This window comes from Mycobacterium montefiorense, assembly GCF_003112775.1.
Lineage (GTDB): Bacteria > Actinomycetota > Actinomycetes > Mycobacteriales > Mycobacteriaceae > Mycobacterium > Mycobacterium montefiorense.
The window spans coordinates 115,344-173,014 of record NZ_BFCH01000009.1; the positions used below are offsets into that span (position 1 = coordinate 115,344).

Genomic DNA, 57,671 nt, shown 5'->3' on the forward strand with positions numbered 1-57,671 from the left:
CGTCGGGCTGGGCCTGCGACAGGATCTCGGCCTCCACCCGTGCGTTGTAGTTGGCGACCTCACGGTTGACGTCCGCGGCGCTCCACCCGAGCACGGAAGCGACCAGCTCGGCGACCTCGCGGGCACAGTCCACGCCTCGGTGCGGGTATTCGATGGAGATCCGCATCCGGCGGGCCAGGATGTCCTCGAGGTGCAGGGCACCCTCGGCGGTCGCGGCGTAGAGGGCTTCCACCAACAAGTAGCCCGGCGCCTCCTTGATCGGGCTGAGCAGCTCGGGATGATCGGCAGCCAGCGCCAGCACCTCGTCCATCTGCGAGCCATACCGATCCAGCAGGTGACGCACCCGGTACGGATGCAGGCCCACGAGTTCGCCGACATGTTCAATCTGATTGATCAGGGCGAAGTAGCCGTCGGCGCCGAGCAGGCTCACCTTCTCGGTGATCGACGGCGCGACCCGGGCCGGCACGAACTGCACCGCGGTGTCGATCGCGTCGGCGGCCATCACCCGATAGGTGGTGTATTTGCCGCCGGCGATAGCGACCAGGCCGGGTGCGGGCACTGCGACGGCGTGCTCGCGAGAGAGCTTGGAAGTCTCCTCACTCTCCCCGGCCAGCAGCGGACGCAACCCCGCGTACACCCCATCGATGTCGGCATGCGTCAACGGAGTGGCCAGCACGGTGTTGACGGTGGACAGGATGTAGTCGATGTCGGCCTTGGTGGCGGCCGGGTGGGCCAGGTCCAGATTCCAGTCCGTGTCGGTGGTTCCGATGATCCAGTGGCTGCCCCACGGAATGATGAACATCACCGACTGCTCGGTCCGCAGGATGATGGCGGCGTCGCTGACGATCCGGTCGCGCGGCACCACCACGTGTACGCCCTTGGACGCGCGCACCTGAAATCGCCCGCGCTGCTTGGACAGCGCCTGGATCTCGTCGGTCCACACCCCGGTCGCGTTGACCACGACATGACCGCGAACCTCGGTGACCGAGCCGTCCTCGGAGTCACGGACGCGCACCCCGATCACCCGGTCGCCTTCGCGCAGCAGCGCGACCGCCTGGGTGGAGCACCGCACGACCGCGCCGTAGTGCGCGGCGGTGCGCGCGACCGTCATCGTGTGCCTGGCGTCGTCCACGACGGTGTCATAGTAGCGGATCCCACCGATCAGCGAGCTGCGCTTGAGGCCCGGGCTCAGCCGCAGCGCACCGGCGCGAGTCAAATGTTTCTGCGCGGGAACCGATTTCGCGCCGCCAAGGCTGTCGTAGAGGAAGATGCCCGCCGCCATGTAGGGACGCTCCCACCACCGATGCGTCAGCGGGAACAGGAACGGCAGCGGCTTGACCAGATGCGGCGCCAGCGTGGTCAGCGACAGCTCGCGCTCATAGAGCGCTTCACGCACCAAACCGAACTCGAGCTGCTCGAGGTAGCGCAGCCCGCCGTGGAACATCTTCGACGAGCGGCTAGACGTCCCCGAGGCGAAGTCACGCGCCTCGATCAGCGCGACCTTGAGCCCGCGGGTGGCGGCGTCAAGCGCGCACCCGGAGCCCACCACGCCGCCGCCGATGACGACGACGTCGAACTGTTCGGCTCCGAGTTGCTGCCAGGCCGCCGCGCGTTGCTGCGGGCCCAACATGGACAACGGGTCACTCACGGGAACGGACTCCTGTCGGTTACTCGTCAGTAGAGGTGCTTCACCAAGGCTAGTTCGTCGGTCGGTTCCGGGTTGCGGTCAGTCCAGATCGTCGTGTGCCATCAGCCGGCGGGCAGCCTCGGTGATCGAACCCGACAACGACGGGTAGACGGCCAGCGTCTGGGCCAGCTCGTTGACGGTGATGCGGTTTTGCACGGCCACGGCGATCGGCAATATCAGCTCCGACGCGATCGGCGCCACCACCACGCCACCGATGACCACGCCGGTGGATTTGCGGCAGAAGACCTTGACGAAGCCCTGCTGCAGTCCGGACATCTTGGCGCGCGCGTTGGTCCGCAACGGCAACATGATGGTCCGGGCCGGCACCGAGCCGTCGTCGATCATCGTTTGCGGCACGCCGACGGCGGCGATCTCGGGCCGGGTGAACACCGTCGCCGCCACCGTGCGTAGCCGGATCGGGCTGACACCCTCGCCCAGCGCGTGATACATCGCGATCCGGCCTTGCATGGCGGCGACGGACGCCAAAAGCAGCAAGCCGGTGCAGTCGCCGGCGGCGTAGATGCCGGCCACCGATGTCCGCGACACCCGGTCGACGGTCAGGTAGCCGCCGCGCCCCAGCTCGATGCCGACGCGTTCCAGGCCGAGGCCGCCGGTGTTGGGCACCGATCCGATGGTCATCAGCGCGTGGCTGCCCTCGACGGTGCGGCCGTCGGCCAGTGTGACCAGGACACCGTCCTGGGTGCGGGTGACCGATTGCGCGCGGGCGTTCTTGACCAGCTGGACGCCGCGTTCGGCGAAAGCCTCTTCCAGCACCAGCGCCGCGTCGGCGTCCTCGTAGGGCAGCACCCGGTCACGGCTGGCGACCACCGTCACCGGCACACCGAGCTCGGTGTAGGCGTGGACGAATTCGGCGCCGGTGACGCCGGAACCCACCACGATCAGGTGCTCGGGCAGGGCCTGCAGGTCGTAGAGCTGCCGCCAGGTCAGGATCCGCTCGCCGTCGGGCTGGGCCGACGGCAGCACCCGCGGGCTCGCGCCGGTGGCGACCAGCACCACGTCGGCGTCGTGCTCGGTGACCGTCCCGTCCGCGGCGGTCGCCCTGATGCGGTGCCGGGCCAGGCCGGGTGTGGAGTCGACCAACTCGCCCCGGCCCGCGACCACCCGCACGCCCTCAGCCAGCAGCTGAGCGGTGATATCGGCCGACTGCTCGGCAGCCAGCGCCTTGACCCGTTTGTGGATCTGCGGCAGCGAGATTTTGGCGTCGTCGATGTCGATGTCGAAGCCCAGCCGCGGTGCGCGGCGCAGTTCGGTGCGCAGCCAGGTCGAGGCGATGAACGTTTTGGACGGCACGCAATCGTTCAGCACAGCCGCCCCGCCGATGCCTTCGGAGTCGATGACGGTGACGTCGGTGGAATTGGGGTGCGACGTGGCGGCCACCAGCGCGGCTTCGTAACCGGCCGGGCCTCCACCGAGGATCACGATGCGGGTCACCACAGCCCTAACCTATCCAAACCTGTCCAAGAACCCGCCAGACGGTCGGATGAATACCGAGTGCGCGTCGGCCGTTTAAGCTTTCACCCGTGCCGCTCTACGCCGCCTACGGGTCGAACATGCATCCCGAGCAGATGCAGCAGCGTGCACCCCACTCGCCGATGGCCGGAACGGGCTGGTTGCACGGGTGGCGGCTGACCTTCGGCGGCGAAGACATCAGCTGGGAAGGCGCGCTGGCCACCGTCGTCGAGGATCCCGATTCCAAGGTGTTCGTCGTGCTCTACGACATGACATCGGCCGACGAGATGAGCCTGGATCGGTGGGAGGGCTCCGAGTTCGGCATCCATAAAAAGATCAGATGCCGGGTGGAGCGCCTGTCCTCGGACACCACCACCGACCCGGCGCTGGCGTGGCTCTACGTGCTCGACGCCTGGGAGGGCGGGCTGCCGTCGGCGCGCTACCTGGGCGTCATGGCCGATGCCGCCGAAATCGCCGGCGCGCCAGGAGAATACGTGCACGACCTGCGGACACGGCCGGCCAGCAACATCGGACCCGGGACGACAGCCTAAGTGTCGATTCTGTCCCACCCGGTGGTCGCCGACATGGTGGCGCGTTTGTTCGACGTCGTGGTCAACCCGGCTCCCAGCGCTGCCGTGCGCTTCCCCGAAGTGCAGGGACGAACCTCGAGAGCCAGCATCCCCACCCGGCACGGCGCGGTATCCGCAACCGTCTACCGCCCGGCGGCCGACACGCCGCGCCCGGCCGTCTACGTCAATGTGCACGGCGGCGGATTCGTGGTCGGACACCCAGAGCAAGACGATCCGTGGTGCCGTTACCTGGCCGCGCACGCGAACGTGGTGGTGATCAACCCCGACTATGTGCTGGCGCCGCGTCACCGCTTTCCCGCGGCAGCACATCAGATCTACGACATCGTGTGCTGGGCGGCCGACCCTGACCGCGATTGGGACGGCCGGCGGCTGTGCGTCGGTGGCCAAAGCGCGGGCGGCTATCTCAGCGCCGCGGCGGCCCGGCTCTCGTTGGAGAATCGCGGCCCCCGCATCGCGCTGCAGATGCTGCACTACCCGCCCCTGGACCTCGTCACGCCCGCCCGCGACAAATCGTCCACGGCAGGCTCGCGAGCGGTCATGAAGCCGTGGATGAGCGAGGTCTTCGACACCGCCTACATACCCGACCCGGCACAGCGTCGCGACCGCCTGGCCTCTCCTGCGTGGGGCGATAACGCCGACCGAATCGCCGGCATCGCGCCCGCACTGGTCGTAGCGGCCGAACACGATCGACTTCGCGACGAAGCCCGCGGATACGCCGAAAAGCTCGACGCCGCTGCGGCATTGGCGGAGTACTACGAGGTGGCCGGTGTCGACCACGGCTACAACATCATCAGCGAAGCCGCCGACGTGACGCGCCGGAGCTATGCCCACATCGCCGAGCACGTGGCACGCGCCACGAACTGAGTCTTAAGAGAAGACAGCCGACTGCTCGATGATGTTGACCATCACCCGCAGTCCGACACCCAGCGCGCGCTCGTCGAGATCGAAATTCGGCTGGTGCAGGTCCAGCTGCGGGCCTTCGCCCGGCCACACCCCTAACCGTGCCATCGCGCCGGGAACCTCCTCCAGGTACCAGGAGAAGTCCTCGCCGCCACCGGACTGCCGGGTGTCAGCCAGCGCATCGGGGCCGACGCCCTCGATCGCGTGGGTCAGGATGCGGGTGGAGACCTCCTCGTTGACCACCGGGGGCACGCCGCGCCGGTATTGCATCGTGTGTTCGATGCCCAGCGGCGACAGCAGCGCTTCGGTGGCCTGACGAATGATCTCCTCGAGCTCGAGCCAGGTGTGCCGACTGGCGGTACGCACCGTGCCCGACAACTGGCCGCTCTGCGGGATCGCGTTGGCGGCCACGCCGGCGTTGACCGCACCCCACACCAGAACGGTGCCGTTGCGTGGGTCCAGGCGCCGGGACAGCACTCCGGGCACCCCGGTGATCAGCGTGCCGAGGCCGTAGACCAGGTCGCTGGTCAGGTGTGGCCGCGACGTGTGCCCGCCCGGCGAATACAGCGTGATGTGAATGTGGTCGGCCGCCGACGTGATCGGGCCCTGCCGGACCGCGACCTTGCCGACCTCCAGCCGGGGGTCGCAATGCAGCGCGAAGATCCGGGACACCCCGGTCAGCGCCCCGGCGGCGATGGCGTCGATCGCGCCGCCGGGCATCAGCTCTTCGGCGGCCTGAAAAATCAGTCGCACCCCGACCGGCAGTTCGGGCACCGATGCCAACACCTGAGCGGCGCCCAGCAGGATCGCGGTGTGCGCGTCATGTCCGCAGGCGTGCGCGACGTTCGGCATGGTCGAGGCATAGGGCGCATCGGTTCGCTCGGCCATCGGCAGCGCGTCCATGTCGGCCCGCAGCGCGATCCTGGGCTGGTGCTCGGGGCCGAAATCGCAAGTCAGCCCGGTACCGCCGGGCAGCACCTTGGGGTTCAGGCCCGCATCGGCCAGCCGCTCGGCGACGAACTGTGTGGTGGCGTATTCCTGACGGCCCAACTCCGGATAGCGGTGGATGTGCCGGCGCCACTCGACCATGTCGTCGTAGTGGGCGGCCAGCCACGATTCAGCCGTGTCGATCAGGCTCATCTGCCGGCCCGACGTTGCACCCCGGCCAGCACCCGGTCCCGTTCGGCACCGTCCTGGGCGAGCTGGACAACCGTGCGCGCCAGCATGACCGCGCCCTCGACCACTGCGCGGTCGGCACTCGGTCCGGCGGCGGCTGCGGCAAAGGCGCGCTGATGCACGGTGGCGCCACCGGCGTCGACACCGATCACCGGGTGGATGCCCGGCAGCACGTGCGTGACGTTGCCCATATCGGTGCTGCCCATCGGCAGCGCCTTCTCGTGTTCGGGCGCCACCGGCTCACGCCCGAGTCGGCGCATCTCCGCCCGACAAGCTTCAGCCAGCCATTCGTCCGGCATCAGCTCCGCGTATGCCGGTGACGGCGTCGCGATTTCGTATTCGCAGCCGGTGGCCAACGCGCCTGCGGCAAAACACGCAAACATCCTGCCCTCCAGCTCTCGCAGCGAATCCAGCTCGACCGCGCGCATCGCGTACTGCAGCGCCGCGTTACCGGGGATCACGTTGACCGCCTGCCCGCCGTTGGTGACGATCCCGTGGACCAGCTGCCCCGGCGCCAGTTGCTGGCGCAGTAAGCCGATGGCGACCTGCGCGACGGTGACGGCGTCGGCGGCGTTGACACCCAGATACGGGGCGACCGCGGCATGCGATTCCTTGCCGCGATAGTCGACGGTCACTTCGGACAAGGCCAGCGAGCGAGCGGCGGCGATGTCGGTGGGCCCGGGATGCAGCATCACGGCGGCCGCGACGTCGTCGAAGATCCCGGCCTCCAGCAGCAGCGCCTTGCCGCCGCCGGCCTCCTCGGCGGGGGTACCGATCAGGGCCACGGTCAGACCGAGCTCGTCGGCCACCTCGGCGAGCGCCAGCGCGGTTCCGACCGCCGACGCCGCGATGATGTTGTGGCCGCAGGCATGTCCGATTCCGGGCAGCGCGTCGTATTCGGCGCAGACCCCGATGACCAGCGGTCCGCTGCCGAAGTCGGCGCGAAAGGCGGTGTCCAGACCGCCCGCGGCTCCGGTTAGCTCGAAGCCACGCTCGGCAACCAGAGCCTGCGTTTTGGCACAGCTGCGATGCTCGGCGAAGGCCAGCTCAGGCTCGGCGTGGATTGCGTGCGACAGCTCGACTAGATCGACGCCACGACGCCGCACCGCGTCCTCGACGCTGTCCAATGCGGTGTTTGTGGGCATCCTCGCAGTATCTCATCGACCGAAGCCGCGGCCGACCGCCCCGGCAGGGGCTACACCCGTCCGGCGATGAAGCTCGCCGCCTGGCCCGGGTAAGGCGGTACCGAATAGTCGTGGTGGGCCTCGCGGTCGCGACCGCCGACGACGCAGACCGGGTCACCGGGGCTGCACAGGTCGATGGCGCGGCCGGCGAACTGCCCCGCGGTCGAGAGCGGGGTGTTGAACCGGTTGCCGGGATTGCCGAACACGGCGACCGCCCTGATCTTGCTGGCCAGGCCCGGGTCCAGCGCGGGAGCCGACCCGAACTCGCCGATGGTGTTGCCCAGCGGCGGCACTCCCGCGAGCATCGAGACCGCGCCGGCGCCCTGCGAGAAGCCGCCGAGGATCAGGTGGGTGCCCGGGCACTGGTCGACCATCGCCGCGATGTGATCGCGGGCGTCGTTGGCGCCGTCGCCGGTCTGCAGAAAGTTGTAGCTGGCCGGATAGTTCACCGCGTAGTTATCGAAGTTGCGTCCGCCCAGGGCGGGCTGCAGGGCGGCGAACAACGCATCACCCACGGCGCCCAGCCCGGGCGGCTCGTTGGTACCGCGGGCAAAAATGAGTTGGACGTCGGGACAGTCGGCCCGTGCCGTCGGCGCCGGACCACCGGCGACCATGGCCACCGAGGCAGCGATTGCAATGACCAGGCCGGTAACCGGCCCCCTACCAAATCTCATGCGGCAAATCCTGACATATATAGCGAAGCTATGCTCGCGCGTGTGGTCGACGTTGCATCCGAGGACTCTCAACTCGCGCAGCGCGCGGCAAATTCCATCCGCGAGCGCACCGGGGTAGCCGAGCACGACATCGCGATCGTTCTCGGCTCGGGATGGTCGCCGGCGTTAGCTGCGCTGGGCTCGGCCGACGCCGTGGTGCCCCAGGCCGACCTGCCCGGTTTCGCACCGCCCCGCGCGGTCGGCCATCCCGGTGAGCTGTTGTCGATGCGCATCGGTTCCCACCGGGTACTGGTGCTGGCCGGGCGCGTGCACGCCTATGAGGGCCATGACCTGAGCCACGTCGTGCACCCGGTCCGGGCGGCCTGCGCGGCCGGGGCCGGCATCGTCGTGCTGACCAACGCGGCGGGCGGACTGCGTACCGGCATGCGAGTCGGTGCGCCCGTGCTGATCAGCGACCACCTGAACCTGACCGCGCGTTCGCCATTGGTGGGCGCGCAGTTCGTGGATCTGACCGATGCCTACGCGCCGCGGCTGCGCGAGCTCGCCCGCCAGGCCGACCCCGAGCTGACCGAAGGCGTGTACGCGGGCCTGCCCGGGCCGCACTACGAAACGCCGGCCGAAATCCGGATGCTGCGGACGCTGGGCGCCGACCTGGTCGGCATGTCGACGGTGCACGAAACGATCGCCGCCCGCGCGGCCGGCGCCGAGGTGCTCGGCATTTCGCTGGTGACCAACCTGGCGGCCGGTATCACCGGCGCTCCGCTGAGCCATGCCGAGGTAGTGGCCGCCGGGGCCGCGTCGGCGTCCCGGATCGGCGCGCTTTTGGCCGACGTGATCGCCCGGATTTAGCACAATGGTCTTGTGACACAACCACTGCGGTTCGGCACCGCCGGATTGCGCGGCCCGGTCCGCGACGGTCCGGACGGCATGAACGTCGCGGTGGTATCGCGGGTCACGTGGGCGCTGGCGCAGGTGCTCACGGAACGCGGCCTGGCCTCCGCAAGGGTGATAGTCGGGCGCGACGCCCGGCACGGCTCGGCGATCTTCGCCACGGTAACCGCCGAAGTGCTTGCTGCCCAGGGCTTTTCGGTATTGCTGCTACCCGGGTCGGTGCCCACGCCAGTGGTCGCGTACGCGGTGCGTCACACCGGCGCCGCCGCCGGGATCCAGATCACTGCCTCGCACAATCCACCGACCGACAACGGCTACAAGGTGTACTTCGACGGCGGCATCCAGATCATCTCCCCCACCGACACCCAGATCGAAACCGCAATGGCCACAGCGCCTCCCGCCGAGAAGATCGCGCGTAAACCGGTAGCGCCGGCGGACACCGACCTGGTCGGGCGCTACATCGGGCGGGCGGCCGGGGTGCGGCGCGGCGCCGGTTCGGTGCGAGTGGCGCTGACCGCGCTGCACGGCGTCGGCGGCGCGGTGGCCGTCGAGACGCTGCACCGAGCCGGCTTCCACCAGGTCCACACCGTCGGCGCCCAGTTTGCCCCGGACCCCGACTTCCCCACCGTCGCGTTTCCGAACCCGGAGGAACCCGGCGCTGCCGACGCACTGCTGGCCCTGGCCGCAGACACCGGGGCCGACGTCGCGATCGCCCTGGACCCCGATGCCGACCGATGCGCGGTGGGCATCCCCACGGCCGCGGGGTGGCGGATGCTCTCCGGAGACGAAACCGGTTGGCTGCTAGGTGATTACATTCTTTCTCGCGAGCAGTCGGACACCGCCGTGGTGGCTAGCACCTTGGTGTCCTCCCGCATGCTGGCCGCGATCGCTGCCCACCACGGCGCGGCGCACGTCGAGACCCTCACCGGGTTCAAGTGGCTGGCACGCGCCGATTCGAAAGTTCCCGGCGCCACCTTGGTCTACGCCTACGAGGAGGCGATCGGCCATTGCGTCGACCCCGCCGCGGTGCGCGACAAGGACGGCATCAGCGCCGCGGTGCTGGTGTGCGACATGGTCGCCGCTCTGCAACAGCAGGGCCGTTCGGTGTCAGACGCGCTCGACGAACTCGCCCGCCAATACGGCGTACACGACGTTGCGGCGGTCTCCCGCCGGGTCGCCGACAGCGCCCAGGCCGCCGAGCTCATGGCGCGGCTGCGTACCGCCCCGCCAAACCAATTGGCCGGGTTCGCGGCGGCCATCACCGACCTCACCGACGCGCTGATCTTCACCGCGGGTGACGACAACACCTCGATCAGGGTGGTGGTGCGGCCTTCCGGGACCGAGCCGAAGCTCAAGTGCTACTTGGAGATTCGCTGTGCGCCTTCCAATGACCTGACTTCTTCCCGGACTTACGCCGCCGCGCTGCGCGCTCAGTTGGTTTCCTCGGTGGAACACTGGTGAAGATACGGGGCCCGAACTGACGATCGCCCGCGTCGCCCAGGCCCGGCACGATGAACGCCGACTTGTTGAGTCCCTTGTCGACCGCCGCGGTGAACACTCGCGCGTCCGGCGCAATTTTCTCAACCGCCGCAAGGCCTTCCGGCACGGTCACCACGCAGAGCACGCTGATATCGGTTGCGCCCCGGCGCTGTAGCAGTTCGATCGTGTACGTCATCGACCCGCCGGTGGCCAGCATCGGATCAAGCACCATGATCGGCCGGCGTTTGAGCTTCTTGGGCAGCGACTCCATGTACGGGAATGGCTGATGGGTTTCCTCGTCGCGCGCGACACCGACGAAGCCGACCTGGGCCTCCGGGATCGCAGCATGTGCCTCGTCGATCATCCCGAGCCCAGCCCGCAACACCGGGACCAGCAGCGGCGGATTGATCAGTTTCGTCCCAACCGTGTCGGCCAGCGGCGTGCGGATCCTGACCGGCGCGGTGTCCGTGTCGCGGGTGGCCTCGTAGACGAGCATCAGCGTCAGCTCGCGCAGCGCGGCCCGAAAGCCGGAGGCATCGGTACGTTCGTCGCGCAGCACCGTCAGCCGGGCCGCGGCCAACGGGTGGTCGATCACGCATACGTCCATCTGTCCGAGGGTATATAACGATCCGACGTCGGTTACCTAAAGTGCAGCTGACACGCACGCACGCCTGCCACCCGCCACGCACAACCGCTCATATGCTGCCCGGGTGTTTCGCGAGATTCCAAGTCCCAGAAGGCGGATCAGCTGGGCGTATCGCGCCCTAGCGCTGTGCGCAGCGGTGGCATTGACGTGGCTGGCGGCCACCCCGTTGGCTCCCCGCGTGACCGCCGCGGCTGCGCTGCCCCGCCCCGCGCACATCGTAATCGTGGTGGAAGAGAACCGTTCTGAGGGCCACATCATCGGCAGTCCGCAAAACCCGTTCATCAACGCCCTTGCCTCCCATGGCGCCAACATGGCCCAGTCGTTTGCCGAGACACACCCCAGCGAACCGAATTACTTAGCGCTCTTCGCCGGCAACACATTTGGGGTGACGAAGGACTCGTGCCCGATCAACGCCGGCAACGCACCCAACATGGCTTCCGAATTGCTGGGCGCCGGCTACACATTCATCGGTTATGCCGAGGACCTGCCCGCCGTCGGCTCTGCGGTATGCACCTCGGGCAAGTACGCGCGCAAGCATGTGCCGTGGGCCAATTTCACCAACGTGCCGCCGGCGAGTTCGATGCCGTTCTCCGCGTTTCCGCAAGGGAACTTCGACAGCCTTCCGACGGTCTCGTTCGTCATTCCGAACAACGACAACAACATGCACGACGGCTCCATCGCGCAGGGCGACGCCTGGCTGAATCGGCAGCTGTCCGGATATGCCAACTGGGCGGTGGCTAACAACAGCCTGCTGATCGTGACCTGGGACGAGGACGACGGATCCGCGTCGCCAGGCAGCCGCAACCAGATCCCGACGATCATCTACGGCGCGCACGTCGCGCCGGGCACCTACAGCGAGCAGATGAGCCACTACAACCTGCTGTCCACCATCGAGCAGATGTACGGGCTACCCAAGACCGGCAACGCAGCCAACGCTCCCGCGATCGCCAGCATTTGGGCGGGATAGGTGTCCCGGCCCGGCACCGGACCCGGCTCATTGCTCAGTCGTCGCTATTCTGTGCCGCATGGCCGCTGACCTTGTCCCGATCCGTCTGAGCCTGTCCGACGGCGACCGCTACACCGTGTGGGCACCGCGCTGGCGCGACTCAGGCGACGAGTGGGAGGCGTTCCTGGGCCGCGACGACGACCTGTTCGCGTTCGAGACCGTTGCCGATCTCGTCGCGTTCGCGCGCGCGAACACCGACAACGACCTGGTCGACCACCCGGCGTGGAAAGACCTGAGTACGGCCCACGCGCACGGTTTCGATCCCGCCGAAGACAAACATTTTGACCTGGTCGCGGTGGAGGAGCTGGTGGCCGAGAAGCCGACCGAACAGTCGGTGACCGCGCTGGCCGGCGCGCTGGCGATCGTGTCGTCCATCGGATCGGTGTGCGAGCTGGCGGCGGTGTCGAAATTCTTCAACGGCAACCCCAGCCTGGGCACGGTATCCGGCGGGATCGACCACTTCACCGGCAAGGCAGGCGCCAAACGCTGGAATGCGATCGCCGAGATCATCGGGCGCAGCTGGGACGACGTGCTCAGCGCGATCGACGACATCATCAGCACTCCCGAGGTCGACGCGGCGGCATCGGAGAAGGCCGCGGACGAACTGGCCGAAGAACGCGAAGAGCCCGAAGAAGACGAGACCGACGTCGACGGCGAAGCCCCCGTCGACGACGAGGACACCGAAGCCGAAGGCGACGACGAGGCCGATGACGACGAAGAGGACGAAGACGCCGAAGAGGACGAAGACGCCGAGGAGGAGGAGCGTGCGCCCGGCGACACCGCCGTGCTCGGCGGCGACGAGGACTTCTGGCTGCAGGTGGGCATCGACCCGGTCCGGATCATGACGAGTTCGGGCACCTTCTTCACGCTGCGCTGCTATCTGGACGATCGCCCGATCTTCCTGGGCCGCAACGGACGGATCAGCGTGTTCACCTCCGAGCGCTCGTTGGCCCGCTACCTGGCCGACGAGCACGACCACGACCTGTCCGACCTGAGCACCTACGACGACATCCGTACCGCCGCCACCGACGGATCGCTGGCCGTGGAGATCACCGACGAGAACATCTACGTGCTCAGCGGGCTGGCCGACGATTTCGCCGACGGACCCGACGCCGTAGATCGTGAACAACTCGACCTGGCCGTCGAGCTGCTCCGCGATATCGGTGACTACTCCGAGGAGAGCACCGTCGACAAGGCCCTGGAAACGGGCAAGCCGCTGGGCAAGCTGGTGGCCTACGTGCTGGAGCCCGGCTCGGTTGGCAAGCCTGCGTCGCCGTATTCGGCGGCGGTGCGGGAATGGGAGGACCTGGAAAAGTTCGTCGATTCGCGGCTCAGGCGCGAATAGTGCCGAGGTGAACTGATGTCGCTTCCCGTCATCGGCCCACTGCCGCTGTATGGATTCCAACGTCCGGCGCTGTTGCTGTTCGGGCTGATTCCGCTGGCTCTGCTCGCCGTCTATGTGCTGGTCCAGGTCCGGCGCCGGCACCGCCTGCGCCGCTACACCGAGGCGCAGGTGCCGCAGTCTTTCTGGCGGCACCTGCCGATAGCCGTATCACTGCTCAGCTTGGCGCTGCTGACCGTCGCGCTGGGCACCCCGACGCACGACATGCGCATACCGCGCAACCGCGCCGTCATCATGCTGGTGGTCGACATGTCGCAGTCCATGCGAGCGACCGACGTCGAGCCCAATCGGCTCAAGGCCGCCGAGCAAGCCGCCAGCAAGTTCGCCGCCCAGCTGACGCCGGGCATCAACCTCGGACTCGTCGGATTCGCGGGAACGCCCTACCTGCTGGTGCCGCCGACCCCGGTGCACCAGGCCACCATCGATGCGCTGCCCAAGCTGCAGTTCGGCGATGGCACGGCGACCGGTGAAGCCATCTTCACCGCATTGCACGCGATCGACGCAACGAACACGACCGGCGGCGACACTCCCCCGCCGGCGCGGATCGTGCTGTTGTCCGACGGCGGCGAGAATCGGCCCACCGATCCCGGTGATCCGCATGACGGCGCGTACACCGCCGCGCGCCTGGCCAAGGATCAGGGCGTGCCCATCTCGACGATCTCGTTCGGCACCCCGAACGGAACCATCAGCCTGGACGGGGCGACGGTGAAGGTCCCCGTTTCGACGGATCAGATGAAGAAAATCGCGCAGCTGGCCGGTGGACAGTCCTACACCGCGAGCAATCTCGACGAGCTCAACAAGGACTACAACGCCATCCAGAACGAGATCGGGTATCGCATCGTGGCCGGGCCCGGTGGTGCCGGGTGGCTGCGCCTCGGAGTGCTCACCGCCCTGATCGCCACGGTGCTGGCGCTGCTGATCAACCGCAGGCTGCCGACTTAGCAGCGCAGGCGATCGCTCAGGCGGGCAGCCTGCGGTTCAGGAACAGCCCGGCCAATACGGCGCCGGCCATCACGAATGAGCCGAGCAACAGCCAGGCCAGGCTCGCATCGCCCTTGACGGTCTCGTAGCCGATCTGGCGCTGCAGCGTCGAGTAGACGTCCTCGAGCGAACCGAGGCTGTTGGCATGGAACGCCTGGCCGTTGGTGATCTTGCAGATTTCCTGCAGGGTCTGATCGTCGACCGGCACCGGAATTGTGGCGCCTTGATACTCGACGGTGCCATCGGGGGTGCCGAAGGAGATCGTCGATATCTGCACCCCTTGGTCTTTGGCCGCCCGCGCCGCGGTGAACGCTCCCTGCGGGGCGTTGGGATCCAGCGGCACATTCTCGGCGCCGTCGGACTCCAGCACGATGCGCGCCGGTGGCGGGCCGTCGCCGCCGCCCATCACCGCACCGACCGTGGCGATGGCCTGCAGCGCGGTGAAAATGCCTTCCCCGGTAGCGGTTTTCGGCGCCGCCTGCAGGCCATCGATAGCGGATTTGACGGCGCCACGGTTGGTCGTCGGCGAAACCAGCAGGGTGGCGTTGGCCGCGAAAGCCACCAACCCGAGGTTGATGGCCGGCATCAACTCATCGGTGAATTTCTTACCGGCCTCCTGCGCGGCGGCCAACCGGTTCGGAGCCACGTCCGTGGAAGCCATCGACTCCGAGATGTCGATGACCAGCATTACCACCGCGCGGTTGAGCGGAATCCGGACGCTGGTGGTCGGTCCGGCCATGGCCGTCGTCAGCAGCACCAGCGACACCGCGAGCAGCATTGTCGGGACATGGCGCCACCGCGACAGCCGGGCCGGCGCAACGCGTTCCAGCACCTCCATGTTGGCGAATCGCAGCACTCGCCGGCGTCGCGCGAATTGCTGGACGACGTAGAGCCCTATCACCAACAGCACGGCCAGCAGCAAAAGAAAGAACCAGCCGTTCTGAAAACCCGTGAGCGACACCGGGCCTAGGAGGGGCAACTTCATGCCAAGAGGGTATTCGTCAACTATTCACGCCGCACAGCGCCCGCCTTAGCCAGCGACAAGGTCGCGACGCTGAGTGAATTTGATGTCGAGACTGCGCAAGTGGGTCTGCAGTCCCGCATCCTGAACCGGGATCAGGTGGGCGGGCTGGTCGGTCTCGTTGAAGTGGGCGTGCCACATGCCGGGCGGAGTCGTGAACGCACCACCGGCCTGCCAGTCCACCCTGATCGGGTCAACGATGTCGCCGCGCTCGTCGAGGCGGGTGCCCAGCAACGAGTAGCAGCCGGCCGGCGGTGCGTCGAGGATCAGATCCAAGGCGACCGACTGATGCCGGTGCGGGCGCTGCTCCTGGTTGGGCGGCAGCACGCCGAACATTGCCCACAAGACGTGGGTGATGGTCAGCGTCTGCTCCTGGTTCTCGTTGGCCAGCAGCACGCTCACCCGGCTCTTGTCGTTCGCGCCGGGGCGGGAAGCGATCTCGTCCAGCTTGGCCACCGCGTCCGTGCGGCAGAACTTGGTCGCGGCGAATCTCGGCTCGCGCGCCTCGGCGCCCAGGTAGCGCAGCAACGGCTCGTCGTGCACCCAATACATGGCCGCCTCGGAGTCGGCGTAGAAGACCGAGCGGGCACCGGCGGGCAGGGTCAGGAAGTCACCCTTCTCCCACTTGACCAGCTGGCCGTTGACTGCGGCGAAGCCGTGCCCGAACAGCACGTAGTACAGCTGCGAGGTGGCGTTCGGGCTGGTGCCGATCTGCTCGCCGGCGCGGATGCGCAGGAAGTTGGCCAGCAGCGCGGGACTGGTCGCCGCACCTGCGATGCCCAGGTCGGCGGAGAGATCCAGGGGCACCACACCGGTGGGCTGGTCCAGGTAGAGGTCGGGTCCGAACTGGGTAATCGGAACCTGCGGCGCATATCCGGAGCCGACCGGATTGGCGGCCTTGGAGTACTCGAAGTAGCAGGCTTCGTCGGCCCAGTCGGCGAAGCGGCCCTCGAATCCGTACTCGGCAACGTTGGTCATCGGCGCGGGAATCGTCGGGTCCAGGTTCACGGCCACTGTCTGGGCTGGTTTCGCAGTGGACATTGCACATCTCCTTCATACTTAAGTACATCTTGTGTTTGAATCGTATCTATCTTGTATCTCAGTGTCAACCGCGGGCGCCGGTGTACCGTCATAAACGCGTGTGAGATACGACTTAGCTACAAGAAGGGGTGCCGTGGCAGCGAAGCCGACCGGCCCACGTTCCGGCACGGCCAAAGACCGTGCCCTGGAGTACGTCAAGACCCAAGTGCTCACCGGCGCCTTTCCGGGCGGCGAACTGATCAGCGAGGGCGATATTGCCACCGCGCTGGGCATGTCGCGAACCCCGGTGCGCGAGGCCTTCTTGCGTATGGAGGCCGAGGGCCTGCTGCGGCTGTATCCGCAGCGCGGGGCTCTCGTCATCCCGGTCTCGCCCGACGAGGTCCGCGCGGTCATCGAGGCCCGGTTGGTGATGGAGCAGTACGCCGCCAGGAAGGTGGTCGGACGCGGAGCGGCCGCGTGCGCCGCCGTGTTCGAGCGGCTATCGGGTGAGCTGCAAAGGCAGCGCGACGCGGCGGCGGCGAGCGACTGGCGGGGATTCCTCGACTCCGATCGGAGCTTCCACGCCATCACCCTGGAAGAGGCGGGGAACGGGATTTTGTGCGGCTTCTACTCGTCGCTGCGCGACCGGCAGATGCGGATGATCGGCGAATCGGCGATGCGCGAACCGGATCGGGTGGCGACCATCCAGCACGAACACCTCGCCATTGCCGAAGCGCTGCGCGATGGCGATCTGCCGCGGGCACTGCAGGCCGTGCAGACCCACCTGGCCAGCACCGTGCGCGCCATCGGCCTCGATGCGTCGTTGCTCTGACCTACCGGAAGGCCCTAACCAGCCCCGGTCTGACCATGGGCCTCCTGCTCGGTACCTCGGTCGGAAGGAGGTTGTTTGAGGCCAGCTGCCCGGACAAGGACTGACAGCACGATGGCTACCAGAAGTAGCGCCGGGACGTCTCCCCACAGATGTCGGACGTGGTGGTCGTTCCCGAAGGATTGCGCCGCCATTATTGCGGCATGGACGGCACTCGAGCACACGGTGAACCAGATCAGGCTGATATTGGCCTCGGGGCGACGCGCGGCGTTCCAGAGGAAAAGGCCCAGCGTTGCGTACACGCCAACGATCATCATGAAGTAGTCGGACTGGTAAGGGGCACCGGGATGCCATGCCCACCCGGACGGCCACACCACGGCAATCGGATAGAGCAGAACCATCACCGCGCCAAAGGCAACGAGCGCGATCTGAAGAAGTTTGTAGCTGGACGAGGGTGTCATTGCACCTCCAAGAGGTAGTCGGTCCAAGATTTAGGATCTCGAAGGCGATTCGTGGAAGCAAGTACCCGAATGGTGCTCAGAGCGTCCTTCGCGCGGTTACCTACGCGGTAGCGTCAGTGGTTAATGCTCGGCAACGCAGCTGCCGCGATGCGACGGGAGAAAACCATGAAGCGCTGCATCGTTTCAGGGCTGGCCGCCGTGCTGATGGGCATCGGGCTGATCGCCGCCGCGCCGCCGGCCGGCGCCGGCTGCCAGTACGGCGGACCCGTGATCAGCAAGTGCGACGGACCCATCCAGCCCGACGGCAGCTGGGAACGTTGCGTGGTGACCCACAACCTGGTGGCCAACGGCGCCAGTTCTTTCTTCGTGCCCGAACGGACCTGCAACGTAATGGGCCCTGGGGGCTTCGACCCGCACATCGACGGCTGAGGGCTGTCGGACCAGTTCCATATACTCGAACACATGTTCGATGCATTGGTCATGCTTGATCGCATCACCGGCGCGGCGCGGGTGGAAGCCCAGGCCGCGGCGGCTCGCCTGCTCGCGATCGGCGACCTGTTCAGGTTGCGGTTGGCCCAGCACGGCGAACACGCACAGTGGGCGGCCGACACCAGCGATGCGGTGGCTGCCGAAATCGCCGCCGCACTCGACATCAGCGTGGCGATGGGCCACAGCAACCTGCGTTACGCCCGGGCCATGCACGAACGGCTGCCGGATGTGGCCGCCGTCTTTCGGGCCGGCGACATCGACTTCCGGCTGTTTCGCACCATCGTGTTTCGCACCGACCTGATCGTCGATGCCGATGCGCTGGCCGCTGTGGATGCCCGGCTGGCGATCAAAGCGCCACGCTGGCCGTCGATGACCAACTGGAAGCTCGCGACAGAGATCGATCGCTTGGTCGCCAAGACCGATCCCGACGCGGTGCGCAGGTCGCGCGAGTATGCGGCGGACCGCTATCTGGAGGTCACGCCGATGGACCCAGGCATGGCGCTGCTCAGCGGCACGGTCTTCGCGACGACGGGGCAAACGCTCGATCGCCGGCTCGACGAACTCGCCAAGACCGTGTGCGATGCCGATCCCCGCACCGTCGGGCAGCTGCGCGCCGACGCACTGGGCGCACTGGCGGCCGGCCGGGACCGGTTGGCGTGCGGATGCGACCGGGTCGATTGCCCGACCGGTTCCGCGCCGCGACAACACAACTCCGTCGTGATTCACGTGGTCGCTGACAGCGCCACCGTGGACGGGTCCGGTGCGGCTCCGGGATTTCTCTACGGCGACGGCATCGTCCCCGCCGAAATCGTCCGCGAGTTGTCCAGATCGGCCAAGCTGCAATCGATTACCCCGCCGGCGGCCGCGGAATCCGGATACCTGCCGTCTCGGGCGCTGACGGACTACGTGCGGGCCCGCGACCTGACCTGCCGGGCACCGGGCTACGACCGGCCCGCGACCGAGTGCGATATCGACCACACCGTGCCCTATGGCGACGGCGGTGCTACCCATCCGTGCAACCTCAAATGCCTGTGCCGAAAACATCACCTGCTCAAGACTTTCTGGGGATGGCGTGACCAGCAGCTGCCCGACGGCACCATTGTCTGGACACTGCCCGACGGGCACACCCGCGTCACCACACCCGGCAGCGCTTTGCTCTTCCCCGCCTTGTGCGCCGGCGCCGACCCGCCGCCGGTCGTTGCGATGCCGGACATGCAGTGCAGCGACCGCGACGCGATGATGCCGACCCGGACCCACACCCGCGCGCAGAACCGCGCTGCTCGCATCGCCGCCGAGCGCCAGCACAACCGAAAGTCCCGCCAAGCGCGCAAAAAGCGTTGGGAATACACCCATGTCGGATCATCCGACGACGACGATCCCGCGCCGTTCTAACCGATCAGCACCGCATACCGCGGCTTGATCACCCCGTCGATCAGCGCGAGGCGCTCGCCGAACGGAATGAAGGCCGATTTCATCGCATTGATGGTGAACCGTTCGAGGTCGCTCCACCCGTAGCCGAAAGCCTGGACCAGTCGGTGCATTTCGAGGCTCATCGTGGTGTCGCTCATCAGCCGGTTGTCTGTGTTGACGGTGACCCGGAATCGTGCACGGGCCAACAGGTCGAACGGGTGATCCGCGATACTGTTGACCGCGCCGGTCTGCACATTCGAGCTCGGGCACAGCTCCAGCGGAATCCGCTTGTCGCGCAGGATCGATGCCAGCCTGCCCAGCTGGACGCCGCCACCCTCGACGATCTCGATATCGTCGACGATGCGCACCCCATGACCAAGCCGGTCGGCGCCGCAGAACGCGATCGCGTCGTGGATCGAGGGCAGGCCGAATGCTTCACCGGCGTGAATAGTGAAGCGCGCATTGTGATCTCGCATGTATTCAAATGCGTCCAGGTGCCGCGTGGGCGGGTTGCCCGCCTCGGCGCCGGCGATGTCGAAGCCGACAACACCTTTGTCCCGGAACCGAATAGCCAACTCAGCGATCTCACGGGATAGCGCGGCGTGACGCATCGCGGTGACCAACAGACGGACCACGATTGGCCGTCCGGCCGCGGCGGTGGCCTTCTCGCCGGCGGCGAAACCCTGCACGACGGCGTCGACGATCTCGTCGAAGGACAAGCCGCGGTTGATATGCAGCTCCGGGGCGAACCGCACCTCGGCGTAAACCACGGAGTCGGCGGCCAGATCCTCCACGCACTCGTAGCCGACGCGGTACAGGGCCTCGGGCGTCTGCATCACCGCCACGGTGTGCGAGAACGGCTCCAGGTAGCGCTCCAGCGAGCCGCTGTGCGACCGGGTGCGAAACCACGTCGCCAGCTCTTCGGCGTCGGTGGCGGGCAGCTCGTCGTAACCGATCTGACCGGCAATGTCGAGCACGGTCGACGGGCGCAAACCCCCGTCGAGGTGATCGTGCAGCAGGGCCTTGGGCGCCTGCTGGATCTGCCGTAGATCCAGCGGGGCGCTCACCCGACGATCCGATCGATGATCAGCGGCCGCGACGGCGGTACCGCGTCGCTGACGGTCCACGCGCCGTCCAGTTCGGCCATCGCGGCCACGAAGCGTTCGGGGGTATCGGTATAGAGGGTGAACAACGGCTCACCGGCGGCAACCGGTGAGCCCGGGCGCCGATGAATCCGAACGCCGGATCCGAATTGCACCTGCCCACCCGGACGGGATCTGCCCGCACCGAGTCGCCAAGCTGTTAGCCCCACTGCCATCGCGTCGATGTTTCCCATTGTGCCGCTCCGCGCGGCGATCACGGTCTCCGAATGTGAACCGATTGGCAACGGAACCGACAAGTCGCCGCCCTGGGCCGCGACCAGCTGCCGGAAGCGGTCCATCGCGGTGCCGTCGCGCAGCGTCTGGCCGGGGTCCTGGCCGTCGATCCCGGCCAGCTCGAGCATCTCGGCGGCCAGCGCGATCGTCAGCTCCACGACGTCGGGCGGCCCGCCGCCGGCCAGCACGTCGAGTGCCTCGGCAACCTCGAGCGCATTGCCGACGGTCGCTCCCAGCGGGCAGTCCATGTCCGTCAACAGCGCCCGCGTGGGCACGCCGTGCGCCGCGCCCAAGTCGACCATCGTGTGGGCAAGTTCGCGACACTGCGCCTCGGTCGCCATTAGCGCACCGGCACCGGTCTTGACGTCGAGCACCAGCGCGCCGACTCCCTCGGCCAGCTTCTTGCTCATGATCGAGCTGGCAATCAGCGGCAACGAATCGACCGTGGCGGTGATGTCGCGCAGCGCGTACAGCAACTTGTCGGCCGGCGCCAGCTCACCGGCGGCGAATATCGCCGCACCGATGTCGCAAAGTTGTTGGTGCACTTGCGCAACGGTGATTCCCGCGGTGAATCCGGCGATCGATTCCAGCTTGTCCAGGGTGCCGCCGGTATGGCCGAGTCCGCGGCCGGAGACCTTGGGTATCGCAGCGCCGCAGGCCGCCACGACCGGCACCAACACCAGCGTGGTCTTGTCCCCGACCCCGCCGGTCGAATGCTTGTCCACGGTGGTCAACGGTGTCGAACGCCGGCGCAGATCGCTGAAATCCAGCCGGTCGCCCGACGCCAGCATCGCCGCCGTCCAGCTGGCGATCTCGCCGCTGTCCATGCCGCGCCAGAAGATCGCCATCAATAGCGCCGCCATCTGCTCGTCAGCCACGCGGCCACCGGTGTAGGCGTCGACGATCCAGTCGATCGCGGCATCGGACAGCCGGCCGCCGTCGCGCTTGGTCCTGATGACCGTCGGAGCGTCGAATGCGAAGTCGGTCAACGACGTTCCCGGGCCAGATCGTCGGCATCGAACGGATCGGGCAACAGCTCTTCGAGGCGGCGAGGGCCGGCCGGATGCGCGATTAGCAGCTCGCGTCCACCGTGCTCCAGCAGCACTTGGCGACACCGCCCGCACGGCATCAGCAGCGCACCTTGTGAGTCAACGCACACCAGGGCAATCAACCGGCCGCCACCAGTCGTATGCAGGGCAGACACCACACCGCATTCGGCACAGAGACCCAGGCCATATGAGACATTTTCCACATTGCAGCCAGTCACCACGCGGCCGTCGTCGACCAGCGAGGCAGCACCCACCGGGAATTGCGAATACGGGGCGTAAGCCCCTGATGCGGCCTGTATTGCTTTGTCCCGCAGCAAATTCCAATCAACTTCAGGCATACCGCAACCCCAATCACCGATGGGCTTACTCGAGAAGGCCAACCTTAACTCTGGCACGAAAACACCTTTCGCGAATGGTGTTGCTTGGTTCCGGACGCATCGTTACGGGGCTAAGCTCGTTTCCCCGGCAAAAAGGTTTCGCGGAAGATATAGGAACTGGTTTGAGCACGCAGGCGACGGAGTCATCACACAAGCGGCGGCCACCCCGGACCCTGTATCGCGGGGATCCGGGCATGTGGTCGTGGGTGCTGCATCGCATCACCGGCGCGACGATCTTCTTCTTCCTGTTCGTGCACGTCCTGGACACCGCCCTGGTCAGGGTGAGCCCGCAGGCCTACAACGAAGTGATCGCGACCTACAAGACCCCGATCGTGGGCCTGATGGAGCTCGGCTTGGTCGCCGCAGTGCTTTTCCATGCACTCAACGGCATCCGCATCATCTTGATCGACTTCTGGTCGGAAGGGCCGCGCCATCAGAAGACGATGTTGTGGGTCATCGCGGTGATCTACCTGTTGGTCATGGTGGCGGCGGTGGTGGCCATCGGCGTTCATATGATGGAGCACTTCCGATGAGCAGCCCCGACCTTCAGCTCGGCCGCGGCGAGGTGGCGCCGGTCGCCCAGCGCAGCCACGATCGGCCACCCAGCCTGGACAATCCGCGCTCACCACGTCGTCGCGCCGGCATCCCCAACTTCGAGAAATTCGCCTGGCTGTTCATGCGGTTTTCCGGCGTCGCGCTGGTGTGCTTGGCGATCGGGCACCTGTTCATCATGCTGATGTGGGAAAACGGCGTGTACCGAATCGACTTCAACTATGTGGCGCAGCGCTGGGCGTCGCCGTTCTGGCAATTCTGGGATCTGGCCCTGTTGTGGCTGGCGCAATTGCACGGCGGTAATGGCCTGCGCACCATCATCGACGACTACAGCCGCAAAGACAGCACCCGGTTCTGGCTGAACAGCCTGCTGCTGTTGTCGATGGGGTTCACGTTGGTGCTGGGTACCTACGTGTTGATGACGTTCGACGCGAACATTTCTTGATTAAGGAGCCCCGTTGATCCAGCAACACCGATACGACGTGGTGATCGTCGGCGCGGGCGGTGCCGGAATGCGGGCCGCCGTCGAGGCCGGACCCCGCGTACGCACCGCGGTGCTGACCAAGCTCTACCCCACCCGTAGCCACACCGGCGCCGCCCAGGGCGGCATGTGCGCCGCGCTGGCCAACGTCGAAGACGACAACTGGGAATGGCACACCTTCGACACCGTCAAGGGTGGCGACTACCTCGCGGACCAGGACGCCGTGGAGATCATGTGCAAGGAAGCCATCGACGCGGTGCTCGACCTGGAGAAAATGGGGATGCCGTTCAACCGCACCCCCGAGGGCCGTATCGACCAGCGCCGCTTCGGCGGTCACACCCGCGACCACGGCAAGGCCCCGGTGCGCCGCGCCTGCTACGCCGCGGACCGCACCGGCCACATGATCCTGCAGACGCTCTACCAAAACTGCGTCAAGCACGACGTGCAGTTCTTCAACGAGTTCTACGCACTGGACCTGGTGCTGACCCAGACGCCGAGCGGCCCGGTGGCGACCGGCGTGGTTGCCTACGAGCTGGCCACCGGAAGCATCCACGTCTTCCACGCCAAGGCCGTGGTGCTCGCGACCGGCGGCTCGGGCCGCATGTACAAGACCACCTCCAACGCGCACACGCTGACCGGCGACGGCATCGGCATCGTCTTCCGCAAGGGACTTCCGTTGGAGGACGTGGAGTTTCACCAGTTCCACCCGACGGGCTTGGCCGGTCTGGGCATCTTGATCTCCGAAGCGGTGCGCGGTGAGGGCGGCCGGTTGCTCAACGGCGAGGGCGAGCGCTTCATGGAGCGCTACGCCCCGACGATCGTCGACCTGGCCCCCCGCGACATCGTGGCCCGCTCGATGGTGCTGGAGGTCCTCGAGGGCCGCGGCGCCGGGCCGCACAAGGATTACGTGTACATCGACGTCCGCCACTTGGGTGCCGACGTGCTGGAGGCCAAACTGCCCGACATCACCGAGTTCGCCCGCACCTACCTGGGTGTGGACCCGGTCAAAGAACTAGTGCCGGTCTACCCGACATGCCACTACGTGATGGGTGGCATCCCCACCACCGTCACCGGACAAGTGTTGCAAGACAACACCTCTACCGTCCCGGGCTTGTACGCGGCCGGTGAGTGCGCGTGCGTGTCGGTGCACGGCGCCAACCGGCTGGGCACCAACTCGTTACTGGACATCAACGTGTTCGGCCGCCGCGCCGGGATCGCCGCAGCCAGTTACGCCCAGGGCCACGACTTCGTCGAGATGCCGGCGAATCCGGAGGCGATGGTCCTCGGCTGGGTGGCCGACATTCTGTCCGAACACGGCAACGAACGCGTCGCCGACATTCGTAGCGCCCTGCAGCAGACGATGGACAACAACGCCGCGGTGTTCCGCACCGAGGAGACGCTGAAGCAGGCGCTCACCGACATCCACGCGCTCAAGGAGCGTTACTCCCGAATCACCGTGCACGACAAGGGGAAACGCTTCAACAGCGACCTACTGGAAGCCATCGAGCTGGGCGTTTTACTGGAGCTGGCCGAGGTTACCGTGGTCGGCGCACTGAACCGCAAGGAGTCGCGCGGCGGCCACGCCCGCGAGGATTACCCGAACCGTGACGACGTCAACTACATGCGCCACACGATGGCTTACAAGCAGGGCAGCGAGCTGTTGAGCGACATCGTGCTCGACTTCAAACCCGTCGTGCAGACGCGCTACGAACCCAAGGAGCGGAAGTACTGATGTCTGTCGAAGAAGCAGAGGCACCCGAGGCCTTGCCCGGGGAACCGCCGCTGCCGGCGGTGCCGGACGGCGCGGTGATGGTGACTCTCAAGATCGCCCGGTTCAACCCGGACGACGCCGATGCGTTCGCGGAAACCGGTGGCTGGCAAAGCTTTCGGGTGCCGTGTCTGCCCAGCGACCGGTTGCTCAACCTGCTGATCTACATCAAGGGCTACCTGGACGGCACGCTCACCTTCCGGCGCTCCTGCGCGCACGGCGTGTGCGGGTCAGACGCGATGCGGATCAACGGCGTCAACCGGTTGGCCTGCAAGGTGCTGATGCGCGACTTGCTGCCGAAAAAATCGGGCAAGTCGCTGACCATCACGGTCGAACCGATCCGCGGGCTGCCGGTGGAAAAGGACCTGGTGGTCGACATGGAGCCCTTCTTCGACGCCTACCGCGCCGTGAAGCCGTACCTGATCACCTCCGGCAACCCGCCGACCCGCGAGCGGATCCAAAGCCCCACCGACAGAGCCCGTTACGACGACACCACCAAGTGCATCCTGTGCGCGTGCTGCACCACCAGCTGCCCGGTGTTCTGGAGCGAGGGCACCTACTTCGGCCCGGCCGCCATCGTCAACGCGCACCGGTTCATCTTCGACAGTCGCGATGAGGCCGCCGGTGAGCGCCTTGACATCCTCAACGAGGTCGACGGTGTGTGGCGCTGCCGCACGACGTTCAACTGCACCGAGTCCTGCCCGCGTGGCATTCAGGTCACGAAGGCGATTCAAGAGGTCAAGCGCGCGCTGCTGTTCTCACGCTGAGACCAGCGGTGCCGCACTCGGCCACCAGGTCGTCGACCACGGCCTGCCACGACGCATCGTCGATGCAGAGCTGGCTGGCGGTGAGCACCAGGCGGTCGGGTTCTCCGGGCAGCAGCGAGACCGCGAACAACCGGCCGGTGTGCATATCGAAGCTGGCCAGATGGCGCGCCACGACGTCGGTGACCGCACCGCCGGGGGGTTCGACTCCCCACGCCCATCCGCCGCCTGGGCGAGTCATCCAGATCTTCAATTTGGATTCGAACACGGTGCCAAGGTCGGGGTGAGCGGCGAAAACCGCGTCGACCGCGGCGCGGACCCGCGCCTGGTCCAGCCGCGGTTCGGCGACCAGCACCTCGGTGTGGGTGGCGGGCTCGATGTCTTCCAGTCGGGGCGGCTCGTCGAAGTAGCAGTAAGTCATCAGCACAGACTTGCCGGGGAGCCTCAGAGGATTATTGGAAGAACCTTGGTCACATTTGGCTGAGCTGTCTCGTCTTGCACGGTATGACACAGAAAACCCGCATCGAGCCCCTACCACCCAAGCGCGCCGGCCTGATTACCCGCGCCATGTACCGGGTCGCCAAGCGCCGCTACGGCCAGGTTCCCGAACCGTTCGCGGTGGCCGCGCATCATCGCCGGCTGATGGTCGCCGGCGCCGTGCACGAGACGATGATCGACCGGGCGTCGCGCACGCTGCCGGTCAGCGTGCGCGAGCTAGCGGTGTTCTGGACCGCACGCGCGATCGGCTGCTCGTGGTGCGTCGACTTCGGGTCGATGCTGCAGCGCCTGGACGGCCTGGACATCCAGCGGCTCAAGGAGATCGACAACTACGCCACCTCAACGGCTTTCACCGACGACGACCGCGCCGCGATCGCTTACGCCGACGCGATGACCGCCGATCCGCACACCGTCACCGACGAACAGGTCGCCGACCTGCGGACCCGATTCGGCGACGCCGGCGTGATCGAGCTGACCTACCAGATCGGCGTGGAGAACATGCGGGCCCGGATGAACTCTGCGCTGGGCATCACCGAGCAGGGCTTCAATTCCGGTGACAGCTGCCGCATTCCGTGGGCGACCGCCTAGCGGCGCTAAAGTGGCTTATGCGTGTCTGGGAGCTGGAGCCGGGTCGGCTGATGGTCTCCGGCGCGTTCTCCGACCTCGCCATCCACCATCACGCCGCGGTTCAGATCACGCTCGGCGCGCAGGGCCCGTTGGAAATCACCCGCGACGGCAATGCATATCAGATGTGTCGCCTGGTGGTCGTCGGCAGCGGCGCACGGCATGCGGTGCGCTCGGATGCGACGGCCGCGGCGCTGGCCGACGCCGGTCCGGAGGCCGCGGCCAAGTTCCTCGTCGAGCGGCTCTGCGGGCCGCAAGAGGGGCGGGAATCGGGGCACCCACAGCTGCGCCAGGCGATGGGTCAGGCTTGTTGGCATGCCTGTGATGTCACGCTCCGAACGTGCCTTCTGCTGTGGCGCCCTGTGGCGTTCCAGCAGTGCGACGATCGCCCGCGAACTGCGCGGTCAACGACTGGGCCGCGATGTTCTGGAAATCGGCTCGGGCAGCGGATCGGTTGCCCGCCAAATTCTTTCGGCAGATCCACAGCTCGCCTGGGTGGCAACGGATCTCGACCCGCACATGACGCAGGCCGCCGCCGCCCGGCTGCTCGAATTCCCCAACGCATCGGCGCGAACCGGCGACGCCACCGCGATGGAATTCCCCGACAACTCCTTCGACTCCGTCGTCAGCTGCCTGATGCTGCACCACATCATCGACTGGGAGCGCGCGCTCGCCGAGGTGGCACGCGTGTTGCGCCCGGGCGGAAACTTCGTGGGCTACGACCTGGTCCGAACCCCGTTGGCCAGCGCGTTTCACCGGTTGGACGGCTCGCCGCACCGGCTGATCGTGCCCGCGGAGTTTCAGGCCGAATGCGCGCGACAGGGCCTGACGGTCAGCGTGAGCTCGCGGCTGCTCGGCCACGTCATGCGTTTCGTCGCGAGGAAAGCGGGGACCCGGTGAACTTCTCGGGGTTGGCCACATCCCATAGGGCGCAGACTTTTCCGTCGCGCACCGTCATGGCCATGATCCGCGGCATCATCTCGCGATAACCGCCGCTGGCGGGGACGCCCACCGTGTAGCCGCCCAACTCGCCGTTGACCAGCCCCAGCTGATACGAGGTGAACATCGCCGGGCCGTAGCGGTTGGCCAGGCCGAAGAAGAACCGGGCCACCTTGTCCGCACCATGGATGACGTTGATTGCCGTGGGCGCCTTGCCATTCGAATCGCCGGTCATCGTCACATCCGGATGCAGCAGCGCCACCACGGATTCCAGGTCGCCGGCGGCCATCGCGGCCATCAACTTGCCGACCACCTCGTTGTGCGACGGATCGGGCTTCGGCGGCGCCTGACCCGCGACCGCCTTGCGGGCTCGCGACGCCAGCTGCCGGGCGGCGGGCTCGTTGGTTCCCAGCACCTCGGCCACCTCGGAGAACGGCATCGAGAACCCGTCGTGCAGCACGAACGCGATCCGCTGATCGGGCGACAGCCGCTCCAGCACCACCATCGCCGCGAACCGGGCGTCCTCGCGGGCCACCACCGCCGACAGCGGATCGGCACCGTCAAAGCCGGTCACCACCGGCTCGGGTAGCCAGTTGCCGGTGTAGGTCTCGCGACGGTGTGCGGCCGAGCGCAGCCGATCCAGCCCGAGCCGGCTCACCACGGTGGTCAGCCAGGCCCGCAAGTCGGTGATCGCGTTATCTTGTTTGTCCCAGCGCAGCCAGGCTTCCTGGACGATGTCCTCCGCGTCGGCCACGGTGCCCGTCACCCGGTAAGCGACTGCCATCAGATGCGGCCGCAATGCTTCGAAATCGGTGACCTGCGTCGCGGTCATATCCCGAGCCTATGCGCATCTTGGCAAGTTCTGTGCGCACGATGGCTCGCAACTACGTGCTGCCTGACCCGACAGTAGGGGGAGACAGCAAACAGTCGAACGTTGAGGGGACACATGGCTGGGCGGTTGCAGGGCAAAGTGGCGTTCATCACCGGCGCCGCACGCGGGCAGGGCCGCGCGCACGCCGTGCGGTTCGCCGAAGAGGGCGCGGACATCATTGCCGTGGACATCTGTCAGCAGATCGACTCCGTCGCCTACCCGATGGCCTGTCCAGAGGATCTGGACGAAACCGTGAACCTGGTGGAGAAGACCGGGCGTCGTATCGTCGCCCGGCACGCCGATGTCCGTGACTTCACTCGTCTGGAGTCGGTCCTGGCCAACGCGGTGGGCGAGCTCGGCCGCGTCGACTTTGTGCTGGCGAACGCCGGCGTGGCGCCGGGCATCGGCCTCGCCGAGCCGCCGGTGAAGGCGTATGTCGACGCGATCGACGTCATGCTCCACGGCGTCTACGCCACGGTCGAAGCGGCCCTGCCTCATCTCCTCGAGCACGGCGACGGCGGGGCGATTGTCATCACCAGTTCGGCGGCAGGTTTCAAGTCCCCGGTCCGCGATTTCGAGATGCGCAACCCGGGTCTGGCCGGCTACACCGCGGCCAAGCACGGGGTCATCGGGTTGATGCGCTACTACGCGACTACGTTGGCGGAGAAGGAGATTCGAGTGAACTCCGTGCATCCGACCGGGGTAGCCACGCCGATGATTCAAAACGACGTAATGGATGACTTCATGGAGAAGCATCCCTCGTTCGGGGCGGCCATGACGAATCTGCTGCCCGTCTCGGTGATCGATGCGCGCGACGTCACCGAGGCGATGATCTACCTGTGCGCCAAGTCCGGTCGCTACATCACCGGCACGACGCTGTCTGTGGATGCCGGAATATTGCTCAAGTGATCCCCCTCCGTGGCGTTACGCTCACGGACAGGATGACTGACAATCTTTGGCTGCACTTCGCCCGGCACGGCACGGGTATCAGGCCGCCGATCATCACTCGCGGCGAGGGTGTGATGATCTTCGACGACCGCGGCAAGAGCTACCTGGACGGGCTGTCCGGGCTGTTCACCGTGCAGGTCGGCCACGGTCGCACCGAGCTTGCCGAAGTCGCGGCGCGCCAGGCGAGCACACTGGCGTTCTTCCCGCTGTGGGGATATGCCACCCCGACCGCCATCGAGCTCGCCGAACGCCTCGCGCAGTACGCCCCGGGCGACCTGAACCGGGTCTTTTTCACCACCGGCGGCACCGAGGCCGTCGAGACCGCGTGGAAAGTGGCCAAGCAATACTTCAAGCTGACCGGCAAACCCGGTAAATACAAAGTGATTTCGCGTGCGATCGCCTATCACGGCACCACGCAGGGCGCGCTCGCGATCACCGGGCTGCCCCGTTTCAAGGCGCCGTTCGAGCCGGTCACACCGGGCGGGTTCCGGGTGCCGAACACGAACTTCTACCGGGCACCCAGACCGTTTCAGAATGACGCAAAAGCCTTCGGGCAGTGGGCCGCCGACCGGATCGCCGAGGCGATCGAGTTCGAGGGGCCCGATACCGTGGCCGCGGTATTCCTGGAGCCGGTGCAGAACGCCGGCGGCAGCATCCCCTCTCCCCCAGGCTATTTCGAGCGAGTCCGGGAGATCTGCGACTCCTACGACGTGCTGTTGGTCTCCGACGAGGTGATCTGTGCGTTCGGCCGGATCGGTTCGATGTTCGCCTGCGACGACATCGGCTACCTACCCGACATGATCACCTGCGCCAAAGGCATGACGTCGGGCTACTCACCGATCGGCGCGATGATCGCCAGCGAGAAGTTGTTCGAGCCGTTCAACGACGGCGCGACTATGTTCCCGCACGGGTATACCTTTGGCGGCCATCCGGTTTCGGCTGCCGTCGGGCTGGCCAATCTCGACATCTTCGAGCGTGAGGGCCTCAACGATCACGTCAAGACCAATGCGCCCGTCTTCCGCGCCACCGTGGAGAAGCTGTACGACTTGCCGATCGTCGGCGACATCCGCGGCGAAGGGTTCTTCTACGGCGTAGAGCTGGTCAAGGACAAGGCGACCAAACAAACGTTCACCGACACCGAACGCCGATCGCTACTCGGTCACGTGTCCTCGGCGCTGTTCGAAGCCGGGTTGTACTGCCGCACCGACGACCGCGGCGATTCCGTCGTCCAACTGGCCCCGCCGCTGATCAGCGGTCAGGCCGAGTTCGACACGATCGAGTCGATCCTGCGCGGGGTGCTCAGCGAGGCGTACACGCGGATTTAGCGGTGCCGGTGGCCATCATCAGCTGGCGGGCATGCGCCGCGCTCGGGTTACTCACGAATCGCGATAGCGAGTTGCACAACCAGGCGAGCGCGGACCGCGCATCGGGATCGGGTGTGGTGTCGCGATGCATCTCCAGCTCGGCCAACACCTGTTCGAGTCCGGTGCGCCGCACCTGGGTCGATTTCTCCACCTGCTTGAGCAGCTGTTCCAACGATCGCGGCGAGGTGCCAGACCCATTTGTGCCGTCGCGGCGCCGCCACTTCGACCACAATCGCTCGTTTGGAATGGCACACCCTTTTCGACGTTGACGGCTGTTGGCTCCTGCCAGCGTAGTGCGTCGGTACGGCCGCCGCCCCGCGGATGAACTCGTCACATCCGCCTCAACAGTCACAGCGCGGCTCCCGCGAATTGCGGGGCCAATCGCCTAGTCTGCACACACGATGAGCTTCTTACGTTCTGCATCATGCCTGGCAGCGGCCATTTTTGTGATTGCCGCTCCGGCCGCGCCGGGTATACCGGCCGCGCTCGCGGAACCGAGCCCCGGGCCCAACGCCGGGGTGCCCAATTGCCCGTTCAAGGTGAACACCCCGCCCGCGGTGGACTCGTCGGAGGTACCCCAAGCAGGTGACCCGCCGATCCCGCTGGCGGTGCCCGCCAAGCCGGTGGGCGGCGAGGCACTGTCCAGCTGTGGCATCGTCGCCGCGCCCGATACACCGGCGCTACCGACTGACGTCTCCGCGGATGCCTGGATCGTCGCGGATCTGGATAGTGGTGCGGTGATCGCGGCCAAGGATCCGCACGGCCGGCATCGCCCGGCCAGCGTCATCAAGGTGCTCGTCGCGATGGCAGCCCTGAACGCGTTGCCGCTCAACAAATCGGTGGTCGGTACGGCCGACGATGCGGCCGCCGAGGGTACCAAGGTGGGCGTGGACGACGGCGGCGTCTACACCGTCAATCAGCTGCTGCATGGGTTGCTGATGCACTCAGGTAACGATGCGGCGCACGCGCTGGCCATGCAGCTGGGTGGGATGCAGCAGGCACTGGAGAAGATCAACGTGCTGGCCGCCAAGCTCGGCGGCCAAGACACCCGGGCGGCGACGCCGTCCGGGCTGGACGGGCCAGGCATGAGCACCTCGGCCTACGACATCGGCCTCTTCTACCGATACGCCTGGCAGAACCCGACTTTCGCCGACATCGTCGCGACCCGCACGTTCGACTTCCCCGGCCACGCCGACCACCCGGGCTACGAGCTGGAGAACGACAACCAGCTGCTCTACAAGTACCCGGGCGCCCTGGGGGGTAAGACCGGATACACCGACGACGCCGGCCAGACTTTTGTGGGCGCGGCAAACCACGACGGTCGTCGGCTGATGGCCGTATTGATGCACGGCACCCGGCAACCCATCGCACCCTGGGAACAGGCGGCGCACCTGCTGGACTACGGCTTCGCCACCGCGCAGGGCACCCAGGTCGGCACGCTGGTCGGGCCCGACCCCTCGTTGGCACCCAAACAGGACAGCGCCGCCGAGCGGACCGGCGCCGGCTCCCAGGCGGCGGGGTATTTGTCGTCGGCCGACGCGTTGCCGGTGCGGGTGGGTGTGGGCATCATCGGCGCCATCGTCGTCTTCACGTTGATCATGGTCGCGCGGTCGATGAATCGCCGGACGATATAACGATTAGCTGAACTGCCGGATGCCGCAGTGCATCGGCGGTAGCGTCTAACCCCCCTGACGCGACAAGACATCGGGTGAACGCGGAATGAGCGAAAAGGCCGACGTACCGGCTTCCAGTCCGCCATTTCTGCCGCGGATAATCGTCCGCTTTGCGGTGCTGATCGTCCTGTTATGGGTGGGCCTGACCGCCGTCGTGAATCTCGCTATTCCGCAGCTAGAAGTGGTCGGCAAAACCCACTCGGTATCGCTGAGCCCGAAAGACGCGGCCGCGGTTCAGGCGATTAAGCACGTGGGTCAGGTATTCCACGAGTTTGCTTCCAACAGCTCGCTGACGATTGTGCTGGAAGCCGACAAGCCGCTCGATAACGATGCGCACCAGTTCTACAACGAGCTGATGCGCAAGCTTTCGGCGGACACCCAGCACATCGCACACATCCAGGACTTCTGGAGTGATCCGGTGACCGCGGGGGGATCACAAAGCCTGGACGACAAGGCCGCTTTCGTCGTGGTGTACCTCGTCGGCAACAACGAAACGCAGGCATACAACTCGGTTCATGCCGTCGAGCACGTCGTGAATACCACGCCGGCGCCGCCCGGAGTCAAGGCATATGTCACCGGCCCGTACGCGCTGATCGCCGACCAAACCGAGGCCGGCGACCGCAGTGTCGTCAAGGTCACCCTGATCACCGGCTTGGTGGTCGCGGCGATGTTGCTCTTCATCTACCGATCCGTCGTCACCACGGTTCTCGTCCTGGCCATCGTCGGGATCGACTTGGGGGCGATGCGCGGCGTCGTCGCCTTTCTCGCCTATCACAACGTTTTCGGTCTTTCGACCTTCGCGACGAACTTGCTTACCCTGCTGGCCATCGCCGCCAGCACGGACTACGTGATATTCATGCTCGGGCGCTATCACGAGGCGCGCGATGCCGGCGAAGATCGCGAAATTGCCTTCTACACAATGTTTCACGGGACCGCCCATGTGATTCTGGGCTCGGGCCTGACCATCGCCGGCGCCATGTATTGCCTGAGCCTTGCCCGTCTTCCGTATTTCAAGACGCTCGGCGCTCCCTGCGCCATCGGCATGTTGGTCGCGGTGTTCGCCGCGCTCACGCTCGGGCCGGCGGTGCTGACCGTGGCCAGCTCGTTCAACCTGTTCGAGCCCAAGCGGCGAATGGCCACCCGGCGCTGGCGCCGAGTGGGGACCGCAATCGTTCGCTGGCCCGGCCCGGTACTCGCCGCAACGTGCGCGGTGGCGTCCATTGGCCTGCTGGCCTTGCCTAACTACAAGACAACCTACGATCTGCGCAAATTCATGTCCGCCAGCATGCCGTCCAATATGGGGGACGCGGCCGCGGGCAGGCACTTTTCGCGATCTAGCCTAACCCCCGAGGTGCTGTTGCTCGAATCCGATCACGACATGCGCAACCCGGTGGACACACTGGTGTTGGACAAGGCCGCAAAGGCTATCTTTCACAGCCCCGGAATCGTTCAGGTGAAATCGATAACCCGACCCCTGGGAAGGTCCATCGACCATACGTCGATTCCGTTCATCATGAGCATGCAGGGCGTGATGAATGCCGAAAACATGGAATTCACGAAGGCCCGGGTGGACGACATGGTGATCCAAGAACACGCGATGGATGTATCGATCGAAGCGATGCGCCACATGTACGACCTGATGGGCCAGCTTGTTGACAACACCATCGATATGGATCACCTGACACACGACATCTCGAATATCACCGGAGATTTGCGAGATCACTTCGCCGATTTCGACGATTTCTTTCGACCGATTGGCAGCTATTTCTACTGGGAAAAACATTGCTTCGATATCCCCATCTGCTGGGCGATAAGGTCAGTATTCGATGTGTTCGACAACGTCGACCAGCTGAGCGAGAAATTAAAGGATCTCGCCAAAGACATGGGCGTGCTGACCGTCCTATTACCGCAGATGCGGGCGCAGCTCCTGCCAATGATTTCCACGATGACGATAATGCGGGACATGCTGGCCGTCTGGCACAGCACCCTTGCGTCTTTGAACGAGGAGCAGGAGATGAATACCAAGGATCCCGGCGCGATGGGCCGGGTCTTTGACGCCGCGCAGGTTGACGATTCGTTCTATCTACCCCAGTCGGCCTTCGACACCCCGGCCTTCAAGCGGGTCCTGAACATGTTCTTGTCACCGGACGGCAAGGCGGCGCGCTTCATCATTGCGCTGGAAGGAGATCCCGCGACGCCCGAGGGCATCGCCCGGGTCGAGCCGATCCAGCTCGCAGCCAAAGAGGCGATCAAGGGAACCCCGTTGCAGGGCGCCGCGATCTCGATGGGCGGGGTCGCCGCGACGTTCAAAGACCTCCAAGAGGCTGCCTTCTACGATCTGCTGATCGCCGTGGTCGCCGCGATCAGTCTCATCTTGATCATCATGATGATCGTCACCCGAAGTCTGATCGCCGCCGCCGTCATCGTGGGGACGGTGCTGCTCTCACTGGGCTCCTCCTTTGGCCTGTCCGTGCTCGTCTGGCAAGACCTCCTCGGCATCGATTTGTACTGGCTGGTGTTGGCGATGTCGGTGATGCTGCTGTTGGCCGTCGGCTCGGACTACAACCTGCTGCTGATCTCGCGGCTCAAAGAGGAAATCGGCGCCGGTCTGAATACCGGAATCATCCGTGCGATGGCCGGCACCGGCGGGGTGGTGACCGCTGCCGGCATGGTCTTCGCTGTCACCATGTCGCTGTTCATCTTCAGCGATTTGCGGATCATCGGTCAGATCGGCACCACGATCGGCCTGGGCTTGCTGTTCGACACGCTGATCGTGCGCGCGTTCATGACGCCATCGATCGCCGCGTTGCTCGGACGCTGGTTCTGGTGGCCGCAACAAGTACGCCCGCGCCCGGCCAGCCGGATGCTCAGATCCTCCGGACCCCGCCGGTTGGTGCGCGCCCTGTTGCAGACGCCCACCGAAAAACCGGCACAGACGACCCGGTCCTAGGCGGGCACCGCCGCGCGGCGCGCCTCCGAGGCAGGGGCGCCCAGCGCCGCAATGGCGGCGGCGACGGCCAGGGCCAGGACGACCGCGACCGGCCAGATCGCGGAGTGGTTTTGTGCGATGCCGCCGAGGGCCCCGCCCAGCGCAGTGGTTTCGATGGCAAGCAGGGTCGAGCAAAACCCGATCAGTATCCCGCGGTGGGGCTCGGCGGCGACCACGCCGATCCACGCAATCGCCGCGGCGAAGACGGCCAGGGCGGCCACCGTCGCTAGTAAGAACACGGTGCCGTAGGCCCAGATGTGAAGCCACTGACCGCACGACTCGGCCGCAATGCACAGCACGCCGGCCGCGGCGCTGAGCAGGGCACTGCCCAGCAGCATGCCGCACACCCCGAAGAGTTGGTAAACCTTGCGCCACAACGCGGAACCGATGACCAGTCCGATGCTGGACAGGGCCACCAGCACACGCAAAGTGCCGCTCTGGTGCGCGGTACGCAGGGCATAGAAGGTGGTGCCCAGCGCGAGCGGGGCGAACAACAGGCAGGTGATCACGTACCGGCGAAACCACAGCTGGGTGCGGGCGACCCCGAAGCCCCGCCGACAGGTGTCGCGCACGGACATCCTTGGTGCGATCGGAGTGGACCGCGCCGGGCCGACAAACAGCGCCGCGAAGCCGGAGGCGGCCAGTCCGAATGCGCCCAGGCAGAGCAGATCGCGGTGCAACGCCGCCTTGTCGCCGGTGACCAGCACCGGCACGACGAACAGAGCGGCAATGGTGGCGACCACCGACGCGATGGTCCCCTGGACCAGCAGCAGCCGCAGCGCGGACAGCTTGCAGGAGGGCATGTCGGGGTAGGCGACGTTGGAGACCGCGACGACGATTCCGCCCCCGACACTCATCAGCAGAAATACCGCCGCCGCAAGGAGGCCACTCCAGGGGATCACCGAGCCACACAAGATCAACGCGGCGGCACCCGCCGCCATCGCCGCCAGCAGCAGGTGCCGCATCTGGCCCACTCGCCGCAGCACGGCCGGCGACAACGAATTTCCGACGATGGAGCCGAGGCCGTACGCCGGAAACAGCAGCGCGGCCAGCCAGGTGAGGCCCAGGTGTGCGCAGATGAACGGCAACACCACAGCGCCATTGCTGAACTGCATACCGGCGGTGTAGAACGCACCCTGCGAAGGCAAGCGCGGGAACGGATTCGTCTGTGCTGAAACCTCCGCCGGTATTACGGCCATAACGTCGACTTTATGCATCCTGAGCAGGCAAAACTATCCTCCGATCGGATACGCCCGGACGAATCGCCTGTCCCCCGGTTGGGGGAACAGCCGGCGCACCTGTTGGATTACGGCGTACGCCGTTGACCGCGAAAGTTTGCTGTGGCACCGTCGGCGGATGACTGAACCCCTGTACGAGGACTCCGGCCTCCGGCTCGACGAGGACGGAATCACCATCCGCCGGTACTACTTTCCGATGGCCAGCCCGAAACGAATCGCGTACAGCGACATCCAGGGCGTCAAAACCGAAGAGATGACCTGGAATTCCGGCAAAGGCAGGGTCTGGGGCGCGGGCGACCCGCGCTACTGGTTCCCGCTGGACATCCGCCGGGCGGCTAAGCAAACCCTGCTGGTGCTCGAGCTCGGACACCGTGTGCGCCCGTGCATCACCCCCGAGGATCCTGACCGTGTCATCGAGTTGCTGCGCGATCGAGTGCAAATCACTTGAGACGGTCGCGTGTCGGGCCGACCGGCGCCGGCCTCGCTATGAAGCCACATAACGATTAGCCGAAAGACTCGATGCTTTTATCGCATCGGCGTAGCGTCTAACTCGCTAACGCAAGGAAAGGTCAAATTGTTTTGCGACCCGGTGACAACGCACGGGGGTAAAGATGGTTTCGATTGCCCGAGTCGTGAAACGAATGTGGTTGCTGTTAGCCGTCATCTCCATTGCCGTCGTCGCAGGTCTCGGCATCTATCGGCTGCATAGTATGTTCGGCGTTCACGGACATCCCGTGGTGAGGGTCAAGGCCGATCTTGAAGATCCTTTGTTCGACGCGAAACGCGTGACCTATGAAGTCTTCGGCCCAGCCGCGACGGCAAGGATCGCCTATTTGGATCCCGATGCGCGCGTGCAGAGGCTGGAAGATATTCCGCTGCCGTGGTCGCAAACGCTGACCACGACGCTGACTTCGGTCACCGTCAACCTTTTGGCGCAGAGCAGCGGCGGCGTGATCGGCTGCCGGATCCAGGTGAACGGAAAGACTGAGGACGAGAGATCCGAGACCGGGCCGAAAGCCTTGACGTTCTGCCAGGTGAACGCCGGATGAGCGAAACAGCCGCCGGTTCCAGTCGACCGTTTTTGCCACGAATGATCCGCTCGCTTGCTGTGCCGATCGTCCTGGTATGGCTAGGACTGACGGCCATCCTCAATATCGCCATCCCGCAGCTGGAAGCGGTTGGAAAAGCGCACTCGGTGTCGATGAGCCCGACGGGTGGCGCATCGATTCACGCGATAAAGCGCGTGGGCCAGGTGTTCGGGGAGTTCGATTCCGACAATGCGGCCACGATTGTGCTGGAAGACAACAAACCACTGGGCGATGAAGCCCATCGTTTCTATAACGAGCTGCTGCGGCGGCTTCGGGCCGATCCCCAGCACGTCGCGCACATTCAGGACTTCTGGAGTGATCCGCTCACCGCGGGGGGCTCGCAAAGCCCGGACGACAAAGCCGCGTATGTCGTGGTCTACCTCGCCGGCAAAACCGAAACGCAGGCATACAACTCGGTTTACGCCGTACGGCATATCGTGGACACCACGCCGGCGCCGCGCGGGCTCAAGGCATATGTGACGGGCTCGATGGCGCTCATCGCCGATCAATCGCAAGCCGGTGACGAAAGTATCGCAAGGGTCACCATGATCACCGGGGTGGTGATCGCGGCGATGTTGCTCTTCATCTACCGGTCTGTGGTCACCACGCTGCTTGTCCTCGTCACGGTGGGCATCGAATTGGGGGCCATTCGCGGCGTCGTCAGTTTTCTGGTTCATTACAACGTTTTCGGCCTTTCGACCTTCGCGGTCAATCTGCTCACGCTGCTGGCCATTGCCGCTAGCACCGACTACGCGATATTCATGCTCGGCCGCTATCACGAGGCCCGCTACGCGGGCATGGATCGAGAAACCGCGTTCTTCGCCATGTTTCACGGCACCGTCCATGTGATTTTGGGCTCCGGCTTGACCATTGCCGGCGCGATGTATTGCCTCAGCTTCGCGCGGCTGCCCTACTTCAAGTCGATGGGTCCGCCCTGCGCGGTAGGCATGTTGGTTGCGGTGTTCGCCGCGATCACCCTCGCCCCGGCGATCCTGACGGTTGGCAGCTCCTTCAAGATGTTCGACCCCAAGCGCAGGATGTCCACTCGGCGGTGGCGGCGGATCGGAACCGCGATCGTTCGCTGGCCCGGCCCGGTGCTCGCGGCGACCTGCGCGGTGGCGTTCGTCGGACTGCTGGCCCTGCCGAGTTACCGGACGACTTACGATCTGCGCAGATTCGTGCCGCCCAGCATGCCGGCCGTTGTCGGCGATACGGCCGCGGGGCGACACTTTTCGCAAGCTCTGCTGAACCCGGATGTGCTGCTAGTCGAGACCGACCATGACATGCGTACTCCAGTCGACATGCTCATCCTGGACAAGATTGCAAAATCTATCTTTCACAGCCCCGGCATCGCACAGGTGAAATCGATAACTCGGCCCCTGGGAACGTCCATCAAGCACACTTCGATTCCATTCATCATCAGCATGCAGGGCGTCACGAACGCCGAAAATATGCAGTTCATGAAGGCGCGATTGGACGACATGAATGTGCAAGTGGCAGCGATGACCGTATCCATCGAAACGATGAAACACATGTATGCGCTGATGGGCGAAATCGTCGACAACACCGTTGATATGGATCACCTCACGCATGACATGTCGAGCACCACCGACACCATCAGGGATCACCTGTCGGACCTATCGGATTTCCTCCGACCGATTGGCAGTTACTTCTACTGGGAAAAGCACTGCTTCGATATCCCCGCCTGCTGGGCGGTGCGAGCGATATTCGAAACGTTCGACAACGTCGATCAGCTGAGCGAGAAATTGGAGGATCTCGTCAAGGATATGGACGTCCTCATCCGGCTGTTGCCCGAGATGCGCGCGCAGATGCTACCGATGATTTCGACGATGACCATCATGCGCGACATGATGGTCGTCTGGCACGGCACGCTCTTGTCCCTCTATAAAAGAGCAGGAGATGAATACCAAGGATCCCGGCGCGATGGGCCGGGTCTTTGACGCCGCGCAGGTTGACGATTCGTTCTATCTGCCGCAGTCGGCTTTCGAAAACCCGGCATTCAAGCGAGGCCTCAAGATGTTCTTGTCGCAGGACGGCAAGGCCGCGCGCTTCATCATTTCCCTGGACGGCGATCCGTCGACGCCCGAGGGCATCGCCCGGGTCGAACCGATCCAGCTGGCAGCCAAAGAGGCGATCAAGGGAACCCCGTTGCAGGGCGCCGCGATCTCGATGGGTGGCACGGCTTCGACGTACCGGGACATCCAAGAGGGCGCCTTCTACGATCTGCTGATCGCCGGGGTCGCCGCGATCAGTCTCATCTTGATCATCATGATGATCGTCACCCGAAGTCTGATCGCCGCCGCCGTCATCGTGGGGACGGTGCTGCTCTCACTGGGCTCCTCCTTTGGCCTGTCCGTGCTCCTCTGGCAGGACATTCTGGGCATCGATCTGTACTGGCTGGTGTTGGCGATGTCGGTGATCCTGCTGTTGGCCGTCGGCTCGGACTACAACCTGCTGCTGATCTCGCGGCTCAAAGAGGAAATCGGCGCCGGTCTGAATACCGGAATCATCCGTGCGATGGCCGGCACCGGCGGGGTGGTGACCGCTGCCGGCATGGTCTTCGCTGTCACCATGTCGCTGTTCATCTTCAGCGATCTACGGGTAATTGGCCAGATCGGCACCACGATCGGCCTGGGCTTGCTGTTCGACACGCTGATCGTGCGCGCGTTCATGACGCCATCGATCGCCGCGTTGCTCGGACGCTGGTTCTGGTGGCCGCAACAAGTACGCCCGCGCCCGGCCAGCCGGATGCTCAGATCCTCCGGACCCCGCCGGTTGGTGCGCGCTCTGCTGCTGACGCCCGCCGATAAATCGCCGGACTCGGCACGGCGCTAGGCCGCCTGCAGGCTCACCGCCGGTGACATTACCGAGAAGGACCGGACGGGACGGTCGACTGCCAGCCGTGTCTTCGCCGGCGGAGCGCCCAGCGAGGCAAGGCCGGCGCCGATGGCCAGGACCAGCACCACCACGTCCGGCAAGATCGTGGAGTGGTTCTGTGCGAGGCTGCCGAGCACACCTGCCAACGCCGTGGATTCGATGGCTACCAGCGTCGAGCTGAACGCGATCAATGTCCCGCGGTGCGACTCGTCAGCGACCACGCTGATCCACGAAATGGCCGCGGCGAAGACGGCCTGGCCGGCCACCGTCGCCAGTAGGAAAACCGTGCCGTACGCCCAGATGTGAACCCATTGGCCCGACGACTCGGCCGCGATGGTCAGCGTGGCGGCTGTGATGCTGAGCAGCGCACTGCCCAGCATCATCCCGCGCACTCCGAACAGCCGGTAGACCTTGCGCCACAGCGGCGACCCGATAACCAGTCCGATGCTCGACAGAATCACCAACACGTGCAAGCTGCCGCTCTGGTGGGCGGTGCGCAAGGCATAGAAGGTGGTACCCAGAGTGACCGGAGCGAACAGCAGGCACGCGATGACATACCGGCGAAACCACGGCTGAGTGCGGGCAATCGCGAAGCCCTGCCGGTAGGTATCCCGCGTCGACATCCGGGTGGTGTTCGAGTTGGACTGCACCGGGCCCACAGACAATGCCGCGACGGCGGAGGCGGCCAGTCCGGCCGCACCCAGCCACAGCAGATCGCGGCGATAGGTCATCTCGTTGCCGTGGGCCAGCGCGGGCAGCACGAACACCGTGACAACGGTGGCCAGCACCGATCCAATGGCCCCCTGGAACAGGACCAGCTCGCCGCGCCGTGCGGCGGATAGCTTGCTGGAGATCAGGTCGGGGTAGGCGACGCCGGAAATCCCGAGCAGAACGCCAACCGCCGCGCAGGTCAGCAGGAACACCGCCGCGACGAGGGTGCCGTTCCAGGGAATCATTGCGTCGCACAAGGTCAGTGCGGCCACGCTCGCGGCTATGGCGGCCAGCAGCTGGTGGCGCCGCGGACCCACTCGCTGTAGCACCGCCGGCGACAGCGAATTTCCGACGATGTCGCCGAGGCTGAAGGCCGGAAAGAGTAAAGCGGCCAGCCAGGTGAGGCCCTGGTGTGCGCAAATCAACGGGAGCACCACGGCGCCATTGCTGAGCTGCATGCCGGCGGTGTAGAAGGTGCCCTGGGAAAGCAGGCGCCCGAACACGCTCGTTGGTGCCGGGGCGGCGGGCACGAGTGTGACGGACATAACAAATGAATCTAGGCCTGGTCAACAGTTAATAACATCCCCCGATCGGATGCGGTGGGTGGAATCGCGTGTCCGCCGTTCGGGGGACAAGGCCACCAGGCCACGATGGCGCGACACTAAGCTCACCGAGATGACTCAAGCGCAAGCCAGTCGGTTGAGCAGTTCTACGCGCGTTGGGCTGACCTGTGCCAGTGTCGGCGTAATTTACGGCTACGACCTGTCCATCATCGCCGGCGCGCAACTGTTCATCACCGACGATTTCGGACTCACCACATCCCAACAAGAACTGTTGTCGGCGATGGCGGTGATCGGGCAGATTGCCGGAGCACTCGGTGCCGGCGTGCTCGCCAATGCGATCGGCCGAAAAAAGTCGGTCGTGCTGATCCTGGTGGCGTATGCCGCGTTCGCGTTGCTGGGTGCGTTCTCGGTCGCACTGCCAATGCTGCTGGCGGCACGACTACTGCTGGGTCTGACCATCGGTGTGATGGTGGTGGTCGTCCCGGTATACGTCGCGGAATCGGCTCCGGCATCGGTGCGCGGCGCGCTGCTAACGACCTATCAACTGACGATCGTCAGCGGGCTTATCCTCGGGTATCTCGCCGGTTACCTGTTGGCCGGTACCCAAAGCTGGCGATTGATGTTGGGGCTGGCCGTCGTGCCGGTGATGCTATTGCTGCCGTTGGTGATCCGGCTGCCCGAAACCGCCCGGTGGTATCTGCTCAAAGGGCGAGCCGATGACGCCCGCCGCGCGCTGCTGCAGGTGGAGCCCGCCGCGAACGCCGACGAAGAGCTCGCCGAGATCGCCCGCGCGGTCAGCGAAGGTAGTGGGGGCATCTCCGAGATGCTGCGACCGCCGTATTTACGGGCCACCCTGTTCGTGATTGCGCTCGGCTTCCTGATCCAGATCACCGGCATCAACGCGATCGTCTACTACAGCCCGCGAATATTCGAAGCCATGGGATTCACCGGCAATTTCGCGCTGCTCGCCTTGCCGGCACTGGTCCAGGTCGCCGGTTTGGCAGCGGTGGGCGCCGCGCTGACACTCGTCGACCGGGTGGGCCGGCGCCCAATCCTGTTGTGCGGCATCGCCATGATGATCGCCGCCGACATTCTGCTGACAGCCGTGTTCGCCCAGGGCATCGGCGGCGCTGCTCTCGGGTTTGCCGGCATACTGTTGTACATCATCGGCTACACCCTGGGTTTCGGCTCGCTGGGCTGGGTCTACGCCAGCGAGAGCTTCCCCACCCGGCTGCGTTCCATCGGGTCGAGCACCATGCTCGCCTCCAACCTGATCGCCAACGCGATCATCGCGGCGGTGTTCCTGACCATGCTGCATTCCCTCGGCGGCGCGGGCACTTTCGCGGTGTTCGGGGTGCTCGCCATCATCGCGTTCGGCTTCGTCTACCGGTACGCGCCGGAAACCAAGGGGCGCCAGCTCGAGGAGATCAGGCACTTCTGGGAAAACGGAGGCCGCTGGGAAGACCAGTGCCCCTGATCCGCGCGGACACCGTCGTCCTCGACGGTCAGATCTGCCGGCCGGGTTGGCTGCAGATATCGGGCGGACAGATCCTCGCCTGCGGCGCCGGTGCAGCGCCCGGGCAACCCGACCGGGATTTCCCGGATTGCCTTGTGGTGCCCGGATTTGTCGACATGCATGTGCACGGCGGTGGCGGAGCCTCCTACCTGGACGCCGAGCACATCGCCAAGGCCGCGCAATTCCACCAGGGGCACGGCACCACCACGACAATGGCCAGCCTGGTCACCGCCGCACCCGACGTGCTGATCGCTGGTGTGCGTGCGCTGGCCGGCGCCACCCGGGAAGGCACCATCGCGGGTATCCATCTGGAGGGACCCTGGCTGTCCGTGGCACGCTGCGGCGCACACGACCCCACCCAGATGCGCGACCCCGAGCCCGCCGAGATCAACGGTCTCCTGGCCGCCGGCGAGGGCGCGATCCGGATGGTCACCCTGGCCCCGGAGCGGCCCGGCAGCAGCGAGGCGATCCGGCGTCTTCTCGACGCGGGTGTTGTTGTCGCCCTGGGACATACCGATGCAACCTATGAGCGCACCCACCAGGCGATCGCACTGGGAGCCACCGTCGGCACGCACCTGTTCAACGCGATGGCGCCCCTGCACCATCGCCAGCCCGGGCCGGGCCTCGCGCTACTGGAGCACCCGGACGTGACCGTCGAGCTGAACGCCGACGGCGTGCACCTGCACCCCGCCACGGTGCAAGCGGTTGCCCGGGCCGCCGGGCCCGACCGGGTGGCCGTCATCACCGACGCGATCGCCGCGGCCGGATCCGAGGATGGAAAGTATCAGCTTGGCGCCATACCGATCGACGTGCAGTCCGGCATAGCCCGGGTGCACGCGACATCGACGATCGCCGGCAGCACCGCGACGATGGATCAGCTGTTCCGCACCGTCTCGCGGCTGGGCTCCGACGACGATGCCGCGCTGGCCGCCGCGGTGCAGATGACTTCGACCACGCCGGCGCGGGCGCTGCACCTCGAGCGGGTGGGCGCCCTGCAGGTCGGATACGACGCGAATCTTGTTGTGCTGGATCGCGATTTACGGGTCAGCGCCGTCATGACCCAGGGCGCCTGGCGTTAACGCAGCCGGCGGGTCAGCCGAGAAAACGCCAGCGCGCCAACAGCTCCCATTGCCATCGCGGTCAGTGTCTGTCGCGTACTGATCCCCTCGTCCAGTAGCACCCGTGGTGCGATGATCGCGGGTGCCGGCGGGCGTGCGTACCTGCTGCGCTGATCACCGGAAAGGGTCGCGGCCCAGGCGGTGGCAAAAAGCACGAGATACGCAGTGACGTAGGAGAACAGCATCAGGCCCAGCACCGGACCGAATGTTGCTCCCGCCGGGCTGCGCAACACGACCCGCAGGTAGACCGAGCCCACCTGCTTGAACAGTTCGAAGCCGATCGCCGCGAGCAAGCCCGCCCGAGCCGCGTCGGCCAGGTTGACCCGGTGTCGCGGCAGCCGGCCGATCATCCAGGCGAACAGCATCCACGAGACCAGCAGCGACACCAATATCGAGATGCCCCTAAAGATCTCGCCGAACACCGAGAAATCCGGTATTCCAAGCCATTTCAGGGCCGCACGCATCGGCGCGGCATGCCCGAGCGCGGTGAGCGCGAGGGTGGCGATGATGACCACGAACGTTCCCACCATCGCGACCAGATCAGACATTTTGTTGCGCACGAAGCCCGGCGAGTCGAACTCCTCATCCCACCACATGTCGGTCACCGCTCCGCGCAGATGCGACATCCAGCCGAGGCCCGCCCAGGCCGCGGTGGCCAGACCGATGATGCCGACCGACGCGCGCGCATTGATCGCCGAGTTCATCAAGTCGACCAATTGCTGTCCGAGCGCACCGGAGACGGCGTCGCGGATATGGCCGTCGATGCTAGTGAGCAGCTTAGGGTCCTGCGCCAGCATGAAACCCACGACCGCGAAACTGACCATCAGCAAAGGAAATAGCGCGAAGATTGTGTAGTAGGTGAGACCGGCGGCCAAGAAGCCACCGTTGCGCTCGTCGAAATGGCTGTAGGCGCGTATCACGTGGTCTAGCCATCCGAATCGAGCCCGCAACCGGTCAAAGATTCCTGGCTTGGCCGGCTCGCTCATGGTGCGGCTCCTATTTAAAAACGGGTCCTAACTTTGTTGCGGAAGGAACCCCAGCCGATCGTAAACCCGCTCGACCGTTTTTCCGGCCACTTCCTGCGCGCGCTGCGCCCCCGCCGCCAACACGGCCTCCAATTCGGCCAGGTCCGTCATCAATTCGTCGACGCGGGCCTTGATCGGAGCGACGAACTCGACGACAGCCTCGGCGGTCTCCTTCTTCAGATCGCCGTAACCACGCCCGGAATAGCCGTCCACGAGCTTGGCGATATCGGTTCCGGTGACCGCCGATTGGATGGTCAACAGGTTCGATACGCCGGGCTTGGCCTCGGTGTCGAAGCGGATCTCGCGCTCACTGTCGGTCACGGCCGAGCGAATCTTCTTGGCGGACACAGCCGGATCGTCGAGCAGATTGATCAAACCGGTATCGACGGCCGCCGACTTGCTCATCTTCGACGTCGGGTCCCCTAGGTCGTAGATCTTGGCGGTGACCTTCGGAATGAGCATGTCGGGGACGACGAAGGTCTGCGGGAAGCGGCTGTTGAATCGCTCGGCGATGTCGCGCGCCAGTTCGAGGTGCTGGCGCTGGTCCTCACCCACGGGGACCAGATCGGTGTCGTAGGCCAGCACGTCGGCGGCCTGCAGCACCGGGTAGGTGAATAGGCCGACGGTGGTGGAGTCGCTGCCCTGACGTTGTGACTTGTCCTTGAACTGGGTCATCCGCGACGCCTGCCCGAAGCCGGTGAAGCAACCCAGCACCCATGCCAACTGAGTGTGGGCGGGTACGTGGCTCTGCACGAAGACGGTGCTGCGGGCCGGGTCGATGCCCAGCGCCAGGTACTGGGCGGCGGTGACCAGGGTCCGGCGTCGCAGCGCCGCGGGGTCCTGCGGAATGGTGATCGCGTGCAAGTCCACCACGCAGAAGAACGCGTCGTGGTCATCCTGCAGCGCCACCCACTGGGTGATCGCGCCCAGCGCGTTGCCGAGGTGAAGCGAATCAGACGTGGGCTGCACGCCGGAGAAAATCCGGCTGGGTCTCCTAGCGGTGCTCATGATGTCCCGATCTTTTCACGCGCGCTTGTCCCAGCGCGCCGTCGCTTGCGGTACCGGCGGTACCGCATATAACGTCGGCTATATGACGACTCGCGCGCCGATCCACCTGGGCACTGGAGAGCCGGTCCTGCTGCTGCACCCATTTCTGATGTCTCAGACGGTGTGGGATTCAGTGGCTCAACAGCTGGCCGATACCGGCCGCTACGAGGTGTTCGCCCCGACGATGGCCGGGCACAACGGTGGACCGTATGCCCGAACCTGGCTGCTGAGTTCGGCGGTGCTGGCCGACCACGTCGAACGCCAACTCGACGAGCTGGGGTGGGATACCGCCCACATCGTGGGCAATTCGCTGGGCGGCTGGGTCGCGTTCGAACTCGAGCGGCGCGGCCGGGCCCGCAGCGTCACCGGCGTCGCGGCGGCGGGCGGCTGGACGCGGTGGAGCCCGATCAAATTCGAGGTCATCGGCAAGTTCCTGGCCGGCCTGCCGGTGCTGGCATTGGCTCGCTTGTTCGGCCAGCGGTCGCTGCAGGTGCCGTTCAGCCGCCGGCTGGCCACCCTGCCGCTGAGCGGATCGCCGGACGGGATCAGCGAGCGCCAGCTGTCCGGCATCGTCGACGACGCCGCGCACTGCCCGGCCTACTTCCAACTGCTGGCCAAGGCGCTGGTGGCGCCCGGATTGATCGAGTTGGCGCAGACCGCGGTGCCCGCCCACCTGGTGTTGTGCGAAAAGGACCGCGTCGTGCCGCCAAGCCGGTTCAGCCGTCATTTCACCGACTTCCTGCCCGCCGAAACGAAAATCACCAGGCTCGACGGCGTCGGGCACGTTCCGATGTTCGAGGCACCCGGCCGAGTGACCGAAGTCATCTCCGGGTTCATCGACGACTGCACCCAGCCGGCGCCGGCGATCGACCCGGCGGCCTGGGGGCAGCACCCCCTCGCGGGGGCTTAGGCGAGCGCCTTTTCCAGGTTGTCCGCGATCGAGTGCAGAAATTCCTCACTCTGCTGCCACTCCTGGTCGGGACCGATCAGGATGGCCAGATCCTTGGTCATCTTTCCGCTTTCGACGGTGGCGATGACGACGGATTCCAGCTTCTGGGCAAAGTCGATGACCTCGGGCGTGTTGTCCAGTTTGCCGCGGTGCTGCAGCCCCCGCGTCCAGGCGAAGATCGAGGCGATCGGGTTGGTCGACGTCGGCTTGCCGGCCTGGTACTGCCGATAGTGCCGGGTGACGGTGCCGTGGGCGGCCTCGGCCTCGACGGTCTTGCCGTCGGCCGTCATCAGCACCGAGGTCATCAACCCCAGTGAGCCGTAGCCCTGCGCGACGGTGTCCGATTGGACGTCACCGTCGTAGTTCTTACAGGCCCAGACGTAGCCGCCGTCCCACTTCAGGCAGGCGGCCACCATGTCGTCGATCAACCGGTGCTCGTAAGTGAGGCCTTCGGCTTCAAACTGCTCCTTGAACTCCTCGTCGTAGATGCGCTGGAATTCGTCTTTGAACATGCCGTCGTAGGCCTTGAGGATGGTGTTCTTCGTCGATAGGTAGACCGGCCATTTGGCGTTGAGCCCGTAGGCGAACGAGGCCCGCGCGAAGTCACGGATCGAGTCCTTGAAGTTGTACATCCCCATCACGACGCCGCCGTCGGCGGGGATGGAGACCATCTCGTGCACGATCGGCTCGCTGCCGTCCGCGGGCGTGAAAGTTATTGCGACAGTGCCGGGTTTCTCGACTTTGAAGTTCGTCGAACGGTACTGGTCGCCGAATGCATGACGGCCGATGACAATCGGTTTAGTCCAGCCGGGAACCAGCCGAGGCACGTTCGAGATCACAATCGGCTCACGGAAGATTGTGCCGCCCAGGATATTTCGGATCGTCCCGTTCGGCGAGAGCCACATCTTCTTCAGGTTGAACTCGGCAACGCGCGACTCGTCCGGGGTGATCGTCGCGCACTTGACGCCCACGCCGTGTTTCTTGATGGCGTACGCCGCGTCGATCGTCACCTGATCGTCGGTGCGGTCGCGGTGCTCGATACCCAGGTCGTAATAGTCCAAGTTGACGTCGAGGTGCGGAAGGATCAGCATGTCCTTGATCAGTTTCCAGATGACACGGGTCATCTCGTCACCGTCGAGTTCGACTACGGGCCCTTGAACTTTGATGCGTTTGATCTTGGGTTCATCCGACATCGTTGTCCGAATCCTCCCTCGCGGCGTCAGGCTTGCGCAGCCGCCAGCGCCTCATTGAACGTCTTGCTCGGCCGCATGATCGCAGTCGTCTTCTCGTCGTCCGGCTGATAGTAACCGCCGATGTCGACCGTTTCGCCCTGCACCTTCGCGAGTTCGGCCACGATGGCTTCCTCTTTGCGGCCCAACGAATCGGCGAGCTTGGCGAAGTGGTTGCGCAACTCTTCGTCGTCGGATTGCGCGGCAAGTTCCTGGGCCCAGTACAGCGCCAGGTAGAACTGGCTGCCCCGATTGTCGAGTTCGCCGGTCTTGCGCGACGGACTCTTGTTGTTGTCCAACAGCTTGCCGATCGCGGCATCCAGCGTCTTGCCCAGGATCTTCGCGCGCTCGTTATCGGTCTTGATGCCGACATCTTCGAAACACGCTCCCAGCGCAAGGAATTCACCCAGAGAGTCCCAACGCAGGTGATTCTCCTCGACGAGTTGGTGGACGTGCTTGGGCGCTGAACCGCCCGCGCCGGTTTCATACATTCCGCCGCCGGCCATCAACGGCACGATGGACAGCATCTTGGCGCTGGTGCCCAGCTCGAGGATCGGGAACAGGTCAGTGAGGTAGTCGCGCAAGATGTTGCCCGTCGCGGCAATGGTGTCCTGCCCGCGCATCGCGCGTTCGATGGTGTGCCGCATGGCCCGTTCCTGCGACATCGTCGAGATGTCGAGGCCCTCGGTGTCGTGGTCGGCCAGGTAAGTGTCGACCTTCTTGCGCAATTCGCTCTCGTGCGGACGCTCCTGGTCGAGCCAGAACACCACCGGCATGCCCGAGTTTCGCGCCCGGGTGACGGCCAGCTTGACCCAGTCGCGGATCGGCTCGTCCCTGACGATGGGCATCCGCCAGATGTCGTCAACTTCCACGTCTTGTGTCAGCAAGACCTCGCCGGTGTCGAGGTCGACGATCTTGGCGACACCGTCTTCGGGGATCTCGAACGTCTTGTCGTGCGAGCCATACTCTTCGGCCTGCTGCGCCATCAGGCCGACGTTGGGCACGGTGCCCATCGTGGTCGGATCGAAGGCCCCGTGTGTCTTGCAGAAGTTGATGATCTCTTGGTAAATGCGGGCGAAAGTCGACTCGGGATTGACGGCCTTGGTGTCCTTTTGCCGCCCGTCGGCGCCGTACATCTTGCCGGCGGCGCGGATCATCGCCGGCATTGACGCGTCCACGATCACGTCGCTGGGCGAGTGAAAGTTGCTGATGCCCTTGGCCGAGTCGACCATGGCCAACTCGGGACGGTGTTCGTGACAGGCATGCAGGTCGCGGATGATTTCGTCGTGCTGCGACGCGGGCAGCGACTCGATCTTGTCGTACAGGTCGACCAATCCGTTGTTGACATTGACGCCGAGCTCGTCGAAGAGCGCCTGATGCTTGGCGAAGGCGTCTTTGTAGAAGACCTTGACGGCGTGTCCGAAGACGATCGGGTGGGAGATCTTCATCATCGTCGCCTTGACGTGCAATGAGAACATCACGCCGGTCTTGTAAGCGTCCTCGATCTCTGCTTCATAGAACTCGCAGAGCGCCTTGCGGCTCATGAACATGCTGTCGATGATGTCGCCCTCACGCAGTGACACCGTGGCCTTGAGCACGATCGTCTTGCCGCTCTTGGTCTCCAGCTCCATCTTCACGCTGCGTGCACGGTCCAGCGTGATCGACTTCTCGCCGTGATAGAAGTCGCCGTGCTTCATGGTCGCGACATGCGTGCGCGACGCCTGTGACCACTTCCCCATGCTGTGCGGGTGCTTGCGCGCGTACTCCTTGACCGCGTTGGGTGCCCGGCGGTCCGAGTTCCCTTGGCGCAACACCGGGTTGACAGCGCTACCAAGGCATTTCGAATAGCGATCGCGAACTTCTTTGTCCTCGTCCGTCTTCGGGCTCTGCGGAAAGTCCGGAATCTTGTATCCCTTGCCTTGCAGTTCCTTGACGGCGGCCACCAGCTGGGGCACCGAGGCACTGACGTTCGGGAGCTTGATGATGTTGGTGTCGGCCAGCTTCGCCAGCCGGCCGAGTTCTGCCAGGTTGTCCGGAACCCGCTGCTCTTCGGTCAGGTGCTCCGGGAACTCGGCGAGGATCCGGGCCGCGACGGAGATGTCGCTGGTCTTGATCTCGATGCCCGCCGGCTCGGCGAAGGCTCGCACGATCGGCAGGAAGGCGTAGGTCGCCAGCAAAGGCGCCTCGTCGGTCAGCGTGTAGATGACGGTCGGTTGTTCGGCGCTCACGGACGTCCCTCTCCCGGTCAGATTTTGGGGGGCTCAGCGTTATGGTTGCCACGTTATCAAGGGCGTTTGAGCAGGTGTCGACCTGGCATTGGCATCCAGTCGGCTCGGTAAGATAGTCTTCGTAGTGGTCATGAGCGCCAGCATCAAGCCCCGGCTTGCTGGCCGGCAACCCTCCAACCGCGGTGGGGTGCCCCGGGTGATGACCAGGTTGAGTAGCCATAGCACCGGCTATCCGGCAAGCGCGGGTCCGCCATGACGGGCCCCTGACTAGACAGGGAACGTGATGGGCAGTCATCCCACTTATCCGCGTCTCAATTGTGCGTCGGTGCTGAACCACCGACCGCCGGCTGACGTCATAGATGGTGGCGTCCCGGGCGGCTACCAGCACCTCGATACGCCCCCTTCCAGCAGAAAGCCCCGGCTCATGAGCGCCGATAGCGACAGCGACCCAACTGCGAACTGGTCCTTCGAAACCAAGCAGGTTCACGCCGGCCAGCAGCCCGACCCGGCCACCCACGCCCGCGCCCTGCCGATCTACCAGACCACCTCGTACGTGTTCGACGACACCACTCATGCCGCGGCGCTGTTCGGGCTCGAGGTCCCAGGCAACATCTACACCCGGATCGGCAACCCCACTACCGACGTCGTCGAACAGCGCATCGCCGCACTCGAAGGCGGCGTCGCAGCCCTGTTTTTGAGCTCCGGACAGGCCGCTGAGACATTCGCCATATTGAACCTCGCATGTGCCGGTGATCACATCGTGTCCAGCCCGCGCCTCTACGGTGGCACGTACAACCTGTTCCACTATTCGCTGGCGAAGGTCGGTATCGACGTCAGCTTCGTCGAGGATCCCGACGATCTGGACTCGTGGCAGGCGGCGGTACGGCCCAACACCAAGGCCTTCTTCGCCGAGACGATCTCCAACCCGCAGATCGACATCCTGGACACCCCGGGCGTCGCCGGCGTGGCTCACGCCAACGGCGTGCCGCTGATCGTCGACAACACCATCGCCACGCCATACCTGATCCAGCCGTTCACGCAGGGCGCCGACATCGTGGTGCACTCCGCCACCAAGTACCTGGGCGGTCACGGCTCCGCGATCGCCGGAGTCATCGTCGACGGCGGCACCTTCGACTGGACGCAGGGCCGCTTCCCCGGGTTCACCACGCCCGACCCCAGCTACCACGGCGTGGTGTTCGCCGAGCTGGGACCGCCGGCATTCGCCCTCAAGGCGCGCGTGCAGTTGCTGCGCGACTTCGGCTCCGCGGCCGCACCGTTCAACGCGTTCCTGGTGGCCCAAGGCCTTGAGACGCTGAGCCTGCGGATCGAGCGCCACGTCGCGAACGCGCAGCGGGTCGCCGAGTTCCTCGAGAGCCACGACGGCGTGCAGTCGGTCAACTACGCCGGGCTGCCCAGCTCGCCGTGGCACGAGCGGGCAAAGAAGCTGGCGCCCAAGGGAACCGGCGCCGTGTTGGCGTTCGAGCTGGCCGGTGGCATCGAGGCCGGCAAGGCGTTCGTCAACGCCCTGCAACTACACAGCCACGTCGCCAACATCGGCGACGTGCGCTCGCTGGTGATTCATCCGGCGTCCACCACCCACGCCCAGCTGAGTCCCGCCGAGCAGCTGACCACCGGCGTAAGCCCCGGATTGGTGCGGCTGGCGGTCGGCATCGAAGGCATTGACGACATCCTGGCCGACCTCGAGCTCGGCTTCGCCGCGGCACGGAAATTCGGCACACCCGCGGGCGCCAGCGGCGACCCACAGGCCGTGGCGGCCTTCTGAGGACTCTGACATGACCATCTCCGACGTCCCCACCCAAACGTTGCCCGCCGAAGGCGAAGTCGGCCTGGTCGATATCGGCTCGCTGACTACCGAGAGCGGCGCGGTGATCGACGATGTCTGTATCGCGGTACAGCGCTGGGGTGAGCTGTCACCGACGCGCGACAACGTGGTGGTGGTACTGCACGCCCTCACCGGCGACTCCCACATCAACGGTCCGGCCGGGCCCGGGCACCCCACGCCCGGCTGGTGGGACGGCATCGCGGCGCCGGGCGCACCGATCGACACCAACCGGTGGTGTGCGGTGGCTACCAATGTGCTGGGCGGCTGCCGTGGCTCCACCGGGCCGAGTTCGCTTGCCCGAGACGGAAAGCCGTGGGGTTCCCGGTTTCCGTTGATCACCGTGCGCGACCAGGTGCAGGCGGACATCGCCGCGCTGGACGCGCTGGGCATCAGTCAGGTTGCCGCCGTAGTCGGCGGATCCATGGGCGGCGCAAGGGCTTTGGAATGGATGGTCGGCCACCCCGAACGGGTCCGGGCCGGATTGCTACTGGCCGTCGGCGCGCGTGCCACTGCCGACCAGATCGGCACCCAGACCACCCAGATCGCGGCGATCAAGACCGACCCGGACTGGCAGGATGGTGATTACCACGGCACCGGGCGTGCCCCGGATGCCGGGGTGGCCATCGCCCGCCGTTTCGCGCACCTGACCTATCGCAGCGAGGTCGAGTTGGACGACAGGTTCGCCAACGACGGCCAACGCGGAGAGGACCCGTCCAACGGCGGGCGCTACGCGGTGCAGAGCTATCTGGAACACCAGGGCGCCAAGATCTTGGCCCGTTTTGACGCCGGCAGCTACGTAACCCTGACCGAGACGCTGAACAGCCACGACGTCGGCCGCGGCCGCGGCGGGGTCGCCAAAGCGCTGCGCGGGTGCCCGGTACCGGCCGTGGTCGGCGGGATCACCTCCGACCGGCTCTATCCGCTGCGCTTGCAGCAGGAGATGGCCGAGCTGCTGCCGGGCTGCGCCGAGTTACAGGTTGTCGACTCCATCTTCGGACATGACGGCTTCTTGGTGGAAACCGAGGCAGTGGGCGAATTAATCCGCAAGACACTGGATTTGGCCTCCGAGACCGGCCCTGCCGAAGGCGCGTGTCAACGGTGACCCGGTCTAGGCACGACCGCTCCCTATCGTTCGGTTCCGCGGCCGCAGCCTATGAGCGTGGACGCCCGTCGTATCCGCCCGAGGCGATCGACTGGCTGTTACCACGCGGGGCGCGTCAGGTGCTCGATCTGGGTGCCGGCACCGGCAAGCTGACCACTCGGCTGGTGGAACGTGGCCTCGAGGTCGTGGCGGTGGACCCGATTCCGGACATGCTCGAGGTGCTGAGCGCCTCGCTACCGGAGACTCGCGCGGTACTCGGCACCGCCGAAGAGATTCCGTTGGAGGACAACAGCGTTGACGCCGTGCTGGTCGCCCAGGCGTGGCACTGGGTGGATCCGGAACGAGCGATTCCCGAAATCGCCCGGGTACTGCGGCCCGGCGGACGGCTGGGCCTGGTGTGGAACACCCGCGACGAGCGGCTCGGCTGGGTGCGGGAGCTCGGCCGGATCATCGGTAGCGACGGCGACGTCGGCCGATTCGACGTGACGCTGCCGGCTCCGTTCTCCGAGCGCGAGCGTCATCAAGTCGAGTGGACGAATTACCTTACGCCACAAGCATTGATCGACCTGGTGGCGTCGCGCAGCTACTGCATCACCTCGCCGGCCGAGGTGCGCACCCAAACCCTCGAACAGGTACGCGAGTTGCTGGCCACTCATCCGGCGCTGGCGAATTCGACCGGGTTGGCGATGCCCTACGTCACCGTGTGCATCGCGGCGACGCTGTCCGACTGAGGCACCGACGCGGCTATCCGCGACTCGATGTCATACGGCACGATGATCGCGGTCGCACCCCGGATGCGGCTGACCGCGCGAGCCATCTTGTCCGCGGTGCGGTCGTGCAACAGCCGGCCCAGCAGCGGCGAAAAGGTGCGGCGCGGCAATAGCACGGTCACCTTGCTGCCCGGATGATCGTTGAGCACCCGCCAGACCAAGTCGTGCGCAGCTCGATTCAGGTGACGATCCGGGCAGTTGATCAGCCACAGCGGGGTGTCGTGCTCGAAGCGGTCCCAGAGCGCGCGCAGCCGCTTCGCACGATCCACATCGATGACGAAATGCACCGCAGTGAGCTCGTCGGCATGCAGCCCGTACCCGAGGCGCAATGCCTCGACCTCGGCGAGGTCAACCGAATCCACGAACACCAGCACCTGAAGTCGCGGATGCCGAGTCAGGTCGATGTCTTCGCCATGCGACATCTCCAGCACAGACGCCTCGGCGCGGTACTTGTGGTTGAGCCGCATCAAGGTCAACACCAGCACCGGAAAGACAATGACGATGAGCCACGCACCTTCGGTGAACTTGGCCACCGCGAAGATTCCCACCACGATCGTCGACAACACCCCCGCCGACAAATTCACGATGACCTTGCGTCGCCAGCCCGGCTCACGGTGGCCCAGATGGTGTTTGGCCATGCCGAAGCCGGCCATCGCGAATCCGGTGAACACGCCGATCGCATAGAACGGCACCAACGCGCTGACCTTTGCCTCGGTGATCACCAGCAGTGTCAGGGCCAGCGCGGTGAGGGTAAGGATGCCATTGGAGAACACCAGACGATGACCGCGCTTCGTCAGCGGCCGGGGCAAAAAACGATCCTCGGCCACGAAACTGGCCAACCTGGGGAATCCGTTGAAGCTGGTGTTACAGCCCGTGAACAGGATCGCCGCGGTCGACGCCTGCAGCAGAAAATACAAGATGTGGCCGATCATGCCGTTGCCGAAGACCGCGTGGGCGATCTCGGACAACATCGACGGATATTCGTCCAGATACGGTACGGCGTGCGTGACATGCGCCAGCCAGGCCACCCCCGCCAGCAAGAACCCGAGGATGCACGCCATCAACGTGATGACTCGACGGGCGTTGACGCCTTCGGGCTTCTGGAAAACATCGACCGTATTGGAGACTGCCTCGAGACCGGTCAATGAGGTGCCACCATTGGCGAACGCCCGCAACACAATCAGCACGGTCGCACCCATCACGATGCCACCGCCCTGATGTACCGGCACTGCCCCGGCGAGGTGCCCTGGATCGTATTTCGGTAAGCCCCAGATAATTTCACGAACGAAACCGGTCACGATCGTCACCGTGATCATGGTGACGAACGCGAAGGTGGTCATCGCAAACGCCCGGCCCGACCGCCGCAGTCCGCGCAGGTTAATGAGACAGATGAGCGCCACCGCGGCCAGCGTGATTTCCAGGTGATAGGGACGCAGCAGCGGAATGGCCGAGACCACCGCCACGGTCGCGGCAGCGGGTTGCACGGCCACGGTGACCACGTAGTCGATCAGCAGCGCTGAGGCGGCGACCTGTGCCACCCGGGGACCGAAGTTCTCCCGCGCGACGGTGTAGGAGCCGCCGGACCGCGTGTAGGTCATCACCACCTGGCGATAGGACGCGGACACCAGCACCAGAATCACCAGAATCACGCCGGTGATCGGAAGCAACAACGCAAACGCGGCCATTCCGGCGGCCGGCAACAGCTCGATCATGATCTGCTCAGGACCGTAAGCCGTAGAGGAAATAGCATCCGGTGAAAGTGCGCCAAGTGCAACAGGAATCGACAGTCGCTCCGAGTCCAACTGGTCGGTGGTCAGCGGCTTCCCGAGAAAGATCCGCTTACATTTGTCGACAAATGAGAGCGGTATTCCGGCGATCGGTGTCGTCATGCTCGAGTCACCTCCGCGATCCGGGACTCGATGTCGTAGGGCACGATCTGCGCGGTGGCGCCCGGAATGCGGCTGACGGCGCGCGCGATCTTGTCCGCGGTGCGGTCGTGCAGCAGCCGTCCTACCAGCGGAGAATACGTTCGGCGCGGCAACAGTACCGTCACCTTGGTGTCCGGGTGGTCGTCGAGCACCCGGACAACCAATTCGTATGCGGCCCGGGCCAAGTGACGGTCCGGGCAGTCGACCATCCGCAGCGGGGAATGGTGTTCGAAGCGCTCCCAGCGCTGCCGCAGCCGCTCGGCACTGACAGTGTCCAGCATGAAGTGCACCGCGGTCAGCTCGTCGGCGTGCAACCCGTTGCCGTAGCGCAGTGCCTCGACCTCGGCAAGGTCGACGGCATCAACGAAGACCAGAACTCGATGCCGCGCGTACCGGGCCAGCACGGGACTTTCCGTGTGCGACATCTCCAGCACGGAAGCCTCGGCGCGGTACTTCTGGTTGAGCCGCATCAACGCGATCACCAGCAGCGGAAAGACGATGACGATGAGCCACGCACCTTCGGTGAACTTGGCCACCGCGAAGATTCCCACCACGACCGTCGACAAGGACCCCGCCGACAAGTTCACGATCAGATTGCGTCGCCAACCCGGCCCACGATCAGTCAGATAATGCTTGGCCATGCCGAAGCCGGCCATCGCGAACCCGGTGAACACGCCGATCGCATAGAACGGCACCAGGGCGTCCACCGAGCCGCCGGTGATGACGAGCAATGCCACAGCCAATGCCGTCAAGGTGAGGATGCCATTAGAGAAAACCAGGCGATGACCGCGTTTCATCAGCGGGCGGGGCATAAATCGGTCCTCGGCCA

48 protein-coding genes, 5 pseudogenes and 1 riboswitch (2 of these 54 cut by a window edge) are annotated in these 57,671 nt (G+C 65.5%); of the genes and pseudogenes, 29 read left to right on the plus strand and 24 right to left on the minus strand.

The features are described 5' to 3' along the window. On the minus strand, positions 1 to 1,630 hold the 5' portion of the coding sequence (locus DB708_RS07220; protein ID WP_108921266.1) for a glycerol-3-phosphate dehydrogenase/oxidase. 77 nt of this gene lie to the left of the window's left edge; only the first 1,630 of its 1,707 coding nucleotides appear in the window; its start codon is at positions 1,628 to 1,630; its stop codon lies off the left edge, out of view. A gap of 96 nt (positions 1,631 to 1,726) precedes the next feature. Then, positions 1,727 to 3,142 (minus strand): NAD(P)H-quinone dehydrogenase, encoded by a 1,416-nt coding sequence (locus DB708_RS07225; protein ID WP_108921267.1) that lies wholly within the window; start codon positions 3,140 to 3,142, stop codon positions 1,727 to 1,729. Positions 3,143 to 3,228: 86 nt separating this feature from the next. On the opposite strand from DB708_RS07225, the gene DB708_RS07230 reads away from it, so the two are divergent. Together DB708_RS07230 and DB708_RS07235 are read left to right on the plus strand one after the other, a co-directional pair. Beyond that, the gene (locus tag DB708_RS07230; RefSeq protein WP_108921268.1) at positions 3,229 to 3,708 is read left to right on the plus strand and encodes a gamma-glutamylcyclotransferase; all 480 of its coding nucleotides are present in this window, start codon (positions 3,229 to 3,231) and stop codon (positions 3,706 to 3,708) included. An 84-nt stretch (positions 3,709 to 3,792) separates the two neighbouring features. Beyond that, positions 3,793 to 4,611, plus strand: coding sequence for an alpha/beta hydrolase (locus tag DB708_RS07235; RefSeq protein ID WP_108921339.1), 819 nt, complete (start codon positions 3,793 to 3,795; stop codon positions 4,609 to 4,611). A gap of 3 nt (positions 4,612 to 4,614) precedes the next feature. On the opposite strand, the gene DB708_RS07240 is transcribed toward DB708_RS07235, so the two are convergent. Genes DB708_RS07240 through DB708_RS07250 form a run of 3 tightly spaced genes read right to left on the minus strand, consistent with a single transcriptional unit; the run spans position 4,615 to position 7,621 of the window. After that, complete coding sequence (locus tag DB708_RS07240; protein WP_108921269.1) at positions 4,615 to 5,787, minus strand: amidohydrolase; 1,173 nt, start codon at positions 5,785 to 5,787, stop codon at positions 4,615 to 4,617. After that, the gene (locus DB708_RS07245; protein WP_108921270.1) at positions 5,784 to 6,968 is read right to left on the minus strand and encodes a M20 family metallopeptidase; all 1,185 of its coding nucleotides are present in this window, start codon (positions 6,966 to 6,968) and stop codon (positions 5,784 to 5,786) included. Before DB708_RS07245 ends, DB708_RS07240 begins: the two co-directional genes overlap by 4 nt. Before the next feature lie 50 nt (positions 6,969 to 7,018). After that, complete coding sequence (locus DB708_RS07250; RefSeq protein WP_108921271.1) at positions 7,019 to 7,621, minus strand: cutinase family protein; 603 nt, start codon at positions 7,619 to 7,621, stop codon at positions 7,019 to 7,021. A 90-nt stretch (positions 7,622 to 7,711) separates the two neighbouring features. Here DB708_RS07250 and DB708_RS07255 point away from each other — a divergent pair, with 90 nt between their 5' ends. Both DB708_RS07255 and DB708_RS07260 read left to right on the plus strand, forming a co-directional pair. After that, on the plus strand, positions 7,712 to 8,530 hold the full coding sequence (locus DB708_RS07255; RefSeq protein WP_108921272.1) for a purine-nucleoside phosphorylase: 819 nt from the start codon (positions 7,712 to 7,714) through the stop codon (positions 8,528 to 8,530). Positions 8,531 to 8,548: 18 nt separating this feature from the next. Further along, a pseudogene (locus tag DB708_RS07260) lies at positions 8,549 to 10,033 on the plus strand (phospho-sugar mutase); the annotation flags it as partial. Here the strand turns inward: DB708_RS07260 and upp are convergent. Beyond that, a complete protein-coding gene (gene upp / locus DB708_RS07265) occupies positions 9,924 to 10,658 on the minus strand; it encodes a uracil phosphoribosyltransferase (protein WP_108921274.1) in 735 nt (244 codons plus the stop codon). The pseudogene DB708_RS07260 and the gene upp overlap by 110 nt on opposite strands. 163 nt (positions 10,659 to 10,821) lie before the next feature. Between upp and DB708_RS07270 the strand changes: the two genes are divergently transcribed. Genes DB708_RS07270 through DB708_RS07280 form a run of 3 tightly spaced genes read left to right on the plus strand, consistent with a single transcriptional unit; the run spans position 10,822 to position 14,047 of the window. After that, on the plus strand, positions 10,822 to 11,664 hold the full coding sequence (locus tag DB708_RS07270; RefSeq protein ID WP_457852092.1) for an alkaline phosphatase family protein: 843 nt from the start codon (positions 10,822 to 10,824) through the stop codon (positions 11,662 to 11,664). A 58-nt stretch (positions 11,665 to 11,722) separates the two neighbouring features. Continuing rightward, on the plus strand, positions 11,723 to 13,048 hold the full coding sequence (gene satS / locus DB708_RS07275) for a protein export chaperone SatS (RefSeq protein WP_108921276.1): 1,326 nt from the start codon (positions 11,723 to 11,725) through the stop codon (positions 13,046 to 13,048). A 15-nt stretch (positions 13,049 to 13,063) separates the two neighbouring features. Continuing rightward, positions 13,064 to 14,047, plus strand: a complete 984-nt coding sequence (locus tag DB708_RS07280; RefSeq protein WP_108921277.1) for a VWA domain-containing protein — start codon at positions 13,064 to 13,066, stop codon at positions 14,045 to 14,047. Between the two features lie 16 nt (positions 14,048 to 14,063). Here the strand turns inward: DB708_RS07280 and DB708_RS07285 are convergent, their stop codons facing one another. Together DB708_RS07285 and DB708_RS07290 are read right to left on the minus strand one after the other, a co-directional pair. Continuing rightward, the gene (locus DB708_RS07285) at positions 14,064 to 15,071 is read right to left on the minus strand and encodes a VWA domain-containing protein (RefSeq protein ID WP_108921278.1); all 1,008 of its coding nucleotides are present in this window, start codon (positions 15,069 to 15,071) and stop codon (positions 14,064 to 14,066) included. Between the two features lie 45 nt (positions 15,072 to 15,116). Further along, on the minus strand, positions 15,117 to 16,148 hold the full coding sequence (locus DB708_RS07290) for a cupin domain-containing protein (RefSeq protein WP_108921279.1): 1,032 nt from the start codon (positions 16,146 to 16,148) through the stop codon (positions 15,117 to 15,119). Positions 16,149 to 16,281: 133 nt separating this feature from the next. On the opposite strand from DB708_RS07290, the gene DB708_RS07295 reads away from it, so the two are divergent. Then, positions 16,282 to 16,959, plus strand: a complete 678-nt coding sequence (locus DB708_RS07295; protein WP_108921280.1) for a GntR family transcriptional regulator — start codon at positions 16,282 to 16,284, stop codon at positions 16,957 to 16,959. A gap of 14 nt (positions 16,960 to 16,973) precedes the next feature. On the opposite strand, the gene DB708_RS07300 is transcribed toward DB708_RS07295, so the two are convergent. Further along, positions 16,974 to 17,417 (minus strand): DUF6632 domain-containing protein, encoded by a 444-nt coding sequence (locus DB708_RS07300; RefSeq protein WP_108921281.1) that lies wholly within the window; start codon positions 17,415 to 17,417, stop codon positions 16,974 to 16,976. A 165-nt stretch (positions 17,418 to 17,582) separates the two neighbouring features. Between DB708_RS07300 and DB708_RS07305 the strand changes: the two genes are divergently transcribed. Then, positions 17,583 to 17,846 (plus strand): CDGP domain-containing protein, encoded by a 264-nt coding sequence (locus tag DB708_RS07305; RefSeq protein ID WP_108921340.1) that lies wholly within the window; start codon positions 17,583 to 17,585, stop codon positions 17,844 to 17,846. Between the two features lie 33 nt (positions 17,847 to 17,879). Then, entirely contained in the window at positions 17,880 to 19,298 is a 1,419-nt protein-coding gene (locus DB708_RS07310; RefSeq protein WP_108921282.1) for an HNH endonuclease signature motif containing protein, read from the plus strand. Here the strand turns inward: DB708_RS07310 and DB708_RS07315 are convergent. Genes DB708_RS07315 through DB708_RS07325 form a run of 3 tightly spaced genes read right to left on the minus strand, consistent with a single transcriptional unit; the run spans position 19,295 to position 22,079 of the window. After that, a complete protein-coding gene (locus DB708_RS07315) occupies positions 19,295 to 20,383 on the minus strand; it encodes an adenosine deaminase (protein WP_108921283.1) in 1,089 nt (362 codons plus the stop codon). The genes DB708_RS07310 and DB708_RS07315 overlap by 4 nt on opposite strands. Next, complete coding sequence (locus DB708_RS07320; protein WP_108921284.1) at positions 20,380 to 21,681, minus strand: thymidine phosphorylase; 1,302 nt, start codon at positions 21,679 to 21,681, stop codon at positions 20,380 to 20,382. The genes DB708_RS07315 and DB708_RS07320 overlap by 4 nt, the downstream gene beginning before the upstream one ends. After that, positions 21,678 to 22,079, minus strand: coding sequence for a cytidine deaminase (locus tag DB708_RS07325; protein WP_108921285.1), 402 nt, complete (start codon positions 22,077 to 22,079; stop codon positions 21,678 to 21,680). Before DB708_RS07325 ends, DB708_RS07320 begins: the two co-directional genes overlap by 4 nt. Before the next feature lie 233 nt (positions 22,080 to 22,312). Between DB708_RS07325 and sdhC the strand changes: the two genes are divergently transcribed. From sdhC to DB708_RS07345, 4 genes are read left to right on the plus strand one after another with little or no spacing between them, the layout of a single operon-like run. Then, positions 22,313 to 22,651 carry a succinate dehydrogenase, cytochrome b556 subunit gene (gene sdhC / locus DB708_RS07330; protein ID WP_235616671.1) on the plus strand — a complete coding sequence of 113 codons (339 nt, stop codon included), beginning with the start codon at positions 22,313 to 22,315 and terminating at the stop codon, positions 22,649 to 22,651. After that, entirely contained in the window at positions 22,648 to 23,115 is a 468-nt protein-coding gene (locus DB708_RS07335; protein WP_108921287.1) for a succinate dehydrogenase hydrophobic membrane anchor subunit, read from the plus strand. The genes sdhC and DB708_RS07335 overlap by 4 nt, the downstream gene beginning before the upstream one ends. 13 nt (positions 23,116 to 23,128) lie before the next feature. Continuing rightward, positions 23,129 to 24,883, plus strand: a complete 1,755-nt coding sequence (sdhA, locus tag DB708_RS07340; protein WP_108921288.1) for a succinate dehydrogenase flavoprotein subunit — start codon at positions 23,129 to 23,131, stop codon at positions 24,881 to 24,883. After that, positions 24,883 to 25,686: a succinate dehydrogenase iron-sulfur subunit gene (locus DB708_RS07345; protein WP_108921289.1), complete on the plus strand. Its 804-nt coding sequence runs from the start codon at positions 24,883 to 24,885 to the stop codon at positions 25,684 to 25,686. Before sdhA ends, DB708_RS07345 begins: the two co-directional genes overlap by 1 nt. On the opposite strand, the gene DB708_RS07350 is transcribed toward DB708_RS07345, so the two are convergent. After that, positions 25,658 to 26,104: a condensation domain-containing protein gene (locus DB708_RS07350; protein WP_108921341.1), complete on the minus strand. Its 447-nt coding sequence runs from the start codon at positions 26,102 to 26,104 to the stop codon at positions 25,658 to 25,660. The genes DB708_RS07345 and DB708_RS07350 overlap by 29 nt on opposite strands. Before the next feature lie 49 nt (positions 26,105 to 26,153). Between DB708_RS07350 and DB708_RS07355 the strand changes: the two are divergent. Beyond that, positions 26,154 to 26,769, plus strand: a pseudogene (locus DB708_RS07355) (carboxymuconolactone decarboxylase family protein); the annotation flags it as partial. Between the two features lie 5 nt (positions 26,770 to 26,774). Here the strand turns inward: DB708_RS07355 and DB708_RS07360 are convergent. Continuing rightward, positions 26,775 to 27,122 carry a hypothetical protein gene (locus DB708_RS07360; protein WP_108921291.1) on the minus strand — a complete coding sequence of 116 codons (348 nt, stop codon included), beginning with the start codon at positions 27,120 to 27,122 and terminating at the stop codon, positions 26,775 to 26,777. Positions 27,123 to 27,129: 7 nt separating this feature from the next. On the opposite strand from DB708_RS07360, the gene DB708_RS07365 reads away from it, so the two are divergent. Continuing rightward, entirely contained in the window at positions 27,130 to 27,705 is a 576-nt protein-coding gene (locus tag DB708_RS07365; protein WP_235616668.1) for a class I SAM-dependent methyltransferase, read from the plus strand. Here the strand turns inward: DB708_RS07365 and DB708_RS07370 are convergent. Beyond that, positions 27,668 to 28,576 carry a sigma-70 family RNA polymerase sigma factor gene (locus tag DB708_RS07370; RefSeq protein ID WP_108921293.1) on the minus strand — a complete coding sequence of 303 codons (909 nt, stop codon included), beginning with the start codon at positions 28,574 to 28,576 and terminating at the stop codon, positions 27,668 to 27,670. The two genes, DB708_RS07365 and DB708_RS07370, sit on opposite strands and share 38 nt — an antisense overlap. Positions 28,577 to 28,690: 114 nt before the next feature. Here DB708_RS07370 and DB708_RS07375 point away from each other — a divergent pair, with 114 nt between their 5' ends. Next, entirely contained in the window at positions 28,691 to 29,524 is an 834-nt protein-coding gene (locus DB708_RS07375; RefSeq protein WP_108921294.1) for a mycofactocin-coupled SDR family oxidoreductase, read from the plus strand. A gap of 32 nt (positions 29,525 to 29,556) precedes the next feature. Next, a complete protein-coding gene (locus DB708_RS07380; RefSeq protein ID WP_108921295.1) occupies positions 29,557 to 30,888 on the plus strand; it encodes an aspartate aminotransferase family protein in 1,332 nt (443 codons plus the stop codon). On the opposite strand, the gene DB708_RS07385 is transcribed toward DB708_RS07380, so the two are convergent. After that, positions 30,863 to 31,099, minus strand: coding sequence for a hypothetical protein (locus DB708_RS07385; protein WP_201263449.1), 237 nt, complete (start codon positions 31,097 to 31,099; stop codon positions 30,863 to 30,865). The two genes, DB708_RS07380 and DB708_RS07385, sit on opposite strands and share 26 nt — an antisense overlap. A gap of 229 nt (positions 31,100 to 31,328) precedes the next feature. Here DB708_RS07385 and DB708_RS07390 point away from each other — a divergent pair, with 229 nt between their 5' ends. Together DB708_RS07390 and DB708_RS07395 are read left to right on the plus strand one after the other, a co-directional pair. Beyond that, the gene (locus DB708_RS07390) at positions 31,329 to 32,561 is read left to right on the plus strand and encodes a D-alanyl-D-alanine carboxypeptidase family protein (RefSeq protein WP_108921297.1); all 1,233 of its coding nucleotides are present in this window, start codon (positions 31,329 to 31,331) and stop codon (positions 32,559 to 32,561) included. 85 nt (positions 32,562 to 32,646) lie between these two features. Next, complete coding sequence (locus DB708_RS07395) at positions 32,647 to 35,550, plus strand: MMPL/RND family transporter (RefSeq protein ID WP_108921298.1); 2,904 nt, start codon at positions 32,647 to 32,649, stop codon at positions 35,548 to 35,550. Here DB708_RS07395 and DB708_RS07400 read toward each other — a convergent pair. Beyond that, entirely contained in the window at positions 35,547 to 36,788 is a 1,242-nt protein-coding gene (locus DB708_RS07400; protein ID WP_108921299.1) for a hypothetical protein, read from the minus strand. The two genes, DB708_RS07395 and DB708_RS07400, sit on opposite strands and share 4 nt — an antisense overlap. A gap of 157 nt (positions 36,789 to 36,945) precedes the next feature. Here DB708_RS07400 and DB708_RS07405 point away from each other — a divergent pair, with 157 nt between their 5' ends. From DB708_RS07405 to DB708_RS07415, 3 genes and pseudogenes are all read left to right on the plus strand, one after another. Further along, positions 36,946 to 37,275: a PH domain-containing protein gene (locus DB708_RS07405; protein WP_108921300.1), complete on the plus strand. Its 330-nt coding sequence runs from the start codon at positions 36,946 to 36,948 to the stop codon at positions 37,273 to 37,275. Between the two features lie 163 nt (positions 37,276 to 37,438). Then, positions 37,439 to 37,876 carry an MmpS family transport accessory protein gene (locus tag DB708_RS07410; RefSeq protein WP_108921301.1) on the plus strand — a complete coding sequence of 146 codons (438 nt, stop codon included), beginning with the start codon at positions 37,439 to 37,441 and terminating at the stop codon, positions 37,874 to 37,876. Beyond that, positions 37,873 to 40,771 (plus strand): annotated as a pseudogene (locus DB708_RS07415) (MMPL/RND family transporter). Before DB708_RS07410 ends, DB708_RS07415 begins: the two are co-directional and overlap by 4 nt. Here the strand turns inward: DB708_RS07415 and DB708_RS07420 are convergent. Continuing rightward, positions 40,768 to 42,069, minus strand: a complete 1,302-nt coding sequence (locus tag DB708_RS07420) for an MFS transporter (RefSeq protein WP_108921302.1) — start codon at positions 42,067 to 42,069, stop codon at positions 40,768 to 40,770. The pseudogene DB708_RS07415 and the gene DB708_RS07420 sit on opposite strands and share 4 nt — an antisense overlap. Before the next feature lie 130 nt (positions 42,070 to 42,199). Here DB708_RS07420 and DB708_RS07425 point away from each other — a divergent pair, with 130 nt between their 5' ends. Both DB708_RS07425 and nagA read left to right on the plus strand, forming a co-directional pair. After that, positions 42,200 to 43,564: a sugar porter family MFS transporter gene (locus tag DB708_RS07425; protein WP_108921342.1), complete on the plus strand. Its 1,365-nt coding sequence runs from the start codon at positions 42,200 to 42,202 to the stop codon at positions 43,562 to 43,564. Then, complete coding sequence (nagA, locus tag DB708_RS07430) at positions 43,555 to 44,682, plus strand: N-acetylglucosamine-6-phosphate deacetylase (RefSeq protein WP_108921303.1); 1,128 nt, start codon at positions 43,555 to 43,557, stop codon at positions 44,680 to 44,682. The genes DB708_RS07425 and nagA overlap by 10 nt, the downstream gene beginning before the upstream one ends. On the opposite strand, the gene yhjD is transcribed toward nagA, so the two are convergent. Both yhjD and trpS read right to left on the minus strand, forming a co-directional pair. Beyond that, positions 44,679 to 45,707, minus strand: a complete 1,029-nt coding sequence (gene yhjD, locus DB708_RS07435; protein WP_108921304.1) for an inner membrane protein YhjD — start codon at positions 45,705 to 45,707, stop codon at positions 44,679 to 44,681. The two genes, nagA and yhjD, sit on opposite strands and share 4 nt — an antisense overlap. A gap of 27 nt (positions 45,708 to 45,734) precedes the next feature. Continuing rightward, positions 45,735 to 46,754, minus strand: a complete 1,020-nt coding sequence (gene trpS, locus DB708_RS07440; RefSeq protein WP_108921305.1) for a tryptophan--tRNA ligase — start codon at positions 46,752 to 46,754, stop codon at positions 45,735 to 45,737. Positions 46,755 to 46,881: 127 nt separating this feature from the next. On the opposite strand from trpS, the gene DB708_RS07445 reads away from it, so the two are divergent. Further along, positions 46,882 to 47,703, plus strand: a complete 822-nt coding sequence (locus DB708_RS07445) for an alpha/beta fold hydrolase (protein WP_165839758.1) — start codon at positions 46,882 to 46,884, stop codon at positions 47,701 to 47,703. On the opposite strand, the gene DB708_RS07450 is transcribed toward DB708_RS07445, so the two are convergent. After that, on the minus strand, positions 47,700 to 48,935 hold the full coding sequence (locus DB708_RS07450; RefSeq protein ID WP_108921307.1) for an NADP-dependent isocitrate dehydrogenase: 1,236 nt from the start codon (positions 48,933 to 48,935) through the stop codon (positions 47,700 to 47,702). The two genes, DB708_RS07445 and DB708_RS07450, sit on opposite strands and share 4 nt — an antisense overlap. Positions 48,936 to 48,961: 26 nt before the next feature. Beyond that, complete coding sequence (locus tag DB708_RS07455) at positions 48,962 to 51,199, minus strand: NADP-dependent isocitrate dehydrogenase (protein WP_108921308.1); 2,238 nt, start codon at positions 51,197 to 51,199, stop codon at positions 48,962 to 48,964. 126 nt (positions 51,200 to 51,325) lie between these two features. Beyond that, positions 51,326 to 51,447: riboswitch (SAM riboswitch) on the plus strand. A gap of 176 nt (positions 51,448 to 51,623) precedes the next feature. Between DB708_RS07455 and DB708_RS07460 the strand changes: the two genes are divergently transcribed. From DB708_RS07460 to DB708_RS07470, 3 genes are read left to right on the plus strand one after another with little or no spacing between them, the layout of a single operon-like run. Beyond that, positions 51,624 to 52,982, plus strand: a complete 1,359-nt coding sequence (locus DB708_RS07460; protein ID WP_108921309.1) for a bifunctional o-acetylhomoserine/o-acetylserine sulfhydrylase — start codon at positions 51,624 to 51,626, stop codon at positions 52,980 to 52,982. Positions 52,983 to 52,992: 10 nt separating this feature from the next. Further along, complete coding sequence (metX, locus tag DB708_RS07465) at positions 52,993 to 54,144, plus strand: homoserine O-acetyltransferase MetX (protein WP_108921310.1); 1,152 nt, start codon at positions 52,993 to 52,995, stop codon at positions 54,142 to 54,144. Beyond that, the gene (locus tag DB708_RS07470; RefSeq protein ID WP_108921343.1) at positions 54,141 to 54,875 is read left to right on the plus strand and encodes a class I SAM-dependent methyltransferase; all 735 of its coding nucleotides are present in this window, start codon (positions 54,141 to 54,143) and stop codon (positions 54,873 to 54,875) included. Before metX ends, DB708_RS07470 begins: the two co-directional genes overlap by 4 nt. On the opposite strand, the pseudogene DB708_RS07475 reads toward DB708_RS07470, so the two are convergent. Both DB708_RS07475 and DB708_RS07480 read right to left on the minus strand, forming a co-directional pair. After that, positions 54,869 to 56,803: pseudogene (locus DB708_RS07475) on the minus strand (APC family permease); the annotation flags it as partial. The gene DB708_RS07470 and the pseudogene DB708_RS07475 sit on opposite strands and share 7 nt — an antisense overlap. Positions 56,804 to 56,814: 11 nt before the next feature. Beyond that, positions 56,815 to 57,671: pseudogene (locus tag DB708_RS07480) on the minus strand (APC family permease); its annotated part runs 1,060 nt beyond the window's last position; the annotation flags it as partial.

Coding starts and splice junctions, on each gene's coding strand:
- DB708_RS07310 (WP_108921282.1), top strand. CDS start 17,880: ATGTTCGATGCATTGGTCATGCTTGATCGCATCACCGGCGCGGCGCGG.
- DB708_RS07380 (WP_108921295.1), top strand. CDS start 29,557: ATGACTGACAATCTTTGGCTGCACTTCGCCCGGCACGGCACGGGTATC.
- DB708_RS07370 (WP_108921293.1), bottom strand. CDS start 28,576: ATGACCGCGACGCAGGTCACCGATTTCGAAGCATTGCGGCCGCATCTG.
- DB708_RS07290 (WP_108921279.1), bottom strand. CDS start 16,148: ATGTCCACTGCGAAACCAGCCCAGACAGTGGCCGTGAACCTGGACCCG.
- DB708_RS07375 (WP_108921294.1), top strand. CDS start 28,691: ATGGCTGGGCGGTTGCAGGGCAAAGTGGCGTTCATCACCGGCGCCGCA.
- DB708_RS07410 (WP_108921301.1), top strand. CDS start 37,439: ATGGTTTCGATTGCCCGAGTCGTGAAACGAATGTGGTTGCTGTTAGCC.
- DB708_RS07390 (WP_108921297.1), top strand. CDS start 31,329: ATGAGCTTCTTACGTTCTGCATCATGCCTGGCAGCGGCCATTTTTGTG.
- DB708_RS07305 (WP_108921340.1), top strand. CDS start 17,583: ATGAAGCGCTGCATCGTTTCAGGGCTGGCCGCCGTGCTGATGGGCATC.
- DB708_RS07300 (WP_108921281.1), bottom strand. CDS start 17,417: ATGACACCCTCGTCCAGCTACAAACTTCTTCAGATCGCGCTCGTTGCC.
- satS (WP_108921276.1), top strand. CDS start 11,723: ATGGCCGCTGACCTTGTCCCGATCCGTCTGAGCCTGTCCGACGGCGAC.
- metX (WP_108921310.1), top strand. CDS start 52,993: ATGACCATCTCCGACGTCCCCACCCAAACGTTGCCCGCCGAAGGCGAA.
- sdhC (WP_235616671.1), top strand. CDS start 22,313: ATGTGGTCGTGGGTGCTGCATCGCATCACCGGCGCGACGATCTTCTTC.
- DB708_RS07395 (WP_108921298.1), top strand. CDS start 32,647: ATGAGCGAAAAGGCCGACGTACCGGCTTCCAGTCCGCCATTTCTGCCG.
- DB708_RS07420 (WP_108921302.1), bottom strand. CDS start 42,069: ATGTCCGTCACACTCGTGCCCGCCGCCCCGGCACCAACGAGCGTGTTC.
- DB708_RS07425 (WP_108921342.1), top strand. CDS start 42,200: ATGACTCAAGCGCAAGCCAGTCGGTTGAGCAGTTCTACGCGCGTTGGG.
- DB708_RS07360 (WP_108921291.1), bottom strand. CDS start 27,122: ATGCCAACAAGCCTGACCCATCGCCTGGCGCAGCTGTGGGTGCCCCGA.
- DB708_RS07345 (WP_108921289.1), top strand. CDS start 24,883: ATGTCTGTCGAAGAAGCAGAGGCACCCGAGGCCTTGCCCGGGGAACCG.
- DB708_RS07450 (WP_108921307.1), bottom strand. CDS start 48,935: ATGTCGGATGAACCCAAGATCAAACGCATCAAAGTTCAAGGGCCCGTA.
- trpS (WP_108921305.1), bottom strand. CDS start 46,754: ATGAGCACCGCTAGGAGACCCAGCCGGATTTTCTCCGGCGTGCAGCCC.
- DB708_RS07400 (WP_108921299.1), bottom strand. CDS start 36,788: ATGGCCGTAATACCGGCGGAGGTTTCAGCACAGACGAATCCGTTCCCG.
- DB708_RS07240 (WP_108921269.1), bottom strand. CDS start 5,787: ATGAGCCTGATCGACACGGCTGAATCGTGGCTGGCCGCCCACTACGAC.
- DB708_RS07255 (WP_108921272.1), top strand. CDS start 7,712: ATGCTCGCGCGTGTGGTCGACGTTGCATCCGAGGACTCTCAACTCGCG.
- DB708_RS07365 (WP_235616668.1), top strand. CDS start 27,130: ATGTCACGCTCCGAACGTGCCTTCTGCTGTGGCGCCCTGTGGCGTTCC.
- DB708_RS07250 (WP_108921271.1), bottom strand. CDS start 7,621: ATGGTCGCCGGTGGTCCGGCGCCGACGGCACGGGCCGACTGTCCCGAC.
- DB708_RS07460 (WP_108921309.1), top strand. CDS start 51,624: ATGAGCGCCGATAGCGACAGCGACCCAACTGCGAACTGGTCCTTCGAA.
- DB708_RS07285 (WP_108921278.1), bottom strand. CDS start 15,071: ATGAAGTTGCCCCTCCTAGGCCCGGTGTCGCTCACGGGTTTTCAGAAC.
- DB708_RS07335 (WP_108921287.1), top strand. CDS start 22,648: ATGAGCAGCCCCGACCTTCAGCTCGGCCGCGGCGAGGTGGCGCCGGTC.
- DB708_RS07245 (WP_108921270.1), bottom strand. CDS start 6,968: ATGCCCACAAACACCGCATTGGACAGCGTCGAGGACGCGGTGCGGCGT.
- DB708_RS07405 (WP_108921300.1), top strand. CDS start 36,946: ATGACTGAACCCCTGTACGAGGACTCCGGCCTCCGGCTCGACGAGGAC.
- upp (WP_108921274.1), bottom strand. CDS start 10,658: ATGGACGTATGCGTGATCGACCACCCGTTGGCCGCGGCCCGGCTGACG.
- DB708_RS07350 (WP_108921341.1), bottom strand. CDS start 26,104: ATGACTTACTGCTACTTCGACGAGCCGCCCCGACTGGAAGACATCGAG.
- yhjD (WP_108921304.1), bottom strand. CDS start 45,707: ATGAGCGAGCCGGCCAAGCCAGGAATCTTTGACCGGTTGCGGGCTCGA.
- DB708_RS07280 (WP_108921277.1), top strand. CDS start 13,064: ATGTCGCTTCCCGTCATCGGCCCACTGCCGCTGTATGGATTCCAACGT.
- DB708_RS07325 (WP_108921285.1), bottom strand. CDS start 22,079: ATGCCTGAAGTTGATTGGAATTTGCTGCGGGACAAAGCAATACAGGCC.